The 56,416-nt window shown below is 57.6% G+C and carries 55 protein-coding genes (2 of these 55 only partly in view); 29 read left to right on the forward strand and 26 right to left on the reverse strand.

Annotated elements, in window-relative coordinates:
- From LCM31_RS13000 to rsxA, 8 genes are all read right to left on the reverse strand, one after another.
- A protein-coding gene (locus LCM31_RS13000) for an MltF family protein (protein WP_224870769.1) crosses the window boundary here: on the reverse strand, positions 1-332 show its beginning. Its footprint begins 2,101 nt before the window's first position; 332 of the gene's 2,433 nt are visible here — the first part of the coding sequence; it begins with the start codon at positions 330-332; its stop codon lies off the left edge, out of view.
- Between the two features lie 209 nt (positions 333-541).
- A complete protein-coding gene (locus LCM31_RS13005; protein ID WP_224870771.1) occupies positions 542-1,261 on the reverse strand; it encodes a TetR/AcrR family transcriptional regulator in 720 nt (239 codons plus the stop codon).
- A 575-nt stretch (positions 1,262-1,836) separates the two neighbouring features.
- Complete coding sequence (locus LCM31_RS13010; RefSeq protein WP_224870773.1) at positions 1,837-2,550, reverse strand: electron transport complex subunit E; 714 nt, start codon at positions 2,548-2,550, stop codon at positions 1,837-1,839.
- Positions 2,550-3,245, reverse strand: a complete 696-nt coding sequence (gene rsxG, locus LCM31_RS13015) for an electron transport complex subunit RsxG (RefSeq protein ID WP_224870775.1) — start codon at positions 3,243-3,245, stop codon at positions 2,550-2,552. The genes LCM31_RS13010 and rsxG overlap by 1 nt, the downstream gene beginning before the upstream one ends.
- On the reverse strand, positions 3,245-4,297 hold the full coding sequence (rsxD, locus tag LCM31_RS13020; RefSeq protein ID WP_222232224.1) for an electron transport complex subunit RsxD: 1,053 nt from the start codon (positions 4,295-4,297) through the stop codon (positions 3,245-3,247). Before rsxD ends, rsxG begins: the two co-directional genes overlap by 1 nt.
- A gap of 25 nt (positions 4,298-4,322) precedes the next feature.
- Positions 4,323-6,488, reverse strand: coding sequence for an electron transport complex subunit RsxC (gene rsxC, locus LCM31_RS13025; RefSeq protein WP_224870777.1), 2,166 nt, complete (start codon positions 6,486-6,488; stop codon positions 4,323-4,325).
- Positions 6,485-7,093: an electron transport complex subunit RsxB gene (gene rsxB, locus LCM31_RS13030; protein ID WP_224870779.1), complete on the reverse strand. Its 609-nt coding sequence runs from the start codon at positions 7,091-7,093 to the stop codon at positions 6,485-6,487. Before rsxB ends, rsxC begins: the two co-directional genes overlap by 4 nt.
- Before the next feature lie 10 nt (positions 7,094-7,103).
- Positions 7,104-7,679, reverse strand: a complete 576-nt coding sequence (gene rsxA, locus LCM31_RS13035) for an electron transport complex subunit RsxA (RefSeq protein ID WP_010132630.1) — start codon at positions 7,677-7,679, stop codon at positions 7,104-7,106.
- Between the two features lie 327 nt (positions 7,680-8,006).
- Here rsxA and LCM31_RS13040 point away from each other — a divergent pair, with 327 nt between their 5' ends.
- The 3 genes from LCM31_RS13040 to yghU are packed head-to-tail and all read left to right on the forward strand — an operon-like array spanning position 8,007 to position 10,016.
- A complete protein-coding gene (locus LCM31_RS13040; RefSeq protein ID WP_222232222.1) occupies positions 8,007-8,462 on the forward strand; it encodes a GNAT family N-acetyltransferase in 456 nt (151 codons plus the stop codon).
- A 40-nt stretch (positions 8,463-8,502) separates the two neighbouring features.
- Positions 8,503-9,069 carry a transglutaminase-like domain-containing protein gene (locus LCM31_RS13045; protein ID WP_224870781.1) on the forward strand — a complete coding sequence of 189 codons (567 nt, stop codon included), beginning with the start codon at positions 8,503-8,505 and terminating at the stop codon, positions 9,067-9,069.
- Positions 9,070-9,128: 59 nt separating this feature from the next.
- Positions 9,129-10,016 carry a glutathione-dependent disulfide-bond oxidoreductase gene (yghU, locus tag LCM31_RS13050; RefSeq protein WP_224870783.1) on the forward strand — a complete coding sequence of 296 codons (888 nt, stop codon included), beginning with the start codon at positions 9,129-9,131 and terminating at the stop codon, positions 10,014-10,016.
- A gap of 60 nt (positions 10,017-10,076) precedes the next feature.
- On the opposite strand, the gene LCM31_RS13055 is transcribed toward yghU, so the two are convergent.
- On the reverse strand, positions 10,077-10,967 hold the full coding sequence (locus LCM31_RS13055) for an NAD-dependent protein deacetylase (protein WP_224870785.1): 891 nt from the start codon (positions 10,965-10,967) through the stop codon (positions 10,077-10,079).
- A 194-nt stretch (positions 10,968-11,161) separates the two neighbouring features.
- Between LCM31_RS13055 and LCM31_RS13060 the strand changes: the two genes are divergently transcribed.
- The gene (locus LCM31_RS13060) at positions 11,162-12,517 is read left to right on the forward strand and encodes a nitrate regulatory protein (RefSeq protein WP_224870787.1); all 1,356 of its coding nucleotides are present in this window, start codon (positions 11,162-11,164) and stop codon (positions 12,515-12,517) included.
- Here LCM31_RS13060 and LCM31_RS13065 read toward each other — a convergent pair.
- The 7 genes from LCM31_RS13065 to metG all read right to left on the reverse strand — a co-directional run bounded on the left by LCM31_RS13065 (position 12,514) and on the right by metG (position 21,076).
- Complete coding sequence (locus LCM31_RS13065) at positions 12,514-12,756, reverse strand: hypothetical protein (protein WP_222232212.1); 243 nt, start codon at positions 12,754-12,756, stop codon at positions 12,514-12,516. The genes LCM31_RS13060 and LCM31_RS13065 overlap by 4 nt on opposite strands.
- The gene (locus LCM31_RS13070; RefSeq protein ID WP_224870789.1) at positions 12,725-13,255 is read right to left on the reverse strand and encodes a hypothetical protein; all 531 of its coding nucleotides are present in this window, start codon (positions 13,253-13,255) and stop codon (positions 12,725-12,727) included. The genes LCM31_RS13065 and LCM31_RS13070 overlap by 32 nt, the downstream gene beginning before the upstream one ends.
- A 139-nt stretch (positions 13,256-13,394) precedes the next feature.
- Complete coding sequence (locus LCM31_RS13075; RefSeq protein ID WP_222232208.1) at positions 13,395-13,679, reverse strand: DUF883 family protein; 285 nt, start codon at positions 13,677-13,679, stop codon at positions 13,395-13,397.
- Between the two features lie 281 nt (positions 13,680-13,960).
- The gene (locus tag LCM31_RS13080) at positions 13,961-16,579 is read right to left on the reverse strand and encodes a zinc-dependent metalloprotease (RefSeq protein WP_224870792.1); all 2,619 of its coding nucleotides are present in this window, start codon (positions 16,577-16,579) and stop codon (positions 13,961-13,963) included.
- 338 nt (positions 16,580-16,917) lie between these two features.
- Positions 16,918-17,853, reverse strand: coding sequence for a D-2-hydroxyacid dehydrogenase (locus tag LCM31_RS13085; RefSeq protein WP_224870794.1), 936 nt, complete (start codon positions 17,851-17,853; stop codon positions 16,918-16,920).
- A 176-nt stretch (positions 17,854-18,029) separates the two neighbouring features.
- Positions 18,030-18,755 carry a hypothetical protein gene (locus tag LCM31_RS13090; protein WP_224870796.1) on the reverse strand — a complete coding sequence of 242 codons (726 nt, stop codon included), beginning with the start codon at positions 18,753-18,755 and terminating at the stop codon, positions 18,030-18,032.
- Positions 18,756-19,024: 269 nt separating this feature from the next.
- Positions 19,025-21,076 (reverse strand): methionine--tRNA ligase, encoded by a 2,052-nt coding sequence (metG, locus tag LCM31_RS13095; RefSeq protein ID WP_224870798.1) that lies wholly within the window; start codon positions 21,074-21,076, stop codon positions 19,025-19,027.
- A 252-nt stretch (positions 21,077-21,328) separates the two neighbouring features.
- On the opposite strand from metG, the gene apbC reads away from it, so the two are divergent.
- A complete protein-coding gene (apbC, locus tag LCM31_RS13100; RefSeq protein WP_224870800.1) occupies positions 21,329-22,489 on the forward strand; it encodes an iron-sulfur cluster carrier protein ApbC in 1,161 nt (386 codons plus the stop codon).
- A gap of 189 nt (positions 22,490-22,678) precedes the next feature.
- Complete coding sequence (locus LCM31_RS13105; RefSeq protein ID WP_224870802.1) at positions 22,679-23,050, forward strand: hypothetical protein; 372 nt, start codon at positions 22,679-22,681, stop codon at positions 23,048-23,050.
- An 86-nt stretch (positions 23,051-23,136) separates the two neighbouring features.
- Here LCM31_RS13105 and trhO read toward each other — a convergent pair whose 3' ends face one another.
- The gene (gene trhO / locus LCM31_RS13110; protein WP_224870804.1) at positions 23,137-24,144 is read right to left on the reverse strand and encodes an oxygen-dependent tRNA uridine(34) hydroxylase TrhO; all 1,008 of its coding nucleotides are present in this window, start codon (positions 24,142-24,144) and stop codon (positions 23,137-23,139) included.
- 165 nt (positions 24,145-24,309) lie between these two features.
- On the opposite strand from trhO, the gene LCM31_RS13115 reads away from it, so the two are divergent.
- Together LCM31_RS13115 and LCM31_RS13120 are read left to right on the forward strand one after the other, a co-directional pair.
- Positions 24,310-24,618 (forward strand): hypothetical protein, encoded by a 309-nt coding sequence (locus LCM31_RS13115; RefSeq protein WP_224870806.1) that lies wholly within the window; start codon positions 24,310-24,312, stop codon positions 24,616-24,618.
- 220 nt (positions 24,619-24,838) lie between these two features.
- The gene (locus LCM31_RS13120) at positions 24,839-25,525 is read left to right on the forward strand and encodes a hypothetical protein (RefSeq protein WP_224870808.1); all 687 of its coding nucleotides are present in this window, start codon (positions 24,839-24,841) and stop codon (positions 25,523-25,525) included.
- Between the two features lie 115 nt (positions 25,526-25,640).
- Here the strand turns inward: LCM31_RS13120 and LCM31_RS13125 are convergent, their stop codons facing one another.
- The 3 genes from LCM31_RS13125 to ydiJ form a co-directional block, all read right to left on the reverse strand.
- The gene (locus LCM31_RS13125) at positions 25,641-26,069 is read right to left on the reverse strand and encodes an RlpA-like double-psi beta-barrel domain-containing protein (protein ID WP_224870810.1); all 429 of its coding nucleotides are present in this window, start codon (positions 26,067-26,069) and stop codon (positions 25,641-25,643) included.
- A gap of 611 nt (positions 26,070-26,680) precedes the next feature.
- Entirely contained in the window at positions 26,681-27,403 is a 723-nt protein-coding gene (locus LCM31_RS13130) for a tetratricopeptide repeat protein (RefSeq protein WP_224870812.1), read from the reverse strand.
- A gap of 71 nt (positions 27,404-27,474) precedes the next feature.
- Positions 27,475-30,546 (reverse strand): D-2-hydroxyglutarate dehydrogenase YdiJ, encoded by a 3,072-nt coding sequence (gene ydiJ / locus LCM31_RS13135; RefSeq protein ID WP_224870814.1) that lies wholly within the window; start codon positions 30,544-30,546, stop codon positions 27,475-27,477.
- A gap of 336 nt (positions 30,547-30,882) precedes the next feature.
- Between ydiJ and LCM31_RS13140 the strand changes: the two genes are divergently transcribed.
- The 6 genes from LCM31_RS13140 (at position 30,883) to LCM31_RS13165 (ending at position 38,337) form a co-directional block, all read left to right on the forward strand.
- Positions 30,883-31,944 (forward strand): YbgA family protein, encoded by a 1,062-nt coding sequence (locus tag LCM31_RS13140; RefSeq protein WP_224870816.1) that lies wholly within the window; start codon positions 30,883-30,885, stop codon positions 31,942-31,944.
- Between the two features lie 7 nt (positions 31,945-31,951).
- Entirely contained in the window at positions 31,952-33,439 is a 1,488-nt protein-coding gene (locus LCM31_RS13145; protein WP_224870818.1) for a cryptochrome/photolyase family protein, read from the forward strand.
- 92 nt (positions 33,440-33,531) lie between these two features.
- Complete coding sequence (locus LCM31_RS13150) at positions 33,532-34,047, forward strand: DUF2878 domain-containing protein (RefSeq protein WP_224870819.1); 516 nt, start codon at positions 33,532-33,534, stop codon at positions 34,045-34,047.
- Between the two features lie 76 nt (positions 34,048-34,123).
- A complete protein-coding gene (locus LCM31_RS13155) occupies positions 34,124-36,325 on the forward strand; it encodes an autotransporter outer membrane beta-barrel domain-containing protein (protein ID WP_224870821.1) in 2,202 nt (733 codons plus the stop codon).
- 203 nt (positions 36,326-36,528) lie between these two features.
- Positions 36,529-37,734 carry a pyridoxal phosphate-dependent aminotransferase gene (locus tag LCM31_RS13160; RefSeq protein ID WP_224870823.1) on the forward strand — a complete coding sequence of 402 codons (1,206 nt, stop codon included), beginning with the start codon at positions 36,529-36,531 and terminating at the stop codon, positions 37,732-37,734.
- 126 nt (positions 37,735-37,860) lie between these two features.
- Entirely contained in the window at positions 37,861-38,337 is a 477-nt protein-coding gene (locus tag LCM31_RS13165) for an Lrp/AsnC family transcriptional regulator (RefSeq protein WP_043317624.1), read from the forward strand.
- A gap of 77 nt (positions 38,338-38,414) precedes the next feature.
- On the opposite strand, the gene LCM31_RS13170 is transcribed toward LCM31_RS13165, so the two are convergent.
- The gene (locus LCM31_RS13170) at positions 38,415-39,428 is read right to left on the reverse strand and encodes a HupE/UreJ family protein (RefSeq protein ID WP_224870825.1); all 1,014 of its coding nucleotides are present in this window, start codon (positions 39,426-39,428) and stop codon (positions 38,415-38,417) included.
- Positions 39,425-40,330, reverse strand: a complete 906-nt coding sequence (locus LCM31_RS13175) for a peptidyl-prolyl cis-trans isomerase (RefSeq protein ID WP_224870827.1) — start codon at positions 40,328-40,330, stop codon at positions 39,425-39,427. Before LCM31_RS13175 ends, LCM31_RS13170 begins: the two co-directional genes overlap by 4 nt.
- 236 nt (positions 40,331-40,566) lie before the next feature.
- Here LCM31_RS13175 and LCM31_RS13180 point away from each other — a divergent pair, with 236 nt between their 5' ends.
- Complete coding sequence (locus tag LCM31_RS13180) at positions 40,567-40,878, forward strand: c-type cytochrome (RefSeq protein ID WP_318247450.1); 312 nt, start codon at positions 40,567-40,569, stop codon at positions 40,876-40,878.
- 243 nt (positions 40,879-41,121) lie between these two features.
- Here the strand turns inward: LCM31_RS13180 and LCM31_RS13185 are convergent, their stop codons facing one another.
- The 4 genes from LCM31_RS13185 to LCM31_RS13200 form a co-directional block, all read right to left on the reverse strand.
- Positions 41,122-42,156: a helix-turn-helix transcriptional regulator gene (locus LCM31_RS13185; RefSeq protein WP_224870829.1), complete on the reverse strand. Its 1,035-nt coding sequence runs from the start codon at positions 42,154-42,156 to the stop codon at positions 41,122-41,124.
- A 61-nt stretch (positions 42,157-42,217) separates the two neighbouring features.
- Positions 42,218-42,784, reverse strand: a complete 567-nt coding sequence (locus tag LCM31_RS13190) for a lytic transglycosylase domain-containing protein (protein WP_224870831.1) — start codon at positions 42,782-42,784, stop codon at positions 42,218-42,220.
- On the reverse strand, positions 42,784-44,514 hold the full coding sequence (locus LCM31_RS13195) for a proline--tRNA ligase (protein ID WP_224870833.1): 1,731 nt from the start codon (positions 44,512-44,514) through the stop codon (positions 42,784-42,786). Before LCM31_RS13195 ends, LCM31_RS13190 begins: the two co-directional genes overlap by 1 nt.
- A 133-nt stretch (positions 44,515-44,647) precedes the next feature.
- Positions 44,648-45,076: an HU family DNA-binding protein gene (locus tag LCM31_RS13200; RefSeq protein WP_010131025.1), complete on the reverse strand. Its 429-nt coding sequence runs from the start codon at positions 45,074-45,076 to the stop codon at positions 44,648-44,650.
- A gap of 298 nt (positions 45,077-45,374) precedes the next feature.
- Here LCM31_RS13200 and LCM31_RS13205 point away from each other — a divergent pair, with 298 nt between their 5' ends.
- The 14 genes from LCM31_RS13205 to queE all read left to right on the forward strand — a co-directional run.
- A complete protein-coding gene (locus LCM31_RS13205; RefSeq protein WP_222232169.1) occupies positions 45,375-45,632 on the forward strand; it encodes an FmdB family zinc ribbon protein in 258 nt (85 codons plus the stop codon).
- Between the two features lie 42 nt (positions 45,633-45,674).
- Entirely contained in the window at positions 45,675-47,453 is a 1,779-nt protein-coding gene (aspS, locus tag LCM31_RS13210; protein WP_224870835.1) for an aspartate--tRNA ligase, read from the forward strand.
- An 82-nt stretch (positions 47,454-47,535) separates the two neighbouring features.
- Positions 47,536-48,279, forward strand: coding sequence for a YebC/PmpR family DNA-binding transcriptional regulator (locus tag LCM31_RS13215; protein ID WP_224870837.1), 744 nt, complete (start codon positions 47,536-47,538; stop codon positions 48,277-48,279).
- A 145-nt stretch (positions 48,280-48,424) separates the two neighbouring features.
- On the forward strand, positions 48,425-48,955 hold the full coding sequence (gene ruvC / locus LCM31_RS13220) for a crossover junction endodeoxyribonuclease RuvC (RefSeq protein ID WP_222232166.1): 531 nt from the start codon (positions 48,425-48,427) through the stop codon (positions 48,953-48,955).
- Between the two features lie 55 nt (positions 48,956-49,010).
- Positions 49,011-49,622, forward strand: coding sequence for a Holliday junction branch migration protein RuvA (gene ruvA / locus LCM31_RS13225; protein ID WP_224870839.1), 612 nt, complete (start codon positions 49,011-49,013; stop codon positions 49,620-49,622).
- Positions 49,623-49,664: 42 nt separating this feature from the next.
- Entirely contained in the window at positions 49,665-50,684 is a 1,020-nt protein-coding gene (gene ruvB, locus LCM31_RS13230) for a Holliday junction branch migration DNA helicase RuvB (protein ID WP_224870841.1), read from the forward strand.
- A 106-nt stretch (positions 50,685-50,790) separates the two neighbouring features.
- A complete protein-coding gene (ybgC, locus tag LCM31_RS13235) occupies positions 50,791-51,204 on the forward strand; it encodes a tol-pal system-associated acyl-CoA thioesterase (RefSeq protein WP_198039992.1) in 414 nt (137 codons plus the stop codon).
- Positions 51,201-51,893, forward strand: a complete 693-nt coding sequence (gene tolQ, locus LCM31_RS13240) for a protein TolQ (protein ID WP_010131016.1) — start codon at positions 51,201-51,203, stop codon at positions 51,891-51,893. Before ybgC ends, tolQ begins: the two co-directional genes overlap by 4 nt.
- 35 nt (positions 51,894-51,928) lie before the next feature.
- On the forward strand, positions 51,929-52,360 hold the full coding sequence (tolR, locus tag LCM31_RS13245) for a protein TolR (RefSeq protein ID WP_224870843.1): 432 nt from the start codon (positions 51,929-51,931) through the stop codon (positions 52,358-52,360).
- A gap of 19 nt (positions 52,361-52,379) precedes the next feature.
- Entirely contained in the window at positions 52,380-53,132 is a 753-nt protein-coding gene (tolA, locus tag LCM31_RS13250; RefSeq protein WP_222232161.1) for a cell envelope integrity protein TolA, read from the forward strand.
- Positions 53,132-54,427 carry a Tol-Pal system beta propeller repeat protein TolB gene (tolB, locus tag LCM31_RS13255; RefSeq protein WP_390625297.1) on the forward strand — a complete coding sequence of 432 codons (1,296 nt, stop codon included), beginning with the start codon at positions 53,132-53,134 and terminating at the stop codon, positions 54,425-54,427. The genes tolA and tolB overlap by 1 nt, the downstream gene beginning before the upstream one ends.
- Positions 54,428-54,563: 136 nt before the next feature.
- Complete coding sequence (locus LCM31_RS13260) at positions 54,564-55,037, forward strand: OmpA family protein (protein WP_222250072.1); 474 nt, start codon at positions 54,564-54,566, stop codon at positions 55,035-55,037.
- Between the two features lie 57 nt (positions 55,038-55,094).
- Positions 55,095-55,889, forward strand: a complete 795-nt coding sequence (ybgF, locus tag LCM31_RS13265) for a tol-pal system protein YbgF (protein ID WP_224870848.1) — start codon at positions 55,095-55,097, stop codon at positions 55,887-55,889.
- 155 nt (positions 55,890-56,044) lie between these two features.
- Positions 56,045-56,416, forward strand: partial view of a 7-carboxy-7-deazaguanine synthase QueE gene (gene queE, locus LCM31_RS13270; RefSeq protein WP_224870849.1) — the 5' portion only. Its footprint extends 315 nt past the window's final position; the window shows 372 of its 687 coding nt (coding positions 1-372); it begins with the start codon at positions 56,045-56,047; the stop codon falls past the right edge of the window.

A 56,416-nucleotide genomic window follows, 5' to 3' on the forward strand; every position in this document is an offset into this window, starting at 1 on the left:
TAGGCGTTAATCGGGTATTCGCCGGAGGTTTCCGGGCGCCATTTCGCTTCCGGACGCAGGTCGCCTTTCTTAGCAGGTATCAGCGGCTCTTGAGTGTCATCTGCCTGTTGTTCTGACGGGCCTGCTGTATCGGCGTCGGCCAGGTTTTTTTCTGTGCTTTCAAGCTGTTCCGCCGGCGCGGCGCTTTCCTTATCCGTCTTGTCCGCGGCGTCATCTGGCGGCTCCTGACGACTGCAGCCCAGCGTCAGCACTATCAACAAGGTGGCAAAACAGAAAGTTACCGCAAGACGCGGGAAACACTTGCTCGGGGCGCAGGCAGACAGCAGTTCCATGACCATGCTTCTAACACTTCCAATGACGTCTTTGTCAGTCTAGCTCGTCACTCGAGGTGCGGTTTGGATGGCGGCTAAATTGATGACTGCGGAATATGTGGAGCGGGTCTGGGTGGTGGACTTGAGCGGCGGGCTAGGAAAGCAGCCGGTATTTAAGAGGAGGGCCGGCAGGTGACCGGGGTCGCCTGCCGGTAGCAGAGAGATTGCACCTACGCGAATTGTGGGCGTGCTGTCTGAACGGCCGGTGCGACGGCTTGCGCCGGAATAAGCCGCTTTACCATTAAGGAGACTGCCCGTTCGAGCAGCGGCGAGTCCACCGCGATTGCGCCATTCAAAATCTGAAATTCCAGGTTCAGGATGGTGCCATAAACAATCTGGGCGGCGGCCAATGGGTCGGCCAGTTGCAGCAGTTCAAAGAATTCCACAATCAGATTTTCAATGGACTGACTGGCCATTCTTACTGCGCGAGTCAGTTGCGGATTGCGCAGCGCTTCATTTTTAAAGGCGAGCTCGATGATACGGTTGTCGCGACTGGCTACCTGCGTGCGAATATGGGCCAATACATAGCGGGTCAGCTGTTGTGTCAATTGCCGGCGGCCTTCCGGCGAGTGAAGTTGCTCTTTGGGAAGTTGACGAACCGCGGCGAAGCTCTCCGCCTGGAGAGAGCGTGTTTCGTCGATATTTTTTTCGACGAAATAAGTAAATGCGTCGCTGATAAGGTCGTTCAGGTCTTTGAAGTAATAGGTGGTTGCGGCGAGGGGGACATCTGCCTCTTTGGCGACAGCGCGGTGGCGAATTCCGCGAATACCTTCTTTCACGATAAGGCGTAGGGTGCCTTCCAAAATTGCTTTTCGGCGTTGACGGCTATCGGCGCGCTGTGCGCGACGACCTTGGTAAACCAGTTCAGACTTTCCGTTGTCTAAAGTCATGGTTGCGAGACTTCCTTTGCAATGGGCGGCAAAAAGCTATTGGAAATCAGGTAATGCTTGATCCAGATGAAAATAGCGTGATTAATTGAAAGTGGGCTGCGTTGCCTGTTCACTGTCATTGGTCCCGGTCTGATTCGGTCTTATTGTTGTTTATGTTGAGAGTCTAACGAAAAGTGCTTCGTTGAATCTACGAGTAGGTTTGACTAGTCAGACGCATTCTGGACGTGGGCGCTATTTTATCCATGTATTCCCGCTTGGCTAGCCGGGAATTACGGTTTGTGAGAAAAATCCCATTACGGTCACTTACAAGCAGTGTTTGTTGAATGATGCTTCGGAATGTATTGAAGGATGCTTCGGATAATTGAATAAAAGTACTCTGAGCAGTTTATTCGTGTGGCTGAAATTGGTCGGGGCTGTTTGGTGTGATTGGTGGATGCAATAGCAGGCTTTCACCTGAAAAAGCGTAAATAAAAAAGCCGGCAGTATGCCAGCTTTTTTCGTTGTGCTTCCGAGAGGGAATTTCTTATTTATCGAAAAACGATTTTTGCTTCATAAAGATATTTTCACGAAGTTTCTTAGGAAATCTTTCCTGTAGTGCGTACTCGCTTGCTACCGGTGACAATGCTGGTGTTCGCCTTTTGACGGCGCTCAATGTTCGCGTCGATGGCATTTTTGGCTGCGATCAGCAGGCCAGTAACCAGAAAGGCCCCGGGAGGGAGTACCGCTACCAGGAAGCCGGAGTAGTCCTGTCCCAGCACTGGCAAGGTCCAGTTTGCTGCCATGGGGCCAAGCAGTAAGTCCATATCGCTAAATAGGGTGCCCTGACCGATAATTTCCCGCACCGCGCCAATGACAATCAGTACCGCGCTGAACCCGAGTCCCATCATCAGACCATCCACCAGAGAGGGCAGTACCGGGTTTTTACTGGCAAAGGCATCGGCGCGGCCGAGGATCGCACAGTTGGTCACAATCAATGGAATAAAAATACCGAGGACCAGATACAGCTCGTAGGTGAATGCCTTCATCAGCAGTTCGGCACAGGTTACGAAGGTGGCAATAATCATGACCGACGCGGGCAGGCGCACCGTTTCCGGCATTTGATGCCGCACCAGCGATACTGCGAGGTTGGAGCAGGCCAGTACCGCGGTCGTGGCGAGCCCGAGGCCGATGGCATTAACCACGGATCCGGTTACGGCCAGCAGTGGGCACAGGCCCAGTAGCTGGACTAGCGCGGGGTTATTTTTCCACAAGCCGTTGTGGGAAATTTCCGAATAGTCTGAGGTGGCCATCAGTTCTGTTCCCCCTTGGTTGGCTCTGGGCTGTTTTCCGGCTGTTTGACCTCAACTGCACGCTTGGAGACCGGCGCACTGAAAATGGCCTGCTGGTGCTCGGCGACGAAGTCCAGAACCGTGCGCACCTGATTCACCACTGCCCGCGGTGTGATGGTGGCACCGGTAAACTGGTCAAAGGCACCGCCGTCTTTCTCGACCTTCCACATGTCGCGGCCCGGGTCGTCCAGAGACCGGCCGCTGAACGCCAGAATCCAATCGCTCTTTTTGACTTCCACCTTGTCGCCGAGGCCTGGTGTTTCCGCATGGTTGGTGACGCGTACGCCGGCAATGGTGCCATCGCGGTTGACCCCAACCAGCATTTGAATCGGTCCGGAATAACCGTCCGGGGCGACGGTGGGGATAATGACGGCATCGATGGTGCCGTCGGGTTCCCGTGCGAGGTTAATGTCCCCGCCCTCTCTCAGTCCCAGCATCGCCCAGTACTGCTTGGGGATCGGGTAGGTATCCACCAGCATATCGTTGCTGTGGCGCTCGATGGGGATGATCTCAAGCAGGGCTTTGGCGGATGCCTCGCGGATGGCTCGCTCGATGGGCTCTTTGGTGGTGATCTGGGTGATTGCCAGGGTACCGGCGGTAGCCAGCGCGAACAGCGCCAGGATGGCCGCATTTTTACCGATGGAGCGCTTCAGCATTACTGTTCCTCCAGGTCGGTGGCTTTGCGTGCGGCTTTGTGGCCATAGGTGCGCGGCAGGGTGTAGTTGTCGATAAACGGCGCGGCAAAGTTCATCAGCAGTACCGCAAAGGCGACCGCGTCCGGGTAAGCCCCCCAGGCACGGATCACAAACACCAGGATGCCGACACCGGCGCCAAAGATCAGGCGGCCCTTGTTGCTGGTACAGCCGCTCACCGGGTCGGTGATGATAAAGAAGGCGCCGAGCATGGTGGCACCGGAGAACAGGTGCAGCATGGGGGAGCCTTCGCTCAGGGAGCTGCCACCGTCGTAGAACACGATGGAGAGTGCGGTCAGGGTCACCAGCATGGCCACCGGCGCATGCCAGGTGATCAGGCGGCGGAACAGCAGGAACAGGCCGCCCAGCAGGAAGCCGAAGTTCGCCATTTCCCAGCCGAGTCCCGCCACGCTGCCTTTGCTGAAGGCCGGTTCCATCTCGTACAGCTGCGCGAGGATGGTGGACTCGTTGTGGCGCACGATCTCCAGCGGCGTGGCGCGGGTGAAGCCGTCCACATTCATATTACCGAAGATCAGTGCAAAGGTTTCGCTCAGGTCCGGCGCACCCTGAATCAGTTCGGAAGCGCCGACCCAGCGGGTCATTTCCACCGGGAAGCTGATCAGCAGCACCACGTAGCCGACCATCGCCGGGTTGAACGGGTTGTAGCCCATGCCGCCGTAGAGTTGTTTGGCCAGCAGAATGGCGCTCACGCTGCCGATTACCGGCACCCACCAGGGGCAGTAGGGTGGCAGCGCGATACCCAGCAGCAGCGCGGTAACCAGTGCACTGTTGTCCTTCAGGTAAAAACCTACCGGTCGGTTGCGCAGCCGCATTACGGCAGCTTCGGTCAGCCAGGCGGCAGCGACACACAGGGCGATATTGAACAGCACGCCGGGGCCGAAATAGACCACCAGTGCCAGCACGCCGGGAATGGTGGCCGCGGCCACCTGGGCCATCACCTTCGAGGTGCTCTGGCCGGAGTGGGCGTGGGGAGATGTGATTCGCATCAGGGACATGGGAATTCTCGTATTGCGCCCGGCGTTACTCGCCGGAACCCTGCTGGGCCAATTTTTCCTGCAGCTTGGCCTGCATTTTTTCCAGTGCGGTTTCAAAGGCGCCGGTGTTCGGGTCGTCTTCGCTACGGGCCTTTGCCAGGCGCGCTTCCGCCTTTTCCACGCGCTTTTTCAGCGCCTCAATCTCCGACGCGCGCTTTTCTTCGGGGCTCATGCTGGCACGGGCAGCGGCTGCAGCCTTGGCCCGCTCGATAGCGGCGCCCGCCGCGGAGGATGACGCACTGGCCACGGTCAGCTTGTCTTCGGTGAACGATGGCTCGGCCTTTTCACCGGCGGGCTGCTCCTGCGCCGGCGCGGTTACCTGCAGCCTTTCCGCCTCCGCCAGCTTGTCGCGGGCTTCCTGTAGTTTCAGCTGGGCGGTTTTCAGTTGCGCTTCCAGCTGTGCCTTCTGTGCTTCTTCCGCGTCAGCGAGCTTCTGCTGCATGCGTTCTACCCGGTGCTCGGCACTGGTAAGGGTGCGTTGGGCGCGGGCCAGCTGCTGCTCCGGGGTGGCCTGTTTGGCCTTCACCCGCGCGAGCGCGGCGGCGACAACGTCCGACTCCTGTTTGGCCGCCTGGGCTTCCGGGCTGCTGGCGTCCTGCTCGCGCTTTTTGCGCGCTTCTTCGGCGGCCTTCTTGCGTGCCAGACGCTTGGCTTCTTTTTCCTGCTCAGCTTTTTCCAGGCGCAGTTTGCGGTACTCGAAGCGCTCGCGGGCGCGGTCCGCCTTTTCCTTTTCCTGCCGCGCCGCGCGGATATCGCCCTTGGCGGCGCGGTAGTACTGCACCAGTGGGATACTGGATGGGCACACGTAGGAGCAGGCGCCGCATTCGATACAGTCAAACAGGTTGTAGGCCTGCAGCTTTTCCCGGTCTTCGGCGCGGGCATACCAGTACAGCTGTTGCGGCAGCAGGCTGGCCGGGCAGGCCTCGGCGCACAGCCCGCAACGAATACAGGCCTGGGCCGGCGGTGCTGGCGGTAATTCTTTGTCCGTGGGGGCGAGGATGCAGTTGGTGGTCTTTACCACCGGCGACGCTTCGTCCTCGATCGTGTAGCCCATCATCGGGCCGCCAATCACAATGCGCTGCAACACGCCGCGGTCGATTCCGTGGCACTCCAGGATGTGCTGGATGGGGGTGCCGAGGGGAACCTCGATATTGCGCTGGCGGCTGAGGGACTCACCCACCACGGTGGTGACGCGGCTGATCAGCGGTTCGCCCAGGGCGATGGCGCGGTATACGGCACGCGCGGTGCCCACGTTTTGGCACACGATGCCCACATTGGCCGGCAGGCCTTCGTTGGGCACTTCGCGCCCGGTCAGGATTTCGATCAGCTGCTTTTCGCCACCGGAAGGGTACTTGGTGGGGAAGGTCACCACATGGAAGCGGGTGCCTTTCGCGGCCTGTTTCATGGCCTGAATGGCTTCGGGCTTGTTGTCCTCGATACCGATCAGCACCCGCTCTGGCTGCTCCAGCAGGTGAGCGAGTATTTCCACACCCGCGATAATCTCGTCGGCGCGTTCGCGCATCAGCATGTCGTCGGCGGTGATATACGGCTCGCACTCGGTGCCATTGATGATCAGGGTGTCAATTTCGGCGCCGCCGCGGGGATTTAGTTTTACCGCGGTGGGGAAGCCCGCGCCGCCCATTCCGGCAATACCGCATTCGCGAATCTGCTCGAGCAGGTCGTCGATATCGCGGTTCTGGTAGTCCGCCACCGGAGTAAGCGCACACCACTCGTCGCGGCCATCGGTGCGAATCTGGATACAGTCCGCCACCATACCGGAGGCGTGGGGTACCGCCATTGGCTCGATGGCGACTACCTTGCCGGACGTCGGCGCGTGTACCGGGCAGCTTACCGGACCGTCCGCTTCGGCGATTTTCTGCCCTTTCAATACTTCATCGCCCAGCTTCACCAGCGGAATGGCGGTGCCGCCAATATGCTGGTTGAGCGGCACCATAAGGTCTTCCGCCAGGGGGATGCTGCCAATAGGCTCGCCGGTGGACTGGTGCTTGTTTTCCGGCGGATGCACGCCGCCGTGGAAATCGTTGATCTTCAATTCGCGGGACAGATCCCGGGCCTTGGAGCTGGCAATCAGGTGCGCTTCGCGGGCAGCGCGGCGCTCGCTGGCGCTCAATCTTTCATCTGTGTGGCTCATGCTGCACTCCGGTCATCTCTGTGCAGGTCGGGTCTGTCGCTGGCGATCAGCAGCACACCATCTGTGGGTTTGTTCGGATGCCACTGCTGCAGGCTGGCCTCCAGCGGCACCATATCGATACAGTCCACCGGGCAGGGTTCCACGCACAGGTCGCAGCCGGTGCATTCATCCACGATTACTGTGTGCATCTGTTTGGCGGCGCCAACAATGGCATCGACCGGGCAGGCCTGGATGCACTTGGTACAACCGATGCACTCGGCTTCGCGAATAAACGCTACTTTTTTGACGTCTTCGGTACCGTGCTCCGCATCCAACGGGGTAGCTTCCACGTCCAGCAGGTTGGCCAGTTCGTTGATGGTGGCCTGGCCCCCGGGCGGGCACTTGTTGATAGCCTCGCCATTGGCGATGGCTTGGGCATAGGGGCGGCAACCCGGGTGGCCACACTGGCCGCACTGGGTTTGCGGCAACAGGGCGTCGATCTGGTCGACGATGGGGTCGCCCTCTACCTTGAAACGCACCGCGGCGAAGCCGAGCAGGGCGCCAAACACCAGGGCCATGCCGCCAAGGATCAGCAGGGGCGTGGATACTTCAGATAGCCATTCCATAGTCGCCTCCTTACACCAGCCCGCTAAAGCCCATAAAGGCCAGGGACATCAGCCCGGCTGTCATCATGCCGATGGCGGCGCCCTTAAAAGGTTTGGGCACGTCTGCCACCGCGAGGCGCTCGCGCATCGCGGAAAACAGAATCAGAACCAGAGAGAAACCCACGGCGGCACCGAAGCCATACAGGGTGGATTGCACAAAATTATTGGCCTTGAGGGTGTTTTGCAGGGCAACACCGAGTACCGCACAGTTGGTGGTGATCAGTGGCAAGAAGACGCCGAGTACCCGATGCAGCAGCGGGCTGGTCTTTTCGATAAACATGCGCGCAAACTGCACCACCACCGCGATCACCAGGATGAAAGAAATGGTGCGCAGATACTCCATCCCGAAGGGTTCGAGTAAGTAGGTGTTTACCAGGTAGGAGCAGATGGCGGCCAGGGTGAGGACAAAGGTGGTGGCCCCGGCCATACCGATGGCGGTTTCCAGCTTGTTGGAAACGCCCATAAATGGACACAACCCCAGGAACTGCACCAGCACGTAGTTGTTCACCAGGATGGTGGAGAGCAGGATGACGGTAAATTCGGTCATAGAGATTCCATTCTGCCCACTGCGCCGGGCCGCGGCGTGCACAACGAGGAAGAAGCTGGGTTGGCTAAACGCACACTAAATAGAAGGCTCTTTAGTGTGTGCTCTTTCTAGGCAAGGCCCTAACAAGCAGCTGGCGCCGTCCTCATTGTATTGGCGCGAAGATTGCAGACCTCTCGATGGGTTCCTTCGAGCGGCGCCACGGGCCAGTGTTGCAGGTCATTTTTGCCTGATCAGGGGCGGTATTATGGGGGAGAGGCTATAGGCGTTCAACTTGCCATATATGCTGCAGTGCCCGGGAATAGCGGAATTTGTGGTTGAGGATGCACTATGAACATCGTTCTGGATGACCTTTCGGGGGAGCGCATTGCAGCGTTCCTGGCAGAGCATATCGAGGATATGCGCGCCACTTCACCACCGGAGAGCAAGCACGCGCTGGATCTGGATGGCTTGCGGCAGCCGGAGATCTCCTTCTGGTCGGTGTATGACGGCGATACGCTGGTGGGCTGTGGCGCGCTCAAGGAGCTGGCGCCGGACCATGGTGAAATCAAGTCCATGCGCACCGGGGCGGCCGCGCGCGGGAAGGGCGTTGCCAGTGCCATGTTGCGCCATATAATCCGGGAATCTCGCGAGAGAGGCTATACACGGCTGAGCCTGGAAACCGGCGCGATGGACTTTTTTGCGCCGGCGCGCCGGCTCTATCTGCGCCACGGATTCAGTGAGTGTCCGCCCTTCGCAGCATATACAGACGACCCTAACAGCGTGTATATGAGGCTGCCCCTCTAAATTGGCCCTCTGAATAGCATCGCAAGCGAACAACACGAACATGCAGGCGTATCTACAACACACCCCGATTATAAACTGGCAGCACCCGGACATTCTGGCCCTCGCAGCCGACCTGAAGTGCCCCTCGGGCGCCAAATTCGGCACCGCACGCAACAGCTTCGAGTTTGTGCGCGATGAAATTCGCCACAGCGGCGACTTTGCGTTGAACCCGGTTACCTGCCGGTCCTCGGATGTGCTGCGCGAGGGCACAGGATTCTGTTTCGCCAAAAGTCACCTGCTGGCGGCGTTACTACGGGCCAACGACATTCCCGTCGGCTTCAGTTATCAGCGCCTGCTGCTGGATGATGCCTCCGCTCGTTTTTGCCTGCACGGCCTGAACAGTGTGTATCTGGAGCGCTACGGCTGGTTTCGGATAGATGCCCGGGGCAACAAGCCCGGTATCACCACTGAATTTATCCCGCCGGAAGAGCGCCTTGCCTACGTCCCCTCTGTCGACGGCGAACGCGACCTGCCGGAAGTCTATGCGGATCCATTGCCACAAGTTATCCAGCTATTGCAAAGCCAGCAAAGCTATGAGTCTGTGACTGAAAATCTGCCAGACGTTTAAAAAAAGCGGCCGCCGGATTACTCTTGGTCAGCCTGATGGAATGCTAACGAGGAGTGATTATGTCGGATGCGAGCTATACCCCGCCTGCGGTCTGGAAGTGGGATTCGGAGAGTGGCGGTCAATTTGCCAACATCAACCGCCCCACTGCCGGTGCGACCCATGACAAGGAGTTGCCCAAGGGGAAACACCCCATGCAGCTCTACTCCCTCGCTACCCCCAATGGGGTGAAAGTCACCATTATGCTGGAAGAGCTGCTAGCGCTCGGGCACGAGGGGGCGGAGTACGACGCACACCTGGTCCGCATCACCGAAGGTGAGCAGTTCAGCAGTGGTTTCGTCGAAATCAATCCGAACTCCAAGATCCCCGCACTGGTCGATCACAGCACCAATCCGCCGATTCGCGTATTCGAGTCCGGCTCCATCCTGTTGTATCTGGCGGAAAAGTTCAGCGCCTTCCTGCCACATACGCCAGAGCAACGCACCGAAACCCTGAACTGGCTGTTCTGGCAAATGGGCGCAGCGCCTCTCCTTGGGGGTGGCTTTGGCCACTTCTATGCTTACGCGCCGGAAAAGTACGAGTACCCGATCAATCGCTACACCATGGAAGTGAAGCGCCAGCTGGATGTGCTCGATCGCCAGTTGGCGGAGCGCCCGTTTATTGCCGGTCGTGAATACACCATTGCCGATATGGCCATCTGGCCCTGGTATGGCGCGGTGCTGAAAAACGAAGCCTATGATGCGGCCGAGTTTATTGAGGCGCACACCTACAAGAACGTAAATCGCTGGGTGGACGAGATTGGTGAACGCCCTGCGGTGCAGCGCGGCACGATGGTGAATCGTACTTGGGGTGACCCGGCCAGGCAGTTACATGAGCGGCACGACGCCAGTGATTTCGCGTTGCGTACACAGGATAAGATCGGCGAAAGCAGCGAAAGCGATAACGACTAGTCGTAGAGTCGTTATTTGATGTGACGAAAAGGGTCGGTGTTGGGGAAGATCACCAGAGTATTACGCAAGTTGCATAAGCGTGCGCTCCAGCGTTTCTCCAATGCCTGCATTCAGTTTCAAGTCCAGCAGGTCGTCGGCGCGGGTGCGTCCCAGAGTCAACGCGGCGATGGGCTTGCCCCACTCTTTCGCATAGCGGCAGAAGCGGAACCCCGAGTACACCATTAACGAAGATCCCACCACCAGCAGCGCGTCGCTCGCGCGCAACGCCTCCATTGCTGTAGCCACGCGCTCGCGAGGAACATTGTCCCCAAAGAACACCACATCTGGCTTCAGAATGCCGGCACATTCCGGGCAGTCGGCCACACGGAAATTACTGAAGTCCACTTCCAAATCGGCGTCACCATCCGGCGCGGCCTCCGCGGTGTAGTGACGAAACGCCGGGTTCAGTGCGTCACTGCGATCGTGCACCTCCTGACGCACTGCGCGGTAGTCGCATTGCATGCAGCGAATCTCATCGGCGCGCCCGTGCAGGTCGATAACCTGCTGGCTGCCCGCACGCTGATGCAGGCGGTCGACATTCTGCGTAATCATCAAGTGAATATGCCCGCGGCGCTCCAGCTCCGCCAGGTGATAGTGCGCACCGTTCGGCGCCGAGTTGCGGATTACCGGCCAGCCAATTAGTGCGCGCCCCCAGTAACGCTGCCGCGTGGCTACGCTGGCCATGAAATCGCGGTGGTCCACCGGCGGCTTGCGCTTCCATTGTCCGTGTTGGTCACGGTAGTCGGGAATGCCGGAGTCGGTGCTAACGCCGGCTCCGGTCAATACCGTCAGGCGCGGGTGACGCCGGATAAAATCCACCAACTTTGCTGCCGCTTCCGCACTGGGTAATACGGAATCCGCAACAACGTTTTCGTCAGCGAGCGAAGAGGGGGATAGCGTGCTCAGACTCATGGTTCGCGTCGCCTCATGGGTGGCTGTGGAACCGCTATTGTACCCAGTCTGCGCGCGTTGCGTGGGCGCAAAGCGTGTCAGCCAATGGTTCGGTCCCGGTGCAATGTGGAATGTAAATTGCAAATTACTCGATAAATGTTGTGGATTTCTCGGGCGGATACTCAGTGTAGGAAACCTTAAACGGAGCCAGGGTTATGACCAACCATCAAGAGGATGCCGAAAAATTCCTGCTCGCGGCCAAGCGCGCGGAAATTCAGGCATTAGAACATCTTGCGGGAAGCTGCGAGTTGGTAATCCGGGTATCCGACCTGGTGCATCAACTCCAGCGGGAGCGTGGCATGAGTAATATCTACCTGGTCTCTGCCGGGGGCCATTTTAGCGAGCAGCGCTCCGGCCAGATTCAGAATTGCCTGGGCAGTGAAGGCCGCTTCCGACATGTATTAAGAGAGCGCTATTTGAAAGAGGGGCACAGAGAGCGCGTACACAATATGCGCCTGCTCAACTGCATTGCCTATTCATTACATGGCCTGGATGAATTGCGCATTCTTCGGGATCACATCACGGCGTTTGAAATCTCTGCCCTGGAGTCTACCGACGCCTATTGTCGTTTAATTGCGGGCCTGCTGTCCGTCGTGCTGGAAGCGGCGGATGTCGCCGATGATCCGGAAGTCACTCGAATACTAGTGGCACTGTTTAACTTTATGCAGGCCAAGGAATTCTCCGGGCAGGAGCGCGCCTGGGGAGCAATTGGATTTGCCGGCAGCCGCTTCGATGAAGGCCTGCATGAGCGCATCAGGCAACTGCAGCTATGCCAGCGACAAAGCGTGGACGTATTTCTGGAGTACGCCGGCGAGACGGATACTGCGCAATGGCAATCCATCGAGCAGAGTCAGCCGAGTCAAGACCTGCAGCGGTTGCGAGAAGTGATTGCGGGTTTGAAGGATGGAGAGCCAATTGCGACCGAGATTAGCGAGGTGTGGTATCAATTGGCCAGTACGCGGATTGATGCCATGCACGGTCTGGAGGATGCGCTCACCGAGCAGCTGCTCAAGGTGAGCCGTAAGCGTGTGTCCAGCGCCCAGTCGGAACTGGGGCAGCACTATGCGCAGTTACAGCGAATGAAGTCCATGGACTGGAATCGTTTACCGACACTGGCGGTGTTGTTTGATCCGCAGTTGCCGGGGCTTTACGGCGGCAGTGCGTATGCTGGCGTATCCACATTGCATGGACAGCCACTGGCGCATTCGCTCTACGGTCTGATTCGTTCGCAGGTGGAACATATCCAACGTGTGAGCGCCGAGTTGGAAGAAACCCGCAAGACGCTAGTGGAGCGAAAGTTGGTGGCGCGTGCGAAAGGCTTATTGATGAAGAGCCTGCGCATGAATGAGGACGATGCCTATCGCACCATGCAGCAGCGCGCCATGGACATGAATCTGAAACTGGTCGATATTGCGCAGCGAATTGTGGACGCCAGTGCCGAGCAGCGTCTAGGTCCTGTGGTGGCAGCGAGCCGGGCAGTTAGCGAAACGGAACACGGTAGCGGCCGCTAGAAATTCCTCAGCGTCAGATACCAGTTCACCAGCGAGCGGGTGGAAGGTTTGTTGTAAACCCGCTGAATGATAAAGCCCGCGGCAAACGCCCCCAGCATCGCGAGCGGCAATGGAATTCGGTTTGCCTGGGTTAGCGCCTGCGCCTTTTGCTGCTCCATCAGACTCAGGGCGCAGCGGCGTTGCTTTTCCAAAGCTTGCCGGCGTTGTTCAATCTGTTTGTTTAAAGAGCGCAGTGACATTATCGAGCGCCTCTTGAGCTTGCTTGCGTGATTCGTCGAATCCCAGAAGATTCTTCAGGCGATTGATCGACAGTAACAGCACCGCCAGGATGATGATCTGGGACAACATAAAAATGCCGAAGCCAATATAAATGGACTGGAAATAGTAGTAGCCGAGCAACCCCAGCCCCGCGCACAGGCTCACAATCAACGCGATTGCCAGGAAGAACAGGAACAGCAGCATGATGACGATGCGCTTTCCCGCTTGCAGGGTGCGTTGGAATTCCAGCTGTACCAAACTCGTCAGGTTTTCTGCCCAGGCCGAGGCAAGAGTCATGGTGGCCTCGGCCCTGTCACGTAGTGTATTGAATTCGTCGAGTAGTGATTCGGCCTGCGGTGTGTCTACCGCCGCTTGAGGTGATGCACCTTGCGGATCTTGCGAAGAGGCATTGGGCTCTGGATCGTGATTGGGGTCAGCCGATTGATTCGAATCGTCATTCTGATTGCCGGGGGCTGCCATCAATCAATACCTCGATCAGTGTGTGTGATGTCGGGCGGACGTGCGGTAGTCAGTGATCGTTATGCCGCTAAGCATAACCACTGCCTGTGCATGACACAGGCAGTGGTTATGTATTTAGAAAATTGTAGGTCAGTTGAGGTTATTTTAGGATTTTTGCGATCAACCAGCCGGCAGCGAAGGCGCAGCCCACACTGACAAGCGGGTGAGCCTTGATCTGATTCTCCGCACGTTCGGCAACGTCGTGCGCGCGCTGCTTACCTTTCTCCATGCCATCGTGGGCACGAGCCTTCACGGTGTCTGCAGTTTCACGAGCACGTGACTTTAACTGCGAGGCGGTCTCGTGGGCTGCCTCGCCCGCAAGATTGTAAGCCTGGTGCAGCTTGTTGTGACTGGAACCTGAGTTGGGCGCTTTTGCTGTTGCCATGGTGTTACCCTCCGATAGCAATCAAGGTGAGCGCGAAGGTTAATCAGGAATATTCGTGAATCAAACCGGTTATTGCCGAATGGGTCAAAACGGTATTAGCAAGAGGCTGACTAGAGCGACAAGGCATAGCTGGGTAGGGGATGCCTTTTAAAAACTAGAGTTTGATGACTGCAGCGTTTTTTCTGGTGGTGACTCGTGTGTGCTGGATCATTCAATAGATATGGGGGAATGGACGTTCCGGATTCTCCCTAAGGATGCACCGGAACGCTGCAGGGTGGTGATTAGCCAGCGCTGCTCGGCTGGCTAGCATTTGGGTTTAACGCTCGGCGAATCACAAATTGCAGGTGCTCCTTGTGCGCGTGCGAAGCGGGGTTGTTGCCTGCACTCTTTAATTGCGCATCAATCTGTTTGAGCGAATAGCGAGCGATGGCCTGCGACTGCTGCTGGCGGGCGCTGTCTTTGCTGGCGTTGGCAATGGCAATCAGTCGATTGATGTAATCTCGCTGCAGGTTCTGACGGAAGGTATCCACGTTGCCGGTTGCATCCGCGGAAAAGATCGCCAGGTTCAGGTCGGTGTACAGGTCGGTCATAGAATACTCATTGCCATACAGGCTCGAATCCTGCACCCGCTTGAGTACCACCGGGTTGAGCAGATGATCGAGTACAGACTTCTGAATGTTCAGAACCAGGTCGTGTACCTTCGGGTCTTCTGTTTTGCCGTAAAAGAAGAACCAGCGGCGCTGTTGCTGCATCTCTTTGATGAGTTCGGGGGATAGTATCAGCGCGTCAGGCCCGAACACATATTCCTCAAGTACTGACATTGCACGTTTCTGCTCAGTGGCCGCTATCGGTCGGAACGGATCGTTCCCGCCTTCCTGGCCGACCATTGCGCGATCTACCATCACCCCGCCGATGTAGCGCGAAACTACCTTGGCGGCACTTGCATAGTGTTGCAGAGCGACGTTTGCCCCATTCACCAGTTCCTGACGGGACTCCCCTTGCTTGAGCAGGCGCTCTGGCAGTGAACTGAGGATCTTCTGGCTGAGACGGAACTGGTGCTGTGCATAACCGATACCGTCGCCGCTCATGTCATTGATCATGATGCGCGGATCAATACCGGCTCCCGGCGCTCGCATATCATCCGCATCATTGCCGAATGCCAGTGCCGGATCGGTGGAGCGGGCGAGAATGTTACTGAGACGCTGGGCTTCTTCTGCCGCATCTACCGCCGCAGGAGAGTAGCCATATTCAATGGCCCAGCGATCGTAGGCCCCTGGTGCCACGTTGTAGAACTGCTCCTGACTGCCTTCGCTGATGGACAGGTTGGGGGCAGGGTAATCCATGACGGAAGCGGTGAGGCCCTGTTTACGCGTCGTTTCACCATCAAAAATCGAGGCCAAAGGCTGATACTGGCTGGCGATAAAGTTGTGGTTTAAGCCGAGCGTGTGTCCTACCTCGTGCAAAATCAAGAAGTAGAGAAATTCTTCCGAGAATCTGCTGGTGGTTGCCTTGTCGGCGCCACTCGCGGCGAGCGCCGCTGCGCCAAATGCCGCACCTTGATAGATCGGCATATGGGACTGCGCCATGGGATGGAAGTGACCATCAGCAGCGGAGTGGCTGGCGGGTACGTTATAGATCTCTTCCATGCGCGACCGGTTTTGCATCGCCACCAGCTCGAGCATGATATCCGCACCTAGGATTTGTCCGGTGCGTGGGTCTGCAATGCTCGGGCCCAAGCCTCCGAACAGCGGTTGCGGTGAGGCGGTCCAGCGCAATACGTTGTACTGCAGGTCTCCCGCATCCCAGTCAGCATTGTCTGGCTGCACTTTGACCTGGATAGCATTTTTGAAGCCGGCTTGCTCAAAAGCCAGGTTCCAGGCGAGGGTGGCATCACGGATAGTGTCGCGGTATTCCAGCGGCGTAGTATTTTCGATCCACCAGACAATGGGGTTAACGGGCTCAGATATATCGGCCAGTGGGTTCTTTTTGACCAGATGCCAGCGATTGATGAAGTCACCATAGGGCGCGGCGCTGTCAGAAGTCAGGACCTGCCTGAGTGTAGAAAAGTATCCCAGGCGCGGGTCATCGCGGCGGGGTGCAAAATCATTCTCTGGTGCCTGAATCAGAATATGGCGAATACTGAACGCGAGGCTGCGCTCATCGCTCAGGGCATAATCTTTGATGTTCAGGCCGAACTCTTTTGGTAACACCGGCTCCGGGTTGTCATAGACATACTCCACGACGACATCGGTATTTTGTGCGTAGTTGTGCAGGCTGGTGAAACGGGTCTTGTCACTGTTTAGCTTGCCAAGGGTCAGGCGGGTGCCCGGCTTTTCCTCGGGGTTGGGAGAGGGTTTTAGCTGGCGCAATGAGTCGTTAAGAAACAGCGAATCAATGTTGACGAAAACTGCGCCGCTGGCTTCATCCTCTGCCTCGATTTTCAGGGCGGCAAGTATCGGGCGGTTCAGGTTTGCATGGCTTGCACGACTTACCGGGTTTTCCTTGTCGTGCACAAACACAGTGTTTTCCTGCCGCACGTGAATTTTGTCGAAGTGTTTCTCGAAGCGGATAATGCGCGGTTCAAAGTACATCCCCATGGTGTGGAGGATGTTGCTGCCCGGAATTCCGTTGCTCACCTGCATATGGTGGATGATTTCTTTGTTCAGCTGATTCGGCGCAAGCTTTAAATAGACGCTACCGGTGACGGTGTTCTGATAAAGGTCGAAAAGCCCGCTGATTTGCTCGCTATTCTCAGTGATTTCTGCGACCGGTTTGAGGTTGGATTTCGCGCTTTCTGTATTTTCTTTTGGTGTGCTGTCGCCGCATGCGGCGACAATCGAGACAATCGCGGCAAGTAGGGCGAGCGAAATAATTTTCACTATTCGCGCTGGAGTAGTCATGACGTTTATCCTTGTTTTTTGATGGGCTGATATCACAGGTCTGCAAACAGCCTTACCCCTCCCTGTTGACTACTCGAGTAAATCAAATCTTTTGTTGGCCTGTCCAGAGCCTGAAACGCTGTGGTTAGCGGGATACAGTTGCCATGTAAATGCACTTCTGACAGGTAAGTTGTTTTCGCAGGGTATTTTGGGTGTCATTTCTGGCTGAAATGTCGGGACGAATGTCAGTGCAAGTGTATAGAGGGGATAAATAGCGGGATAAATGGGCGTCGGAGACTTGCGTTATCGGCGCGAAAAAACACCGCTGTAGCTTGAAGCAACCGCGGTGTTTTGAATCGTTAGGTATCGGTTTGCCACGCAACAATGTTCTGGGTCACACCATCGAGCAAGCGCTGCCGGCTCTCGCGGCTGATCCAGGCATTGTGCGGAGTGATGATGAGGTTGGGGATATTGTTTGCCAGCAAGGGGTGATCCGTCGGTGGAGGTTCCACGCTGACCACATCCAGTGCGGCGCCGCCAATGTCGTGTTTTTTCAGTGCGGCGATGAGGGCCACCTCATCCACCAGTCCACCGCGTGCGGTGTTGATCAGGAAGGCGGTTTCTTTCATTGCGGACAGGAACTGCTGATTGACCAGTTGATCGGTTTCTTCGGTCAGTGGGCAGTGCAGGCTGATCACATCCGCTTGCTTAATTATTTCCGCGAGCGGTGTACGCCCATCTCTTTTCTCGCCGGTGAACGACTCCGCAATCAACACCTTCATGCCGAGCGCTTCACCCAATCTTGCGACTTTCTTCCCGAGGTCGCCGTAGCCCATAATACCCAGCACTTTGCCATCGAGTTCGATCACCGGATAGTCGAGGCGACAGAAAACCGGGGACTCAGCCCAACGGCCGCTACCAACGTCGCTGTGGTATTGGTGCCAGCGGGTGGCGAGTGCCAGAATCAGTGCAAGGGTATGTTGCGCGAGGGAGGTGCCGGTATAGCCGGTAACATTTTTTACCGGAATGTTGCGGGCAGCCGCCGCATCCAGATCGATATTGTTGGTGCCGGTGGCACACACACAGATCAGTTTTAAATTCGGTGCATTTTCGATAAGTGCGCGGTCGAGCACTACTTTATTGGTAATCACCACATCCGCGTCGGCAATACGCTGTGCGGTCTGCTCTGGTGAGGTGGTTTCAAAAAACTCCCACTGATCAAGTGCGCTTTGCAGAGCGGAGGTATCCAACTCATCTAGCTTCATGGTCAGGGTGTCGAGAAATACACCACGCATTGTTGGCTCCAAGATTTAAGGTTTAAGATTTTCGGCTGCATTATTGCGGGCCAGCACTGCGAATTCGCAGCGCTGGTTGGCACGGCAGGACTGCAGGCGGGGATGGTAAACCCTTCAGGCTGGTTTGGCGATTGGGCGTGCTCGCGGATTGGTTAATCGTGCAGAGCGCGATCGGGCTATTTCATTGCCGTCGCCGGTTCTGCGGAGGATGCCGCGTTGTCGGCAAAGCGGGCAACGCTGTATACCAGACTCGCCAGCAGCAGCACTTCGCCACCGTTGCCCGGGGCCATTCCCAGCAAACTGGAAGGGATAGCCGCGGCAAGAAACATGATGGCCGCACCGAGGGCCATCCACGGCCACGCGCGCTGGCGCCACAAACCGATACCGACAATAAGAGTGAGCAGTGTGGCGACAATCGAAGGGATCGGTGGGCCATTGCCGGCCACCGGCTGTTGCCCTTCAAAACACAGTTGGGATGGGTGCAGGTTGGAGGTGTAGCGCAGGGTATCGTCAAAGCACGCGGGCACCAGTTCGAGGCCGATAAGCCCTTCGTAGATCCCCAGCAAAATCATCAGCAGAGCAAGCAGCCAGATAAACCGGTTCCAGTTCGGGCCCTGGGCCCAGTGCAACCCAGCGGCCTGTGCGGCTTTGCTTGCCACGATCAACAGCAATGGGGTGAGAAAGGCATGCATGACAAAGCGCGGCCAGCTCAGGCTTTCGAGCAATGGGCCGATGCCGATGGATGCACCGATCGACAGGATGATGTTGTCGTAAGTGAGCGCGGCGCAGACAAGGGCGATCAGTGCAGCACCGGGGGCACGCTGGGATTTCCACAGAGTGAAGGCCCAGGCACACAGGGTGGCATGGCAGAGTGCGTAGATAGGAAAAATGACTGCGGACATTGTTGGCCTCGAATCGTTTGTCCCGTTGCTGAGCGTCAGCATCTGCTCGACACGGCAGCGTTGTTAGGATGTTACTCCATTGGAAGCAGCGGGAGGCGTCCTGACAAGGACATTTGTCAAAAGCGCGGCGGTCGCTGGGCGGCCGGAGAGGAGGGGATGGCGGTGCTCGACCTAAGGTCTAAGGTACTGGCAGTTCGCGTCTAGTAGGCAGTGAAACAGCGGGTGGGGCAGCATGGCTACCCCACCACGGCGGGAAGTAAGAGGGTGGCTTACATTACCCGCATACCCGGCTGCGCGCCTGCATGGGGCTCCAGGATCCACAGGTCTTTGCCACCCGGGCCTGCCGCCAGCACCATGCCTTCACTGACACCAAAGCGCATTTTGCGCGGTGCCAGGTTGGCAACCATTACGGTGTGTTTGCCGATCAGGTCTTCCGGGCTGTAGGCGCTCTTGATACCGGCGAATACATTGCGGGTTTCACCGCCCAGGTCCAACGTCAGGCGCAGCAGTTTGCCGGCACCTTCCACGTGTTCCGCATTGGCGATCAGGGCGATGCGCAGATCCACCTTGGCAAAGTCGTCAAACTGGATTTCGTCCGCCAGCGGATCGTCTGCCAGTGGGCCTTTGGCTGCCTCGGTGTTGGATTGAGTCTCGGCCTGTAATTGCGCCAGAGATTCTTTTGCAGCTTCTTGCACGGCTTCCACCTGAGTTTTTTCTACGCGCTGCATCAGCGGTTTGAATTTGTTGATGGTGTGGCCGGCCAGCGGCGTCGTCGCGGTGTTCCAGTCCAGTGCCACACCGAGGAACTCCTCGGCTTTCTTCGCGGTTTCCGGCAGTACCGGTGCCAGCCAGCTGATCAGTGCGCGGAACATGTTTACGCCCTGCGAGCAGATCGCCAGTACTTCTTGTTCCTTGCCTTCTTCCTTGGCCAGAGACCAGGGGGCTTTTTCCGCAATCCAGGCATTGGCGGCATCCGCCAGCGCCATAATCTCGCGGGTGGCGCGGCTGTATTCGCGCGCTTCAAAGAACTCGGTAATGCGCGGGGCCGCTTCCACAAACTGGTTCCACAGCGCCGGATCCGCCAGCTCACTGGACAGGGCGCCGCCGGACTTGCTGACAAACTTGGCGGTGCGCGAGGCAATGTTCACGACCTTGCCCACGAGGTCCGAGTTTACCTTGGCGATAAAGTCTTCCAGGTTGAGGTCCAGGTCGTCCACGCCGGCGGTCAGCTTTGCCGCAAAATAGTAGCGCAGGTATTCCGGGTTCAGATGGTCGAGGTAGTTGCGGGCATTAATAAAGGTGCCGCGCGACTTCGACATCTTCTTGCCATTGACGGTCAGGAAGCCGTGTACACACACCTTGGTCGGGGTGCGGAACTGCGCAGAGTCGAGCATGGCCGGCCAGAACAGCGCGTGGAAGTTGACGATGTCCTTGCCGATAAAGTGATACACCTCGGTGGTGCTGTCTTTTTTCCAGTACTCCTGCCAGTCGAGGCCTTTCGCATCGCAGTAGTTTTTCAGGCTGGCCATATAGCCGATCGGCGCGTCCAGCCATACGTAAAAGTATTTGCCCGGCGCGTCGGGGATTTCAAAACCGAAGTAGGGCGCGTCGCGGGAGATGTCCCACTCCTGCAGTCCTTCATCCAGCCACTCGGACAGCTTGTTCGCCACTTCACTTTGCAGGGTGCCGGAGCGGGTCCACTGTTTCAGAAAGTCGGTGAAGGCCGGCAGGGTAAAGAAGAAGTGCTCGGACTCTTTTTCAACGGGTGTTGCACCGGAGATCACCGATACCGGGTTGATTAGCTCGGTAGGGCTGTAGGTCGCGCCGCACACTTCGCAGTTATCGCCGTACTGGTCTTCGGACTTACAGCGCGGGCAGGTGCCCTTGATGTAGCGGTCTGCCAGGAACAGTTCTTTCTCCGGGTCGTAGGCCTGGGTAATGGTGCGGGAGGCAATATGGCCGTTCTCGCGCAGGCGCTTGTAGATCATTGCCGACAGTTCGCGGTTCTCGTCGGAGTGGGTGGAGTGGTAGTTGTCCACACCGATCAGGAAGTCGGCGAAATCGCGCTCGTGCTCCGCCTGCATGTTGGCGATGTGTTGTTCCGGGGTGATACCCAGTTGTTCGGCCTTCAGCATGATGGCAGTGCCGTGGGCGTCGTCGGCACACATATACAGGCACTGGTTGCCGCGGGCGCGCTGGAAGCGGGCCCAGATATCGGTCTGGATGTACTCGAGAATATGACCCAGGTGCAGGGAACCGTTGGCGTACGGCAGGGCACTGGTGACGAGAATGTTTCTGGGCTGATGGTCGGTTTGAGACATCATGGATTCCAAAGGCTGCGAGATTAGTCTGTGTGGATTCTTTGATTGGGCGGCCGTGGGCCTGAAAGAGCGCGGAATATAGCAGAAATGGGGCTTGTAAGGCACCTGCCGGCAACGCCCGCCGCGCAGTGTGGGACTGCCGGGTCTGCAGCGAATAGTCTGTACTGAATTCTGTACTGGGGCGTCTCTTGTGTTCACGCCAGAGCTTGACCACAATGCCGCCCAAATTCCACAGCCAGTGAGGATGCTGCCGTGAACGACAACCACCAGGACCATGAAGACTTCTCTCCCGAGGTTACGGAACAGCTTGAGCAGGTAGCGGCGGCGATTGGCGCCCTGGAAGATCCGGCCACCGCCCTGCCGCTAGATGCACTGGATGCCGATATTGAGGTGGGTTTTGACGGCGACAAGACCATATTTACCAGTGTGACCCTCGGGTATCCCTGCGCGAGCCAGCAGCAGGCATGGGCGGAGCGCGTCCGCGCGGCCTGTGCGCCGGTTCTTGCAGGCGGGCCTCTGGCGGGCAGCACATTGAACTTTGATCTGTTTTTCGACATTCCGCGTACTGATGTGGGAGAGGTGCCCGAGCCGCTCAAGGCGGTGAAGCACATAATCGCGGTGGCGTCCGGTAAGGGCGGGGTGGGCAAATCCACTACCGCGGTAAACCTGGCACTGGCGCTGGCGGCGGAAGGTGCCGCGGTGGGTTTGCTGGATGCCGATATTTATGGCCCGAGCCTGCCGACCATGCTCGGTACTGAGGGCACACGCCCCGAGGTAAAGGGCGGTAAGTTTTTTGTGCCGGTTCCGGTGCAGGGCCTGCAGACCATGTCGCTGGGCTATTTGCTGACCGAAGATACCCCCGCCGTATGGCGCGGGCCCATGGCCAGTGGCGCGCTGAACCAGATGTTGACCCAGACACTCTGGGGCGAGAGCACAGAAGATGGCGAACTGGATTATCTGATTGTCGATATGCCGCCGGGCACCGGCGATATCCAGCTCACGCTATCGCAAAAGGTTGTTCTGGCCGGCGCGGTGATTGTGACTACACCGCAAGACCTGGCTTTGGTAGACGCGATCAAGGGCGTGGAAATGTTCCGCAAGGTGTCGGTGCCAGTGCTCGGCATTGTGGAAAACATGGCCCTGCATACCTGCTCCAAGTGCGGTCACCAAGAGCCTATTTTTGGCGCTGGTGGTGGCGACAGAATGGCGGCGGAGTACGCTACGCGCCTGCTCGGGCAGTTGCCGCTGGCGATGTCGATTCGCCAGCAAACAGATGGTGGCAAACCCACCGTGGCGGCAGAGCCGGAGGGTGCGGTGGCGGCACTGTATAAACAGGTAGCGCGTGCCGCTGCCGCGCAAGTGTGGTTAGCCGCTGATTTAGAAGAGGGTTTACCCGAGATCGATATGGAGTAATTGGTTCCCAGAAAACGCGCTGGGTTCCATCTCACCGCCTGAATATACTCGTTGGCGGCAAATGAATTACTCCTTTGATCACCTGAGCGAACCGAGAAACCTGCTGTATCGAAATAAACAGCAATAAACGGGGTTCGTCCAGTACATAGCGGCATTGACCCGCTTGGTGGGTCGGTACAGGAGAAGGCAGTGAGTTTTCAGGTGCGATTTAATGCGGCCACGCGCGTGGTGAATATCGGCTTTTTCGACCGGGTGGACGGAGCGGAAAAACATGCTGCCGTGCGACAGGTGGCGGAGAAATACGGCCACCTTCACCCGCTACTGGTGCTGGCCGACGTGCGCAAAGCAGATATCGACATGTCGGTGGAGGAGCGTCGCGCACTGGGCAGCTACATTGCACACTTGCCGGGAATCAGCGAGGGGCGTTTTGCGGTGTTACACGCGCCCGAATATAACGCCAACGTGGTGATCGACGGTGCTGCCCGCAAAGAGGGCCTGACGCTCATGGAGTTTGTTACCGAGCAGGCGGCGGAACACTGGTTGATCGGGGATGAACACTGAAAGCCCCGCGTGTGCGGGGCTCAGAGAATCGTTTTTGAGAAGGCTTTTTACGCAATCGTTTTTACGCGATTGAATATGCACGTCGGTTATACGTCCTGGGCCTTGCGCGCCTGTTCCGCCTGCTTGCGACGCAGCGCTTGCTTGTGCTGGCGGCGGTTTAAGGTCGTAGCCTTGGCATCTTCGCCGAGGTGACGCTCACCGCGCTGCTTGGCCAGCTGTATCTGCTTCTCACGCTCGCGAAAACGCGACTTGTCGGCGTCTGACACCGTATCGTGGCAGTGCGGGCAGCTCACCCCCTGTTCGAACAGTGGAGACTGCATTTCCTCCTCGGTGATCGGCATACGGCAGGCGTTGCACTGATGGTAAGAGCCCTGCTCCAGATCGTGATTCACGGTCACCCGATCATCGAACACAAAGCACTCGCCCTTCCACAAGGTCTCTTCCTTGGGTACATCTTCCAGGTACTTCAGGATACCGCCCTGCAGGTGATAAACCTCGTCGAAACCCTGCTCTTTTAGATAAGCGGTGGACTTCTCACAGCGAATACCGCCGGTGCAGAACATTGCCACTTTCTTGTGTTTGCCTGGGTCCAGGTTTTCCTTCACGTACTCGGGAAACTCACGGAAGGTGGTGGTGTTCGGATTCACCGCGTGCTCGAAGGTGCCTACCTGGAACTCGTAATCGTTGCGGGTATCGATCAGCACAACGTCCGGATCGGAAATCAGCGCATTCCAGTCCGCGGGCTTCACATAGGTGCCGACGGTGCGGCGAGGATCGATGCCTTCAACGCCCATGGTCACGATCTCGCGCTTCAATTTTACCTTGCTGCGCAGGAAGGGCATGTTTTCGGTGTAAGACTCTTTGTAGTCCAGCTCCGCCAGGCGGCTATCGGATTTGAGGTAGCTGAGCAGAGTGTCGATACCGGCCCGGCTACCGGCGACGGTGCCATTGATGCCCTCGTCAGCGAGCAGCAGAGTGCCGCGCACTTCGTTGTCGAGCATTACCTTGAGCAGGGGATCGCGGAGGGATTCAAAGTCTTCGAGGCGAACAAATTTGTACAGCGCGCAGACCACAACGGACGCGGTATTGGTCATGGGAGTTTCCTTGTGCAGGCCGGAGCGTAAATCCGGGGCATGGGTAAAAATCGCCGCGCATTTTAACAAGTTTTTTGTCGCGCGTCGTACACTTTTTCGACAGCGCCGAATAGGGCTTGACCGGGCGTTCAGGAGTTCGCTTTACTGTCTCCTGTAAGACCGCGAATGCCACTTTCCGCATCCCCCTTTGCCAGCGAGGTTATCCCCATGGCCGAAGAAGTTACCCCGCAAGATTCCCCCTTGAGTCGTGCCTATAGCGACGGCAACCACACCGTAAACATTGATATTTACGAGGATGGTGACGGCGGTTGGCTGCTGGAAATCGTCGATGAAAATAACAATACGACGGTGTGGGAAGATGTGTTCGACAGCGATGCCGAGGCGTTGCAGGAAGCGCTGGACGCTTTGAAAGAAGAAGGCGTTGGAGCGTTTATTGGCCCCGCAGAAGAGAGTGGCGGCTGGGAGGCTCCCTGACACTCCACATTATGTGACCACATATCGGTGGTACGTGCGCAAAAAGTAACGGTCTCGCGCAGCAGGATTTTCAACGCCTGCTATGGTTATACATAGAAGGGAATCGCGACAGTGTAACAGCACTACCCAATCGCGGTGTCGCCAAGAGGCAGCAAGGAAAGGTGCCCTGGCGACACCAACTGATCGCGGTCTGCAGATGTATTAAGTGTGGTTGCTCTGCATGAAGATATTCCTTCTCTGTCTCCTTATTTTTCTGTGCGGATTTTCCCCCGCCATGCCGGCAATGTCCGGTATCCAGCTAAAAGTGTCCAATGATCGCGTGATCGATGTGGATCTCGCGGAAGCGAAGCTTATTTCCGAGTTGAATGGTTATGCCATTATCGCCGGGCGCACCTGTGTGGATTGCGACGAGAACACGGCAATTTTTCTCGAGCGTATTGAGGTTGCTCCGGGTGAGCCTTCTCAAGTGCGGCAGCCGCGCGATCAGGGTGGGGATGGCATTCCCGAGCCAGAGCAGTTTGCGGCACAGGCACCCGCGGGAAGCTCCCTGGCGGAACAGCGTGACCGGTCCCAGGCGGAACTCGAAGGTGACGAAGATGGCGTGTTGAATGCGGATCTCTCCGGTGAGCGCTTTACCTATCCGGGTGTTTATCGCGACTACCTGACCAAAGAGCTGGTGGAAAAAACGCGTATGTTTTATGGCAAGTGCCACGAGGATGGGCCGGCGTTGTTGTGGCTCAGTGAGTACCGCACCGACAAGGGGTGGATTAAGGAAGAGTACCTGCTGGTGTTTCGCGATGAAGGGATTGAGCATCGCTACAACCAATCCCATCAACCGAGCGTTTACTACATCGGTAACGAGGGTTGCAGTGAAGTGCCGGGAATGGAAGTGACCACGGAACCGTGAACAATTCCCGAGAGAGAAAATGAAAAAGCCCCCGCAGTTGCGGGGGCTTTTTCGTTCGATTGGCGTTGGCAAGGCCCTTGGTATAGCTAACCGGCTATGGATATCTCCGGCTCACTTATTTTTTGTCGTGATCCCAGATGATCTTGAGCTTTTTCTTGCCCCACTTACGTGCCTTCTTGATGTCTTCTTCCATCCACACATCAATACGGTTGGTGTAGCGCTTGTTCATACGGTCACGCACGGTATAAGTGCCGGGCAGACCTTCAATCTTCACTTTGGCGCCGTTGGTCAGACCGTGCTTTTCCAGGTCACGGGATACCGCAATGATTTTGTCACCCGGGCGCAGGCGGTTGTTCCAGGCTGCCACCCACGGATCGTCATCGGTCTGGCCTTCAACAGAGTTGTAGGCGGTCGCGGTGACAGTCATGGACTTCTTTTTCTTCTTCTCCGGGGATTCCTTAATGGCGGCAAAGGCCTCTCCACCACCCAGGGCAGCAAAGGAAGCGGTAAGCACGATGGCAAACTGTTTAAGACTCTGTCGCATATGTATCTCCTCCGGAAGCGCGCTAATCACAAGAAAAACTGTTTGTGCGGCTCCAAGTTGATTTCTTCATAAATGATCAATTTTTGATCAGGGTGGGCAATATTAGAGCTTGGAGGATTTTGCGCAAGCGTGTGCCGCGAACTATCTGGTCGAAGTGAAGGTAGGTGTTTCTGGATAAGGATTAGGAATTTTCATCGCCTTGAAGGCAGATTTTGAGTACTTTTGGACCAGAAAATAGGGGGGGAGACTGAATTTAGTACGAAAGTTCTCGCTCGATTCGTATCTGGGTCTCAGCCGCATGATGTGCGCTGACAGCGATGTCTTCTGTGTTTGGTGGAAAAATAGACGATATGGGCGTGTGGACCCGGTATTCGGTGGAATAAGATTTTTATTTGATTTTTTTGTGACCAGAAATTCATTTGGCCCAATTAACGGGCTGACAGCGATGTCTGGGACCTTCAGGAGTCTATTCCACAGTGGTTTGTTGGGGTTCCAGCGATCTAACCCGATGAAAATCCCGTGGTGGGCCCCTTGTGGCTGGCACCGCTAAAGGGAATTTGTCCTCCGGAAATTTTGCCGGGCATAAGGGCCGGAGTCTCGGTAATACTGGCTCAGATGGCCGTATTGCCAACCGGCTGCTGAGGGTTGACCAGCTCACGCAGCGCTGTCAGGTATGCCTGATCCTCTTCCAGGTCGGCAAAACCATACTGCCGATCCAGCGCGACTGCCTGTTCCAGCCATTCAATAGCTTCTTCCAGATTGCCTTGCCACTCGCACACCTGCCCAATATTGAATGCGGTGATGGCCAGGTTTTGCCAGTCACCTTCGGCGCGCAGGTCTTTAATAGCACTGGAATACAGCTGATAGGCGTTGCGCAGCATAACCGCACGACGGTTCGGGTTCTCCTGCACCGCGGAGTACTGGTGGTAGGTGTGGGCGATGGCCGAGCGGACCCGCGCGGCCGAGTGCTCGAAGGGGATGCCGGGCCCCGACTCGACGTAGCGCAGTACCGCTTCGAATTGGCCGCGCGCCAGGGGGTAGAGGTCAGGCCGCTGGCCACCGAGCGCATTCAGGATGATGCCGTAGCGGTAGCGCAGCTGGTTTTGCTGGAGAGGATCTTCCGCAAGGCTGGCGATCGCGCGCTCGTAGAGCGGCAGAGCCTCATCGTAATTCCCTGAGAGCGCGTACTCCTCGGCTGCGGCGATCAGCTGCGGCACCGTGAACTGGTCGGCGCTGGCCGCAAACGCGCCGGTGACCGCCAGCTGCAGCCCCAGTAGTGCTGCACTGAGAATACTGCGCAGTGCTCTGCCGTGCCTTGCTATCGTTTTCGCCATTGCCATTCGTCTCCGCCGGTGCATCGCTGTCCGGTATCAGAGTGCGCCACCGGCGCTGGCCGATGGCTTAGTTAGTGGTTACTGACAGTAAACCCTGAATCTTCGATTTGTGCCAGCAAAGCTTGCAAAGGATGGCGCAATTCGGTGTCAGCGAAGCGCTTACTCTGGCAACGGCAGGAGTAACCGGTGGCGAGAATGGCGCTGGTATCGCCGCTCAGCTTGGGGGCCCAGGACTGCTGGAATATGGTGCGCGAGGTCTCGCGATTCGCCATCTCGTGACCATAGGTGCCGGCCATGCCACAGCAGCCCGCCGCCTGGGTGTTGAGCTGCATGCCGAGGGCGCTGAAGACCTGCTGCCACTGGCGGCTGGAGCCGGCGGCGTTGGATTGCTCGGTACAGTGCGGCAGCAGGGTAAAGTTGCCGGATTGCAGGCGGTTCTTGTTGGTGGCCAGATGCTCGGTGTGCTCCGACAGCCACTCCTGCAGCAGCTGCACCTTGGGCGCCTTGTCGCCCAGCAGTTTCTGGTACTCCGCGCGGTAGGTCATGGTCATGGATGGGTCTATGCCCACCAGCGGCACGCCGCTTTCCGCCAGGCTGTTGAGCATGGCGCTGTTGCTGGCCGCCGTATTGGCGAACTGGCGCAGGAAACCGTGCACATGCAGTGGCTTACCGTTGGCGCGAAACGGCGCCACCAGTGGGTTGAAGTCCAGCAGCTTGAGCAGGCGCAGGGTGTCGGCAACGACATCCGCGTCGAAATAGCTGGTGAAGGCATCCTGTACGATCACCACGGCTTTGGCGCGCTGGGCGGGGCCCATGGCTCTCAGGCTGGCGCGGCTGGCATAGGGCACGCCTAGCTCGCGCATCGCCTTATCCAGGCGGGTAGCGGAGATCGATGGTGAATCCGCCAGCCCCAGCCCTCGCTCCATCACCCAGCGTACCGGCTTGAGTTTCAGCGGCCAGTTGTACACCTGCGGCACGCGCGCCAGGTGCGGCATCATAAATTCGAGGCCGCCGACGAAGTAATCTTTCAGTGGGCGCAGGTAACGGCCGTAATACAGTTCGAGGAATTTGGCGCGGAAGGTGGGTACGTCTACTTTGATCGGGCACTGGCCGGCACAGGACTTACACGCCAGACACGCCTGCATGGATTCGTTCACCTCGTGGCTGAAATCGTATTCACCGCGGGCCTTGGCCAGGCTGTTCTTGAAGCGCCCGGGCAGGCCCAGCAGGAAAGACTTCTCACGGCTTTTGCGCGCTTCGGCTTCCGGGTCGATGGACTGGGCGGACAGCAGGCGCAACCATTCGCGGATCAGCGATGAGCGGCCTTTGGGGGAATGGATGCGGTTGCGGGTGCCCTTGTAGGAGGGGCACATGGCGTCGTCCGGGTTCCAGTTAAAGCAGGCGCCGTTGCCGTTACAGTAAATGCCTTCGGAATAACCTTCCCAAACCTGTACCGGGATCTGCCGATCATGCTCACCGCGGGTGGCAACCTCATCAATTTTGAGCAGGCCGGAAGCGACATTGGGGGTGGCGATTTTTCCGGGGTTGAGCTGATTGCGCGGATCGAACGCCGCCTTCACCTTTTGCAGTTCCGGGTACAAGTCGCCGAAAAATTCGGGGGCAAATTCCGAGCGCACACCCTTGCCGTGTTCGCCCCACAACAGGCCATTGTATTTCTTGGCCAGGTCCACCACTTTTTCCGTGATGATGCGTACCTGCTTGGCCTGTTCCGGGTCCTTCATATCGATGGCCGGGCGCACATGCAGTACGCCGGCATCCACATGTCCGAACATGCCGTAGGCAAAACCGGCATCGTCCAGCGCCGCGCGGAACTCGGCAATAAAATCCGCGAGGTTCTCTGGTGGCACCGCGCAGTCTTCCACAAACGCAATCGGGCGCTGTTCGCCCTTGGCATTCCCCAGCAGGCCCACCGCGCGCTTGCGCATGCCCCAGATCTTGTTCACCTGGGCGTGACCGCGGGCAATGGTGTATCCGAAACTCTTGCCCAGCTGGCCGATTGCGCTATCGACATGGGTGGTGAACCTGGCCAGTGCCGCATCCAGTTCTTCTTCTGAATCGGCGGTGTACTCCACCAGGTTGACACCTTTTACCGGCCGCTCATCCTGGGGGAAGAATTCGCTCACGCTCTCCCACACGATGTCGTCCATTGCCAGTTGCAGCACCTTGCTGTCCACGGTCTCGATGGAGGTGGGGCCGGCCTTCATCAGGCCGGTGGCGTCTTTGAGCGCGTCCTGGAAGTGGTCGTAATTGACGTTTACCAGTGCGGCGCACTTGGGAATCTTGAGCAGGTTCAGCTTGGCCTCGGCGATAAAGCCGAGGGTGCCTTCGGAGCCGCACAGGATATTGTTCAGGTTGAAGCGGCCATCTTTCTCCCGGTCGCGGATATGCGCCAGGTCGTAGCCGGTGAGGCAGCGGTTGAGCTTGGGGAACTTGGCGGCGATAAGGTCGCGCTTGTCGCGCTCGATACCGTCCACCAGCGCGTGGACACTGGCGGCGCGGCTTTCCTGTGCGGTAATTTCGCCTAGGACCTCGTCGTCGATGGCGTGGGAGTGCCACAGTTCGCCGCCCATCAGTACGGTCTTCAATTCCAGCACGTGGTCGCGGGTCTTGCCATAGAGGCAGGAACCCTGACCGGAGGCGTCGGTATTGATCATGCCACCGATGGTGGCGCGGTTACTGGTGGACAACTCCGGGGCAAAAAACAGCCCGTGAGGCTTGAGTGCGGCATTGAGCTGATCTTTGACGACACCCGTCTGTACCCGTACCCAGGCTTCCTCAACGTTGATCTCGAGGATCCGGTTCATATGCCGGGAGATATCCACCACGATGCCGTCGGTCAGTGACTGGCCGTTGGTGCCGGTGCCGCCGCCGCGTGGAGAGAGCACCACCTTGTGGAATTCCTCGCACTCGGCCAGCTCCATCAGCAGCTGCAGGTCGTGAATGTCCCGCGGGTATACCACCGCCTGCGGCAGAACCTGGTAAATGGAGTTGTCGGTGGAAAGCACTGTGCGGCTGGCGTAACTGGGGCTGGCGTCGCCATGGAAACCACGCCGTTTGAGCGTCTCGAGAAATTGCAGGTAAAGCGCCTGTACTTCGTTAATTTCGCGCAGTGCTGGAATCATTCCGGGCCCCGGGGTCTGGTAAGACGAGTGTCTGTACACACGGTACAACTCATGAAGGACTGGCATTTTAGCGACGGTGGCGGCCTGCGCAACAATTACCGGCTGTTCACCCGCCTGAGCCGGATCATTTTGCGCAAAATCGTCGAAAACACGCGAAATCTGTGAAGAATTTGCGCAACGGGCCCGATGGCTGATGAATTGTCGGTCAGTAAGACGGGAATCCTTTGCAGCGGCGCCCGGCGGTGTGTACCTTAATCTGAACAGAGTAGCTGGTCGTATAGCTCTACATGGCGACGGGGTGCACATGCGCCCGCAGTATGGGAGGCACAGCCAAGAATGAATTTCTCGCGAAAAATCCCGGTGGGGATCAGCCAGTGTGCGATGGGCGATGCAGTGCGGTTCAACGGTGGCCATAAGCACAGCAAGGTTTGTACCGAGTTACTTGGCCAGTGTTTTGACTACGTGCCGCTGTGCCCGGAGGTTGCCATTGGCATGGGGGTGCCGCGTAAACCCATTCATTTACTGGTCGAAAAGGATGGCGCTCCAGTGGACGCCGTGCGTGTGATCGGTGTCGACGACGCCAGCGTGGATGTCACCGCACCGCTGCGGGATTACGCCGATTCGGTGGTGCCAGAGTTGCAAAAGGTGCGCGGTTACATCTTCATGCAGAATTCTCCCAGCTGCGGATTGCGCGGTGTGCGGCGGTATCTGGCCAACGGCCACGGTATCGACAGTGAGGGAGTCGGCGTGTTTGCCCGGCGCCTGCAGCAACAGTTTCCCCATTTGCCGATGGAAGAGGTCGGCCGCCTGAATAACAATGAGCTGCGTGAAAATTTCCTCACCCGGGTGTTCGCTTATGACGCCTGGTTTCGTTATGTGGAGAGTGGCGATACCGGCGATGCGGTCGCGCAGGACGCTGACAACAACGTCGATATAAGCGGCGCCGATAAGCGTCCCGGTATCTCCGGCAGACCGCTGTCCTTCCTCGCGCGGGTTATCGAGTTTTACACCGCATACAAATATCTATTGATGGCGCATCATCAGGATAAAACCCGTGCCCTGGGCAAGGTGCTTGCTGACGCCAAGTCCATGAGTGAGGCGGAGCTGGCTTTCGAAGTGCGCGGGCGTATTATGGATATTCTGTCGCGGCCGGCCTCGCGTAAAGACAAGACCAACGCGCTAATGCACAGCGCCGGTCACCTGAGCGAATTCCTGGACAAGCGTGAAAAGGCCGAGCTTAAGGAGTTGATCGAAGATTATAGGGTGGGGCACAAACCGCTTTCCGCGGTACTCACCCTGCTTCGCCATTATCTGCCTCGCAGCCCGCACAGTTTTATCCACAGCCAGGTACTGTTGGCGGCTGAGCCCGCAGAGCTTGGCCTGTGTGACTTCAACTAGCCCAGGCATGCCAGTGACAAACGTTCGAAGAGGCCTGATTTGGTTGCGCAACGATCTGCGCATGGCCGACAACACCGCCCTGTACCGCGCTGCAAAAAGCTGTGATGAACTTGCCGCAGTCTTCATCGCCTGCCCAGACACCTGGGCTAGTCATGGTGATGGTGACAATGTAGTCGCCATGCGGCTGCGCTCTCTGCGCCAGTTGCAGGGAGCGCTGCTCAAGAAGAACATTCCCCTGTATTTTCTGGAGGCACCGGCGTTTAGTGATGTCGATGGTGCGCTCGCTCAAATTGCGCAGAAGCTGCAGGTGGACGCATTGTTTGCCAATGCGGAATATCCGGTAAATGAGCTGGCACGTGATCACGCGGTCAAAAAAGCACTGGGTAAACTGAACGTTACGGTAGAGTACTTCACCGACCGCACCTTGATCCCACCGGGTAGCCTTACGACGGGTAGTGGTGACGGCTACAAAGTTTTCACACCTTTCAAACGAGCGTTCATCTCTGCGCACAGTAATAGCGGCGAGGCGTTTGGCTGCTTGCCCGCACCGCGCGCGTTGCCCGCCGACCACCTGTCGCAGTGGCCTGAGTGGATCGCGCTCGACGGTGAACACAATCTGGTGCGCAGCATTCCCGATACATTGAGCGGCTATGGAGTGGCTGCCGGTGGTGAAGAGCGGGTCCTGGATTGGCCAGTGGGAGAAGCGGCCGGCGCGCGTACGCTGAAAAAATTTGCCGACGTGATTGATGATTACGAGGAGTGTCGGGATTTCCCTGCGCGCGAAAATACATCGCGGCTGTCCCCCTATTTGAACTGCGGCGCGGTCTCTGTACGTCAGTGTGTACAGCTGGCAGTGGCAAATAATGATGGCCGCTGGGATGGGCCAAGCAAGGGGGCAACTGTCTGGCTCAGCGAAATACTGTGGCGTGAGTTCTATCAGCACCTGGTGGTAAATTTTCCCCGGGTATGCCGCAACACGCCGTTTAAGCCCGAAACCGAAGCCGTGCCCTGGTCCGACTGCGCGGAGGATTTCGAGCGCTGGTGCGAAGGACAAACAGGTGTGCCGATTGTGGATGCGGCAATGCGCCAGCTCAATCAGACGGGCTGGATGCACAATCGGCTGCGTATGGTCGTGGCCTCGTTCCTGACCAAAAATTTGCTCACCGATTGGCGCAAAGGTGAGCAATATTTTATGCAGCAGTTGGTCGATGCGGATTTTGCTGCCAACAACGGCGGCTGGCAGTGGGCGGCATCCACTGGCACCGATGCCGCACCGTACTTTCGCGTGTTTAATCCCTACAGCCAATCGAAACGCTTTGATCCCAAGGGTGAGTTTATTCGTGCGTATATTCCCGAGCTGGCAGAGTTGTCAGATCGGGATATTCATTGCCCGCCGCAAGATTTATTTTCCGAACACAGTTATCCGCCGCCCATTTGTGATGTGACTGAATCGCGAAAAATCGCGATTGAAGCTTTCGCCAACTTGAAGAAATAGCAATCCTCTGTTTTATTGCCTATATCTCTGCGCTTTTGTCGCCGGAGAGATTGCGCTCGCGATACAGAATATCCTGACGGATGCGTTGCCAAATGCACTATAAAAAAATGGCCAACTTTGCGCTGTTTGTTGCCGGGTGGTGGGTGGCCTTACTCGGCGGCAATGCCATGGCATTAATTGCGCTGTTTATGGTGCTCATGCTGCACTTTTTTATGTGGCGCGATATTCGTGATATTTTTCTGATTCTCGGTTTTATTTTCTGTGGCTTTGGCGTCGAGTGGGCGTTTATGTTGTATGGCATACAGGAATATCAATCCACACTGCCGCCGGCCTGGGTGATCTGTATCTGGGCGATGCTGGCGACCACCGTGCGCTATTCCCTGGCCTGGCTTATTCATAAACCCCTGCATGCGGCGCTTGCGGGCTTGCTTATCGCGCCGGTGTTTTACCTGAACAGTGTCTACCTTGGCCCGGTGGGCTGGGGGCGGCCGGTGTGGCAGTGCCTGTTGAGTATTGGCCTGGTGTGGAGCCTGCTGGCGGCACTGATCAGTGGGGTGCTGGCACCGCTAGTCAATCAGATGGATGCTGTGGAAAACCGTGTCGGCTGATCACCGCAACAAGAAATTCCTTTCTCGCGATTAACCTATACTTGCCACGAAATTTCGCGGAGGTAAGGAGAACCCAGTGCGGCGAGACACAAAGGATTTGGGTGCTGGCAGTGTTGGTAGGGCGAGCTTGGCGACGTCGATGGCTCTGCTGCTGGGTATGGGGATAGTTGCAGCGGAGGGGCAGGCCGAAGAGGCGATATACGGTTCTCTGATCGTATTTGGCGACAGTCTTTCCGATAACGGCAATGCCGGCGTGTTTACCTCCGAAGATCCTCAGGGGATTTATCCCCGTCAGCCCGCGGTATCCTTCCTCGCCGATTTGCTCGGCCTGCCCAAGGAAAACTCCTGTTTTGGCCTGGGCCCTGCATTTGGTGGCCTAATTCCTTGCGCGCCGGCACCGGGCACCATCGATCAACAGCTGCAGCAAATTGTGGATTCGGTGTTGACCAACGGCCCCAACTGGGCGGTGGGCGGTAACCGGACCGCCGATGTGTTGCTGGATCTTGTCGGGCCGCAGCAGTTCCGCGTCCTATTTCCCGATACCACGGTGGCCGATCACAATACCCTGACCACGATATTGCCAGATTCCAGCCGTTGCGGGGCTGATGGCATCTGTAACCCGGCGCAGGGGGAGAGCCCATACCTCAGCCCTGTGGAAGTAGCGGCCGCGGTGTCGGCGTTTAATAACCCTGCCGCCTTGCAGGCACTGGTGGACGACCCCAATAACAATATCACCTTGACCGGCGTGCCCTTCGCCACCGGACAGGGCTACCTGCCGCAAAATACGGTGTCACCCAATGATCTTTATTTCCTGAATGGTGGTGGCAACAATATTCTGGACGGCGTGAGTACCGGTACCATCAATTTTGATTCCATGACCCGCGCGGCGACGTTTCTATCGACCGCCGGCGGTGTGCTCAAGGCATACGGTGCCAAGTACATTGTTATGACCAACACCCCGCGCATTGGTAACACCCCGGCGATCAACGTGCAGGGGCAGGCGGCGATCAACTATGCCAATCTCGGCACCGAAATTTTCAACGATCGCCTGCGGCGCCAGGTAAATGCGATCGGTAACATTTTGTTGCTGGATATGGAGGGGATACTTGAGCTTGCCATCGAAGACCCGACAGCGTTTGGCTTTGCCAATATCAATCAGAGTGCGTTTTGTTACGAAAACTGTGCAACACCGAGCCCAATCTACGGCGCGAACGGCAGCAATCCCAATGCAGATTTGCTGATCTTCAATGATGGTATCCACCCTACTTTGGCGGCACAGCGATTACTGGCGGATTATTACTATCAAACCCTGACTGCGGCGATTCACTTTGGTGTATTGCCGGACCTCGGCTATGAAAACCTGCGTCAGCATCGTAAAAGTATCGATCACCATCTGCTTTCCCAGCGCTATCGCGATCCCTACACCACGGTTTTCTTTGGCGCTAGTGTTAGCCATGCAGAGCTTGGTGTGGCGCCAGCGGTGAATGATGAGTATCCGGCCTGGGATGGCTTTGTGGGTATGAGTTTTGCCGGTTTTGACCACCTGGAGTGGGGGCTCGGCATGTCCTATGGGGGTAGCGAGTACGAGCCGAGCGATCTGTTTTTCAAGGCGCGTAATTTCAGCCTGAGTGCCTTTGCCCGCTGGGATAACGAACTCTTTTTCCTGGATGGCGGTGTGACCTTCTCAAATATCGACTACGACGATGTGCAGCGCACCATACGTATCGGCAATAAATTCCGGCATCGCCTCGATGGTGATACCGACGGCGAAGGTTACAGCGTGTTCCTGCGTGCCGGTTATGACACCGCGTTACAGGCCTGCGGGCATTTGGGCCCCTTTGTGTCCTTTGAGTGGACCGAGGTGGACGTCAACGGCTTCCGCGAGCGCACCGCCGACCGGTTGACCTACGCCGGCTCCTGGGGGCAGCGTCTCGATCCCCTTGGTTTGTGGGTGCACGGGCAGGACCGGGAATACCTGCGTTCGAAACTGGGCTTCTTCTATAACGGTGACGATGTGGGGGAGCACCAGTGGTTCGGCGAGTTCTGGCTGGAAACAACCAGTGGCGACGATTACGCCGATCTGGGTATCGGGGTCAATTCGATCTTCAACAACTGGGCGCGACTGCCGTCCTATCGCAGCAAGAATACCGGTATCTTCCAGAACGGCGTGGGTGCCATGGTGGGTGTCAGTATCAACGAAAAGCTGCGCATCGCAGCGGATGTGCTGGTGCGCCCGGATGACGCAATTGGCGGCTTGAGTCTGAACTATCGGTTCTAAGGTTGCTTGGCGCGAGTACAGGCCGCGGCGTGGGAGGAGTTTTTGTGACCATCAGCCCTCGAACAGGGAGTCATTTGCGCACTGCCGCATAATCTGCGGCAGCGGCGGCGAAAAAATCCGGTTGCTGCGAAATCGGCTAGGCCGAAGCGGCATGGATTACCCCATCGGTTGTTAACTTAGCAGTATCGATAACAACCGAAACCATGGACCCGAAGATGTACGCTCCGCGCTTTAGCAAATTGAGCCAGGCCCTCCATTCCGCCGACGCCGACGTGTGGGCGGTGAGCGATCGCGCTCACCAGCTGGCAGACAAAGGTGAAGATGTAATTTTCCTGTGTGTCGGAGATCCAAACTTTGATACACCCGAGCCCATTCTGGATTTCGCTCGCGCCCGTCTCGGTGTAGGTCGCACCCACTATTCCCCCGCTGCCGGTGAGCTGGTGCTGCGCCGCGCAATTGCCGATATCGAAAGCAAGGTCAGTGATCACCCCTGTAGCCCGGATGATGTAGTGGTATTCCCCGGCGGCACCAATGCCATTTTCGCGGTGCTGTCGTGCCTGCTGAATCCCGGTGAGCAGATCGTTATCCCCGAACCCATGTATATCGGCTATGTGCCGATCACCGACGCGTTGCAGCTGGACGTGAAAAAGGTGTCCTGCCCTGCGGACAAGGGCTTCGCCTTTGAGATTGAATCCATCAAACAGGCTATCGGTAAAGATACCCGGGCGGTGATGATCAATACGCCGGTCAACCCCACCGGTGCCATGGCGACCCCGGAGCAGCTGCGCGAGCTGGCGAGCTATTGCCGCGAGCGCGGTGTGTGGCTGATCTCCGATGAAATGTACTCAATGATCACCTTTGCACGTCGCCATACTTCTCTGCGTACTGCCGCTGAGAAGCTTGATAACGTGGTTGTAATCGACGGCTTGTCCAAGTCCCATGCTATGAGTGGCTGGCGCCTGGGTTGGGCTGTGGCACAGGGCGAACTGGTCGAGCGGCTGATTGAATACGCCGGCGCCACTATCTTCGGTTGTCCTCAATTTATTCAGGAAGCCGCCGCGTTTGCACTGGAATTTGATACCTACTTTGTGAAGCAGATGCGCGACGCCTATGAGCGTCGCCGCGACCTGATTGTGGAGCGAATTAGCAAGATCCCGGGGCTGAGCTGTTACTCACCGGAAGCGGGCATGTTTGTAATGGTGGATGTTTCCGCCGTTGCCCAGGATGGCGAAGCCTTCGCCAGCGCGTTGCTGGATGCGGAGCGCGTGTCGGTGTTGCCGGGTAAGCCATTCGGGCCGAGCGCGGTGAACCATGTGCGCCTGACCCTGGCAGCGGATGAAGCCGACTTGTCACGTGCGTTGGATCGCATCGAACGTTTTGTGATGGATGGTTGCCTGAAGGCGGGATAGTAGAAGGTGGGATAGTTGAAGGCGGGATTATGCCGAGTTGCCGATCATGTGTTTCGGTGTCGCGTATTTCCCGCTATGCTGTTTCGGAATTGACCCTGTTTAAGAAATCAGTCGATAGCATTTGCCGTGAAAATTGATCGCCACAACCTCAAAATCCTGGAAGTCCTGCAGACCAATGCGCGTATCAGCAATCTGAACCTGGCGGATCAGATAGGCTTGTCGGAAAGTGCCTGTCTGGCGCGGGTAAAGAAACTCACCAGTGAGAAGTTTATTCGCGAGTACCAGGCCGAGGTGAACCTCGACAAGGTGCGTCATGCGGAATTCTATGTAAACGTGGCACTCAAGCGCCAGGACGCGCGCACCAGCGAAAGCTTTCGTCGCGCCATCAACAAGATTGAGCAGATTGTTTCCTGTGTGAAAATGTCCGGCGAGTTCGACTATATGCTGCGGTTTGTGTGCCCGGACGCCGGCGACTTTAACCGGGTGTCCGAGCAATTGCTGGCCGATGAAGATGCCGCTATTACGCGCATGACTTCACATCTGGTGATTGAGAAAACCAAACCGTTTAATGGCTATCCGCTCGAGTTGTTGTTCCAGGACTAATTTTTCCAGAACTGGTTATTCTTGGGTAAGCAGCCCGCCATCCAGCCAATACCGCGCTTGGCGCAGATATCTGCAAATCAGATCACCAGAGCAATGGTTCGATCCACCAGCCACAGCGCGGAGACTCCCCCTACCAGATAAGCGACCGGCAGTGCACTGGCGACACTCGCCGAATGGCCGGTACGCAGTTCCCACTGGTGCACGCTGGGCAGCTTTCTGAGGGTCAGCATCAATATGCTGACCGCGACAATGAAGGCCAGTTGGCCGGCCTCTACGCCCAGGTTGAATACCGCCAGTGACAGAGGGATTTCGTGGGCGGGTACGCCGATTTCGGAGAGTGCCCCGGCGAATCCAAAGCCATGCAGCAGACCGAATGCAAACGCCACCAGCCAGGGCTTGCGAATAGCGAGGGTACTGCGACCTTCCAGCTTGTGCAGTATTTCCACCGCAATAAACACAATACTCAGGGCGATCACCGCTTCCACCGGCCCCTGGGGAGCCGACACAAGTCCTAGCACCGCTGCAGCCAGAGTAATACTGTGGGCAAGGGTAAAGGCGGTGATGGTGGTGATCAGCTGCTTGGTCCCGGTGACCAGGACCATCAGCGCCAGCACAAACAGCAGGTGGTCAACTCCCAGCAAGATATGTTCAACACCTAAAACAAAGTACATGTTGGCAATCTCCCTTTTGCCCGCTTTGTTCTCTACCCGCATCAGCGGGTTATCCGGCAATAGGCGCACTACCTGCTCGCGCCCATCCAGCCATTGGATGCGCACCAGTGCATCCGTGAGGGTGTTTTCCAGTCCATCGATCACGATGGTGCTGTTTACAAACCCATTTGGATGGCTCACGCGCCAGCGCTCCACGTAATAGCCGCCGGCAAAAAGTGCGGTGGGCAAACTTCGGGACTGGCTTTGCTGGTCAAAAACCACATCCAGTGACAGCCTCAGGTCGCCCTGTGCCGGCACACGCCAGGTCACGTCAAACTCTCCCGAAACGACTTCCTGCAAGGTCAAAGCCGCCGGGCGCAATTCGTGCGCCTGCAGCGAGAGTGACAGCAGCAGGATGAGCACCGCAAGCAGGCTTTTCACTGGCGAACTACCTCCCCGGCGGCGGGCGCATCCGTTATGGTTGTCGGGGAGGGGGGGGACGTAGATTCCGCAGCGGGTGGCAGCGGCGCGATGGAAACCGTGTATTTGTCCCGCAGGGTTTGATACTGGACGTGCAGTACGTCTTTGCGCTCTGCCTCCTGCCAGTCGCTCAGTACCTGGTCGCGGATTTCGGCAAACGCAGGCTGCACTTCGGGTACCAATTCGGTAATACGCACCAGATGCTCGCCGTAGGCCGAGGTCAGTGGTCCGGTCCATTCGCTGGTGGGCAGGTCGACAAGTTGCAGAGAAAAGTCGCTGCCGAAAACCCGATCAATACGATCGGGTGTTACCGACTCGAATCGGTAATCCAATAGCGAGCGATCACCGAGCTTGCGCGGGTCGCGGCCGGCGGTCAGGCGGGTGAGCACGATACGGGCGTCTTCTGCCACTTCGGCGCGCTTATCACTGTCGAGAAAAATCTGCTCAAAACTGTATTGCGCCGGGCTGGTGTATTCCTGCAAATTTTCCTGGTGGAATTGCTGCAGTAACCGCTCGGAGGGCTCGATGGCGTCCACCAGATCTTTTGCCAGAAATTCCATCTTGGTGCGCAGGCGGCGACGGATAACTGCGTCGTTCTGGTCGAGCCCCATATTCAGCGCTTCACGATAGAGCACTTCTTCGCGCACATACTCATCGATCAGGCGTTGCAGTTCTTTGTCGCTGGGTGGGCGTTGCCAGCCCCGTTCAAAGATCGAGGAAATGTTGCGAATGCGCGCCTCACTGATGACGATTTCTTCTTTAGAGGCGAAGCCGCCACTCTGGAAAATACTGCTGACACCAAAGAGTAGCGCCCCGATCAGGGCAAACTGGACACTGGGATCCTTGATCCAATGCAGCTTCATCTGTGAACTCCGATTTATCGATGTTATGGCGTGGTGACAGGTAAAGCTCAGTGAGAAAAAATTCTCATACCCTTGAGGGTAGTCCATGCTCCCGCATTCGAAAGGGAATATAGTTGGTGAGAAAACACTGGGTCAGGGGAAATAGGCAAGAAATGTAGTAATTCACGGCAGCGGGAAACTACACTGAACGCTGGAGTGGTATTTGGCGCAGCTTCACTGGTAATAAAGGTTTTGTGATGAAATTTACGACAATCTGTTCATTTGCATTTGTCGCGTGTGGCCTGGTGCTTGGTGGTCACGCACAGGCGGATAGTGTCGAGGACAAGTACAAGAAGTCCTGTCATATCTGTCACGATACCGGGGTGGCCAACGCACCCAAGGTACACGATGTCGAAGCCTGGAAGCCGCGCCTGGATAAAGGCATGGACACTCTGGTTAGCTCGATAAAAAACGGCCTCAATGCCATGCCGCCGGGCGGCATGTGTTCCGATTGCAGCGATGAAGACTACAAGGCGTTGATCGAGTTTATGTCCAAACCGAAACAGTGAGCTGACTGGCTTGCCTTGTGAATAGACTTCAGGCTGTGTGTCTTTCCACCCGGAGGCTCGACTGGGATGGAATAGGAGGGTTTGCAGGAGCCTGAACTACAGGCGAAGTGGTGACTGGGCTAATTGCCTGTAGAGCAGGTCCTGCACGATTCAGTTTGGCCTATCCGACGTCAGCTGGCGTAAGCCTAACCAAAATTATGACGGTTTTTTGAACAGATTTGTGTCGCTTCAGCGCATCTGTCGTTAGCTTGGCAGCGCTTCTCGCCGGAACTCCGTTGGGGTCTTTTCGTGCCGGCGCTTGAATGCAGCATTGAACGGGCTGAGTGAGCGGTAGCCGATATCCAGCGCAATGCTCAGCACCGGCAGGTGCGCTTCATCCGGGTCAGCCAGCCGCTGGCTCGCCTCGTCAATACGATACTGGTTCAGGTACTCGTTAAAATTTCGAAATCCCAGGTGCTTATTAATTAGTGCGCGCAGGACGTGTTCTTTTGCGTCCAGCTGTTCCGCCAGCGCCCGAATCGTCAGTCCGGTGTGACGATAACCTCCCGCCGCCATATGGTCCTGCAGGCGCACAAGCAGCTGACGTTGTGGCTCGTCCAGTGGCTCCAGTGTTTTCTCCGGCGCCTCGTCAATTTCGGGTACGTGACTTGCCGGAGGCAATGAATCTTCAAGCGCCTTGGGAGAAAGGGACAGCAGCCAGAAGCAGGCCCCAAACGCCAGCAGTGTTGCGGTTACCGCGTGCAGGGTGGGGATGCCCGCAGGCGTCGGCAGGAAGGAAAACAAGAACTCTGCACACACCACGATGAGCATGTAACCGCCAATGGCAATCAACAGTGCGATGCGTAGCTGACGGCGCTCGGCCACCAGGTCGGACTGTAATTGCTGCAGCAGTGTCGCCAGTCCCGCGCCGATCAGGCCGAGCTTGAACGGTTGTGCGGACAGGTAAAAGAAGTGGTGCAGGTTCAGCTGGCTGGCAAAGTCGATCGCGAGCCCCGCGGCAATGATTCCCCAGCCCCACTTGGGAAACGCCTCCTGATCACTGCATAACTGGTGGGTAAAGAGCCAGAAGGTACCGGGAATTAAAATGGTGGGGAGGGACACCAGCAGGCGAGCGTGAAAGTCCTGCTCGCTGAGCAGCGGTCCGAGCAGATAGCAGAAAATACCCAGCAGCAGCACAAGTAGCCAGCGGCTGTCTCTGCGTTTGTGGCCGATGGAGATCCTGACCGCGGCCAGCAACAGCAAACCACAGGCTGCGCCGGTAAAAAAGCTATACGCCATGGATCAGGTACCTCTTCCCGTGTGCTTTTTATTTTTTACTCGATACCTGCAGGTTGTCGCGCTAGCGCCAGCGATCCACCCAGGCATCCAGGACCTTGCGGCTGTACGTGTGGCGGCCGTAGCTGCCGTTGTAGTAGGCCAGGGCGTTGGGCATATTGCCCTTGGCCTTCTTGATATAGTGTTTGAGGATGGTGCAACCGTAGCGAAGGTTGGTGTCCATATCGATCAGGTTGTCTTCCGGACGGCCAATTTCGTTCTTCCAGAACGGCATTACCTGCATCATTCCCTGCGCGCCCACCCGCGACACGGCGTAGGGGTCAAAGGCGCTCTCTATCTGAATAACCGCCAGCACGATTTCCGGCTGCAGCTCTGCGCGGGTGGCTTCCCGGTGAATGGCCTTGAGCACGTGCATGCGCCGCTCGGGATCTTTGATGTAGCGCGCCAGCGGTTGCGATTTTGCCATCAGCCACACTTCCGCATCGAAGCGATCGACAAACGAGTCGGCTTCGGTCACTGCGCCTTTCAGGGCCGCCAGCAGCTGCGGGTCCGTTTCCTTGGATTGGGCGGACGCCGCGCTGCTCAGCAGGCAAAGCAGGCACAACTTGAGTGTGGCGAGGGCAAGTCTCATCAGTGCGGGATTTTCTCGAGCAAAATATCCAGGATCTGGTCTGCGGAGAACTCCTGGTTCTCGGAGTCCCGGCGACCTTTGTACTCGATATTACCTTTTTCCAGGCCGCGATCGCCAACCACGATGCGATGGGGGATACCCATCAGTTCCACATCCGCGAGCATGCCGCCGAGGCGGGCTTTGGGCTCGTCCATCAGCAGTACATCGATACCTTTTGCGGTCAGTGTCTCGTAGATGTGCTCACACTTCTGCTGCACGGCTTCGCTCTTGTGCATATTGATCGGCACGATCGCCAGCTGGAACGGTGCAATGGCTTCCGGCCAGATAATGCCAGCGTCATCGTGGTTCTGCTCGATCGCTGCGGCGACCACCCGGGAAACGCCAATGCCGTAGCAGCCCATGGTCATGACCTGCTCTTTACCATTTTCATCCAGTACGCTGGCATTCATGGCTTCGCTGTACTTGGTGCCCAGCTGGAAGATGTGGCCCACCTCGATACCGCGCTTGATTTCCAGGGTGCCCTGGCCGTCGGGGCTGGCATCGCCGGGAACCACATTGCGCAGGTCTTCCACGCGGCCCAGCGCAGCGTCGCGCTCCCAGTTCACACCGGTCAGGTGGTAGTCGTCCTTGTTGGCGCCGCAGACAAAGTCCGCCAGGTGGGCCGCGGCGCGGTCGACGATGACGTCGATCTGCATACCGACCGGGCCGAGCGAGCCGATGCCGCAACCCAGTTCCGCGGCGATGCGCGCTTCCGGGGCGAACGCCAGCGGGCTGGCAACACCGGCCAGTTTTTCTGCTTTCAGTTCATTCAGATCGTGGTCACCGCGCAGTACCAGGGCGACCAGCGGCGCTTCGCCACCTTCCTCTTCGGTTTCACCCAGTACGATCAGGGTTTTCACGGAAGTGTTTGCGGCAATGCCGTAGGCCTCTTCCAGTGCGGCGATGGTCTTGTGGCCCGGGGTGTGCAGCTCTTCCATGGCCTTGCTCGGCGCCGGGCGCTCGCCGGCGGGAGCAACCGCTTCTGCCAGCTCGACGTTGGCGGCGTAGCGGCTTTCTGAAGAGAAGGCGATGTCGTCTTCACCGCTCTGCGCCAGAACGTGGAATTCATGGGAGTGGGAGCCACCGATGGAGCCGGTGTCCGCCAGTACCGGGCGGTAATCCAGGCCGATGCGGTCGAAGATGCGGCAGTAGGCCGCATGCATTACGTCGTAGGTTTCCTGCAGCGACTCGGCGCCGAGGTGGAAGGAGTAGGCGTCCTTCATGGTGAATTCGCGCGCGCGCATCACGCCGAAGCGCGGACGGATTTCATCGCGGAATTTGGTCTGGATCTGGTAAAAGTTTGCCGGCAGTTGCTTGTAGCTGTTTACCTCGGTGCGGATCAGGTCCGTGATCACTTCCTCGTGGGTTGGGCCCAGGCAGAAGGCGTTGTCGTGGCGATCCTGAATGCGCAGCAGTTCCGGGCCGTACTGCTGCCAGCGGCCAGACTCTTCCCACAGTTCCGACGGCTGCACCACCGGCATCAACACTTCCAGTGCACCCGCGCTGTTCATTTCCTCGCGCACAATGCGCTCCACCTTGCGCAGTACGCGCAGGCCGGTGGGCAGCCAGGTGTACAGCCCAGAGGAAAGGCGGCGGATCATGCCGGCGCGCAGCATCAACTGATGGCTGATGACTACTGCGTCATTAGGGGTTTCTTTCTGGGTGGCGATCAGATAGCGGGATGCGCGCATAGTGCTTTCTTAGTTCTGTGTATGAAATTGTAAGGGCGGCCATTTTACGCTGCAGGATGCCCCTATTGGTAGGGGGAGCCATAAACAGAAAACCCCGCAGAAGCGGGGTTTTCGTGGCTGAGAAGCGCGAGGATTAGGACTCGGCCATTTCCTTCATCTTCTTCAGCGGGCGAATTTTCACCTGAATGCTCGCAGGCTTGGCCTTGAACACGGTCTCTTCGCCAGTGAACGGGTTGATGCCCTTGCGTGCCTTCTTGGCCGGCTTCTTCACGGTGGTGATTTTCATCAGGCCCGGCAGTGCGAATTCGCCAACCGCGCGCTTCTTGATGTGGCCGTGGATCAGGTCGTTCAGCTCGTCCAGAACAGACTGCACTTGCTTGCGGGACAGCTCGGTGTTCTCGGCGATCTGGTTCAGGATCTGAGTTTTGGTGTACTTGTCTTTGATTGCAGTCACTTTCTTGGCCGGAGCGGCCTTGGCTGCTGCTTTCTTGGCTGGAGCCTTCTTGGCTGCTGCCTTCTTGGCGGGGGCTTTCTTAGCTGCTGCTTTTTTCTTCGCGGCCATCGTTAGCTTCCTTCTATATAGGTGTTTATTCCAGTGAAAGTGTGTGTACAACAGGGATAACCGAAGTACTGAGCTGAAGTATATCCAGTTTTTTTCTGTGCGCACCGGGGTAAATCAGAAAAAAAGTGCTTTTTTTTAGGGTTTTGGCTGAAAAATGGCCCGTAAATTGTCCGTGCGCGGTACCGATCGCTCTCTTTGGCCTGGATTGCGCTATCCCGCCTGTTGGCTGCTTCTTCCCGTGCAGGTGCTCATGTATAATCTGCGCCCCTTTATATCCAGTGAGATCCGGATTAGAGCCATGCCGATCTACGAATACCAGTGCAAGGCGTGTGGGCACCAGATGGAAGCCCTGCAGCGTATGAGCGATGCTCCGCTGACCGATTGCCCAGAATGTAACAAAGCGGAATTGAGTAAAAAGATCAGTGCCGCCGGGTTCCGCCTCAAGGGGGGTGGCTGGTACGAAACCGACTTCAAAACCGGCAGCAAGAAGAACCTTGCCGGTGATGCCGCCAAGCCTGCCGGGAAATCCGGTGGCTCGGAAGCCAAAGCCAGCTAAGAAAGCGAATACAAGACGATACTACTAAGGGAATAAGACTCCATGCGCACCGACTATTGTGGCGCCCTGCGATCCGCCGATATTGACCGCGAAGTAACCCTGTGTGGCTGGGTAGACCGCCGCCGCGATCACGGTGGGGTGATCTTTATCGACCTGCGCGACCGCGATGGTATTGCCCAGGTGGTCTTCGATCCCGATGCCGCAGAGCATTTCGAACTCGCCGACCGTGTGCGCAGCGAATATGTCCTCAAGGTGACCGGCCGAGTGCGTGCCCGCGCCCCGGAAGCGGTGAACCCGAATATGGTCACCGGTGAAATCGAGGTGTACGGCCTGCAGCTGGAGATTCTCAACAGCGCAGAAACCCCGCCCTTCCAGCTGGATGAGCACACCGCAGTGGGCGAGGACGTGCGCCTGAAGTACCGCTATCTGGACCTGCGCCGCAACGAAATGCAGCACAACCTGCGTTTCCGCTCCAAGATTACCAACGCCATCCGCAATTATCTGGACGACGAGGGTTTCCTGGATATCGAAACCCCGATCCTGACCCGCGCGACCCCGGAAGGTGCCCGCGATTATCTGGTCCCCAGCCGTACCCACGGTGGCAAGTTCTTCGCCCTGCCGCAGTCGCCGCAGTTGTTCAAGCAGTTGCTGATGGTGTCCGGCTTCGATCGCTACTACCAGATTGCCAAGTGCTTCCGCGATGAGGACCTGCGCGCGGACCGCCAACCGGAATTTACCCAGATTGATATCGAGACCGCGTTCCTGGATGAGAACGCGATCATGTCGATCACCGAAAACATGATCCGCAAGCTGTTCAAAGAACTGAAAGGTATCGAGCTGGGCGAGTTCCCGCGTATGCCGTTCAGTGAAGCGATGGCGAAATTCGGCTCCGACAAGCCAGACCTGCGTATCCCGCTGGAACTGGTCGACATCAAAGACCTGATGACCGAAGTGGACTTCAAGGTGTTCTCCGGTCCCGCCAATGATCCGAAAGGTCGGGTGACCGCGCTGAAAGTTCCCGGCGGCAATGACAAACTGACCCGTAAGCAGATCGACGACTACACCAAGTTTGTCGGTATCTACGGTGCAAAAGGCCTGGCGTACATCAAGGTCAACGACAAGTCCGACCTGGAAGGCGGTTTGCAGTCGCCGATCGTCAAGTTCCTGCCGAACGACGTGCGCGGTGCAATTCTCGAGCGCCTGAATGCCGAAAACGGCGATCTGATCTTCTTTGGCGCCGACAAGGGTAAGGTCGTATCCGAAGCGCTGGGTGCGCTGCGCTGCAAGCTGGGTGAAGACCTGGACCTGTATGTGGCTGAATGGGCGCCGCTGTGGGTTGTGGACTTCCCAATGTTCGAAGAGAACGATGACGGCAGCCTGACCGCATTGCACCACCCCTTCACCGCGCCGTCCTGCGCACCGGAAACGCTGGAGAAGGACCCGCTGGAATCCCTGTCCCGCGCTTACGATATGGTGCTGAACGGTACCGAGCTGGGTGGTGGTTCCATCCGTATCCACGACCAGTCCATGCAGGAAACGGTATTCCGCGTGCTGGGTATTGATGAGCAGGAGCAGCGCGAGAAGTTCGGCTTCCTGCTGGACGCGCTGAAATACGGTGCGCCGCCCCACGGTGGTCTGGCCTTCGGCCTCGACCGTCTGGTGATGCTGATGACCGACAGCGAGTCGATTCGCGACGTGATCGCCTTCCCGAAAACCCAGAGCGCGGCCTGTGTTATGACCGACGCCCCGGGTGCGGTAGACGCCAAGCAGCTGCGTGAGCTGAGCATTCGCCTGCGTCAGAAAGAAGAGCAGGTAGGCTAACGTATCCTGTGCTGCCCCGGTTTTCGCTGGGGCATATCAGGTGTGTATGCGCCTCATAACGAAGTAGACCGGAGAGAGTTCGATGGCGGGACATAGTAAATGGGCCAACATCAAGCACCGCAAAGCTGCTCAGGATGCTAAGCGGGGCAAGGTTTTCACCAAGATCATTCGCGAGCTGACCGTAGCGGCGAAGGCTGGCGGCAACCCGGATGACAACCCCGCGCTGCGTGCCACCATTGATAAGGCGCTGGGCGCGAACATGAAGCGCGATACCATCGATAAGGCCATCGCCCGTGGCGCCGGCAATGCCGATGGTGAAAACTACGAAGCGGTCACCTATGAAGGTTACGGCGTTGGTGGCGTAGCAGTGCTGGTGGAATGCCTGACCGACAACCGCAAGCGCACCGTGGCGGAAGTGCGCCATGCCTTCACCAAGCGTGGCGGTAACCTGGGTACCGACGGTTCCGTGGCTTACCTGTTCACGCGCAAGGGCCAGATGTTTTACGAGGCGGGCGCCGACGAAGATGCGCTGATGGAGGCGGCTCTGGAAGCGGGCGCCGAAGACATCGAAACCAATGATGACGGCAGTATCGAGGTGACCACCGAGTTTACCGACTACCTGTCTGTGAAGGATGCGCTGACCGAGGTGGGCTTCAAGCCGGACAATGCGGACATCGCCATGATCCCATCCACCACAGTCCCCATGGATAAAGACGGCGCGGAAAAGGTGTTGGCACTGGTGGATATGCTGGAAGACCTGGACGATGTGCAAAACGTCTACACCAACGCGGAGATCCCTGAAGAGGTGATGGCGGAGCTCGCTTGAGCCGAATCTGGTTTCGTAGAAAATGCCCCGCTTGTCGGGGCATTTTTGTTTCTGCTCCACCATATTCCCGCCTAGCCTTGACGCCTCGGGCTCACCTTGGGACACTTCCCTCCAACAATGTATAAATGTACAGGGGTGGCCTGAGGTGACTCGAATCCTGGGGATCGATCCCGGCTCGCGCAAGACCGGTTATGGGGTGATCGACGTGGAGCGTTCCAATGCCCGCTATGTTGCCAGCGGCGTGATCAAATTGCCCGACGGTCCCCTGCCCGAGCGCCTGAAACTCATCTTTGATGCCGTCAGTCAGATTGCCCAGCAGTACCAGCCGCAACAGATGGCCATCGAAAACGTGTTTATGTCCAAAAGTGCCGGCTCGGCCCTGAAGTTGGGGCAGGCGAGGGGGGCCGCCATCGTCGCAGCCACCCACGCCGATCTGCCGGTGGCCGAGTACGAGGCGCGCAAGGTCAAACAGGCGGTGGTTGGCAATGGTGCCGCGGACAAGCTGCAGGTGCAGCATATGGTCAAGACCCTGTTGAAATTGCCCGCGTCCCCGCAGGAGGATGCCGCGGATGCACTGGCGGTGGCGCTGTGTCATATGCACACCATGCAGACGTTGATCCAGTCATCGGCCGGGTCGCGGGCACGTTTCCGCCGCGGCCGCCTAAGTGTGGATTAATGAGTGAATTAATCGGCCGAGGCCGATCAGTCGATAATGTGAAATTGGAAAGCAGATGATAGGAAGACTCACTGGAACGCTGGCCGCGGTACAGCCGCCGCAATTGCTGGTCGATGTGCAGGGTGTCGGTTATGAGGTGCTCGCGCCCATGACCACCATTTTCGAATTGCCGCAGCTCGGTGGCAGTGTGCAGCTGCACACCCATTTGGCGGTGTCGGAGACTTCCCAGCAGTTGTTTGGCTTTATTCGTGAGTCCGACCGGCAGCTGTTCCGCACCCTGATCAAGGTAAATGGCGTGGGCCCTAAAATGGCGCTGGCAATCCTGTCTGGGTTGGATGGCGCTGCGCTGGCGCGCTGTGTGGCGGACGATAATGTCGGTGCGCTGGTGAAGGTGCCGGGCGTCGGTAAGAAGACCGCCGAGCGCCTGATTATCGAGTTGCGCGGCAAGCTTGCCCCGCAAACCGGTGACTTGGGTGATATCCCGTTGATGTCTACCAACAATGAACTCAAGGTAGACCATTCGGGTGAAGCGGAAAGCGCACTGGCGGCGCTGGGCTACAAGCCCACAGACGCCACCAAAATGGTGGCCCGGGCGCTCAAGGAGCAGCCGGAGGCCGATAGTGCCACCCTGATTCGCCTTGCCCTGAAGAGCATGGCGCCCGCTTGAGCCTGAACCTTTGCAGCCCGGATTACTTGAAGAGAATTTCCCGTGATTGAAGCCGATCGTCTTATCGCCCCCGAACCACAGGGTCCTTCCGGCCAGGAAGAGCAGTACGACCGCGCAGTGCGCCCCAAAACCCTGTCCGATTATGTCGGTCAGCCGGTGGTGCGGGAGCAGATGGAGATCTTTATCCAGGCCGCCAAGCTGCGCAACGAGGCGTTGGACCACACCCTGGTATTCGGCCCGCCGGGGCTCGGTAAGACCACGCTCGCCAATATCATTGCTGCGGAAATGGGCGTGGCAATCAAGACCACATCCGGCCCGGTACTGGAGAAAGCCGGCGACCTTGCGGCGATCATGACCAATCTCGAACCCGGCGATGTGCTGTTTATCGATGAGATCCACCGCCTGAGCCCTCATGTGGAGGAAGTGCTGTATCCGGCGATGGAGGATTACCAGCTGGATATCATGATTGGTGAGGGGCCGGCAGCGCGTTCCATCAAGCTCGACCTGCCGCCGTTTACCCTGGTGGGGGCCACCACCCGCGCGGGCCTGCTGACCTCACCGCTGCGCGACCGCTTCGGCATTGTGCAGCGCCTCGAGTTCTACAGTGTGGAAGACCTCACCAGCATTGTGGCGCGCTCCGCAGGCCTGATGGGTGTGGATATGGACGAGGGAGGTGCCCACGAAGTGGCCCGCCGCGCCCGCGGTACCCCGCGTATTGCCAATCGCCTGCTGCGCCGGGTGCGCGATTATGCCGAGGTGAAAAGCGATGGCCATGTGAACGCCAATATCGCCGATCTTGCACTGAATATGCTGAATGTGGATGCGCGCGGTTTCGACCAGTTGGACCGCCGCATGTTGCTGACCATGATCGAGAAGTTCGATGGCGGCCCGGTGGGTGTCGACAGCCTGGCGGCCGCGGTCAGTGAAGAGCGCGACACCATCGAAGATGTACTCGAACCCTACCTGATCCAGCAGGGCTACCTGACTCGCACCCCCCGCGGTCGTGTGGTGACGGCCCTGGCCTATGAACATTTTGGCATTCCCAAGCCAGACCGGGCCTAATTGGGACTGACCATACCTGACGAACCGGTCTACATCCTGTAGCATGTCCCTCAAACCGCGCTCAACAAGAAAAATGCGTGCGCGGTCGGCAAGATAAGGATGGTGCGTGTCAGAACCTTTCAATATTCCCATTCGCGTCTATATCGAGGATACGGACGCTGGCGGAATCGTCTATTACGTCAATTATTTAAAGTATATGGAGCGCGCGCGCACAGAATTGGTCCGTGCGCTCGGCTATGATAAGCCCGCCATGCCACAGCAGGGGCTGTTACTGGTGGTTCACTCCGCGGAGATCCAATACCGTCGCTCGGCTTTGCTCGACGATGAACTCCGGGCCAGTGCCGCTGTGGGCAAGGTCGGTCGCGCCGCCGTTACCTTTGAGCAAAAAATTTGGCGCGGTAATGAAATTATTTGTGAGGGTGTGGTCAAAGTGGCTTGTGTGGACGATGCAAGCCGCAAACCCTGCGCTCTCCCAGAAAACATCCATCAAGCATTGAAGGCAGCGAGTCAAAATTCATGAACGCCGGTGAACAACTTTCCCTGTGGGGGCTGATATCCAGCGCCAGTCTATTGGTGCAGTTGGTAATGCTGATGCTGCTGCTGGCCTCGGTCATTTCTTGGGTGATGATCATTCAGCGCGGTAGCTACCTGTCGCGGGCGCGCAAGTCCATGATCAACTTCGAGCGCAAGTTCTGGTCCGGTGCGGACCTGAACCAGCTGTTCCGCGATGGCAATGCCGCGGCGGAGAAGGGCAAGATTGACGGTGTGGAATCCCTGTTCCGCGCCGGTTTCACCGAATTCACCCGCCTGCGCCAGCAGGGCAAAAGCAGCCCCGCGGCAGTGATGGAGGGTACCGAGCGCGCCATGCGCGTGGCCATGTCCCGGGAGCAGGAAAAGGTGGAAATGAACCTGCCGTTCCTCGCCACTGTCGGCTCGGTGAGCCCATATATCGGCCTGTTCGGCACCGTATGGGGGATCATGAACTCCTTCCGCGGCCTCGCCACCATGCACCAGGCCACCATTGCCACCGTGGCACCGGGGATCTCCGAGGCCCTGATTGCCACGGCCATGGGCCTGTTCGCGGCAATTCCAGCGGTAATGGCATTTAACCGTTACTCCGCCAAGGCGGAATGGCTGCTGTCCAGCTATGAGACCTTTGCCGAAGAGTTCTCCTCCATCCTGCACCGCAGGGTGCATGCCGCCGGCTAAGGCGCCGAACGCAACGCTGTGCAAAGAGCCGAATCATGAGCAATTTTCGCAAACCCGCCAAACGCAAGCTGGTCTCCGAGATCAACGTGGTGCCCTACATCGACGTGATGTTGGTGCTGCTGATTGTGTTTATGGTGACCGCGCCACTGCTGATGCAGGGCGTGAAGGTCGACCTGCCCGATGCCCCCTCAGCCCCCATTGATGACACCGACGACGAACCCCTGATTATCTCGGTCAAGGCAGACGGCACCTACTATCTGAACCTTGGTGATGACGAGCAGGTGGCCAAGCCGCTGAAGGAAATCAAGGACACCGTGGCCAAGGTGCTGCGCCAGAAGCCGAAGACGCCGGTACTCGTGTGGGGCGATACGGACGCAAAATATGGCCTGATTGTGGGTGCGATGACCCATCTGCAGCAGGCCGGCGCGCCCAGCGTGGGCCTGGTCACCGAGCCGCCGTCGCAGTGAGCTGGAGCTGAACCCAAGCATGAATAGCTCTTACGGCCCGGCCATCGTAATCAGTGTTGCCTTGCACGCGCTTTTGATCGCGGTGATGACGTTTGGTTGGGAGGCGAAATCCCATCGCGAACTGAAGCCGATGCCCAAGTTTGTCGAGGCCAAACTGGTACAGCTGGAATCCAAGTCCAACAAACCCAAGGCGCCCCCCAAGGTCGATCTGCGCGAGAAGCGCCGTCAGCAGGAGCTCGAGCGCCAGCGTCGCGCGGAGGCAGAAAAGAAGCGCAAGGCCGCCGCCGAGCGCAAGAAGCGGCAGGACGCTGAGAAAAAACGCAAGGCTGAAGAAGCCCGCAAGAAGCGCGAGGCAGAAGAGAAGGCGCGTAAAGAGAAAGAGCGCCTTGAGCAGGAGCGCAAGAGCGCATTCGAGGATGCGTTGGAAGATGAGGAGTTCCTGCAGGAAGCGAGCGACGATTCCGCGGCGGTCATGTCTGTGGCCCAGGCCATTCGCCAGCGTATTGTGCAGGTTTGGAGTCGTCCCCCGAGTGCCCGTAACGGCATGGTGGTGGAAGTTGAGATCAACTTCGTACCTACCGGTCGCGTAGTGGCTTCCACCATTACCAAAGGCAGCGGTAATGCGGCTGTGGATAGGTCCGTATTGACTGCGGTCAAGAAAGTCGAAGTGTTCCCGGAAGTGGAAAAAGTGGCTCGCGAGGAGCCGTCGCTGTTCGAGCGCCAGATTAGAACCACCAAACTGATATTTAGAGTCGAAGGCCTGCGCCAATGATGAAGAAAACAGTCTCACTTATGTTTGCCGCCCTGTTGGGCTGCGTGCTGGCGGTTTCCGCCCATGCCCAGCTGGTGGTGGAAATTGATGATGGAAATGACAACCCGACTCCGGTGGCCGTAGTGCCATTCGAGTGGTCCGGTAGCGGTGTGCTCGCGGAAGATGTGTCTTCCATTATCTCCGCCGATTTACGCCGCAGCGGCCTGATTGCGCCGGTGCCGCGGGACGACATGCTGTCTTTCCCGAAAACCCCGGAACAGGTCAGTTTCCGTGACTGGCGCATGCTGGGCACCGAATACGTGGTCACCGGGCGCATGCAGCCCCAGGCCAATGGCTATTTACTGAGCTTCGATCTGGTGAATATTTTCGGGCAGCGCAAAATGTTCACCAAGCAGGTGACGGGCGGGGCCAATCAGCTGCGGGACATCGCGCACCGTGCGGCGGATGAAATCTTTGAGGCGATCACCGGTATCCGCGGTGCATTCGGCACTCAGATGGTGTATGTGCAGGAAACTCAGCGCGGCGGCCAGCCGAGCTATGCCTTGATGCTGTCGGACATCGACGGTGCGCGCGCTCGCCAGATTCGTCGTTTCAGTGCGCCGGTCATGTCGCCGAGCTGGTCCCCGAATGGCCAGGAAGTGGCTTATGTGTCATTTGAGACAGGTCGCCCGGCGATTTTCCGCGAGAACCTGCGTACCGGTGCGCGTCAGCAGCTGACCAACTTCAAGGGTTTGAACAGCTCTCCCACCTTCTCTCCGGACGGCAGCAAGCTGGCGATGGTGCTGTCAAAAGACGGTAACCCCGAGATTTACGTGCTGGATCTGGCCACTGGCCGCTTCACCCGCATGACTCGCCACTTCTCCATCGATACCGAGCCGAACTGGATGCCGGATGGAAAATCGCTGGTTTTCACTTCCGATAGGGGAGGTAAGCCACAAATTTATCAATTGACTCTTGCCACGGGTCAAGTAGACCGCTTAACCTTCGACGGTGACTATAACGCACGTCCGCGGGTATCCCCCGATGGTAAAACGCTGGTTATGGTGCATCGTAGCAGGGGGGTGTTTACGATCGCTACGATGGACATCGTATCCGGCCGTATGCGTGTCCTAACGGAGACGCGCCTGGACGAATCCCCGAGTATTGCACCGAATGGTGCGATGCTGATGTACGCCACCAAGCGGGGGAATAAAGGTATTCTAGCTGCGGTATCGCTGGATGCCGGGGTGAAGTACAGCCTGCCTTCTCAGCAGGGAAATGTCCGCGAGCCGGCGTGGTCGCCTTACTTTGATTGATGCTGTGACTACGGTAAATGCTGTTTATTTGCCGTAAGTGTGAGATCAAACAACTAAGAAGAAACGAAACCCTGATTAAATCCACGGTTTTAAAACGTCTTACAGGATTTCTCGATAACACTAAGCGGAGTTGTTTATGTTCAAATCAGTAAAAACCGGCCTGGGTCTGGTATGTGTATTGGCAGTAACTGCCGGTTGTTCCAGCACCGACACCGATGACAGCGCAAATCAGCAGGTTGTGACCCCACCTCCTGTGGTTGAAGAAACCACTGCAACCGAAACAGCAGTTCCGCTGGATAACGTCGTGTACTTCGACTTTGACCAGAGCCTGCTGAAGCCTTCTACTCGTGAGCTGCTGATCAAGCACGCTGACCGTATGCGCGGCGCCGCTGGCACCGTTCGCCTGGAAGGCCACGCTGACGAACTGGGTACTCGTGAATACAACCTGGCACTGGGTGAGCGTCGCGCCAACGCGGTTCGTGACTTCCTGGTACTTCAGGGCGTAAACGCTGCGAACCTGGAAGTGATCAGCTACGGCGAAGAGCGTCCTGCTCAGGAAGGCTCTAGCGAGAGCGCACGCGCAATGAACCGTCGCGTGGTGATCAACTAATCTAGAAGCATGCAATTGTCTTTTTTGATTAGAAGTATCGCGATAGCCGCAGCCTCCATGGCTGCGGCTTCGTTCGTATTCGCGCAGGCCCCGGTGGTTGACCTGTCCAGTGGCAGTTCAGCCAATCAGGGGGCTGCAACCCCGCCTCCCCCCAGTTATCCACAACTGGCGGCTCGCACCAACACCTCTGCCGGCATGCAGGCGAATCCGCAAGCGGATGCGTATTACCAGATGCAGGTACTCCAGCAGGAAGTGCAGGAGCTGCGCGGTGCCGTGGAAGAGTTGCGACACGAGATCAAGCGGTTGCGCCAGCAGCGCACCGAAGATTATATGAATCTCGACCGCCGTATTTCGAAACTGGATGGTGCAGCACCCGCTGAAGGTGCACCCACGGGAGGAGCAGCCGGCACCAATGCTGCCGGCGCAACCCAAACTCAGGCACCTGCCACGACAAATGGTGGCGCGACTCCGCAAGCGAGCGCGAGTGAGCGCGACCGTTATCAGGCCAGTTTTGGCCTCGCACGTAAAGGCGATTACGCCGGAGCCAGCAAGGCGTTCAAGAGTCTTCTGGAAGACTACCCCAACGGCCAGTACGCGCCGAATGCCAACTATTGGCTGGGAGAGATCGCGTTGGTTCAGGGCAATATCGAAGAGGCCCGCACCTGGTTTGTCGCTCTGCTGGATGGCTACCCCAACTCCAATAAAGTATGGGATGGTCGCTATAAGCTGGGTACGGTGTATCACCAGCTGGGTGACAACGTGAAAGCCAAGGACCTGCTGGAGCAGGTAGCCTCAAGCGACCAGCGAGCGTCTGGACTGGCCAAGCAGTACCTGAAGGAAAACTTCCAGTAGAGATTGTCGGTCACCATCAGCAGCCACTCCTCGAGTAAGGATTGCTGGTTTTGTGATCAGAAAAACTCTATGATCCCGCGCCCGGGGGGTATATACCCTCCGGGCGTTTTTGTATGTGCTGAACCGACAGCACAATTTCACGATCAGAGTGGTGTATGGCCGAATTTGAAACTGAGCTGGGAGCGGTGAGTTTGACCGAAGAGTCTCTCCGCATCAGTGAGCTTTTTTACTCCCTGCAGGGGGAGGCGCGCGATGCGGGCTTGCCGACGGTATTCGTGCGCCTGACCGGTTGTCCGCTGCGCTGTACCTACTGCGACTCCGAATATGCTTTCTTTGGTGGCGAGCGGATGTCACTGGCCGCGATCTTGCAAAAGGTTCAGAGCTACCCGGCGCGGCATGTTTGTGTCACTGGCGGCGAGCCTCTGGCGCAGCCAAATTGTATTCCGCTGTTACAAGCCCTGTGCGATGCCGGTTATCAGGTGTCGCTGGAAACCAGCGGCGCCATGCCGGTCGATGCGGTGGATCCA

It is taken from the genome of Microbulbifer agarilyticus (genome assembly GCF_020171345.1).
Classification (GTDB): domain Bacteria; phylum Pseudomonadota; class Gammaproteobacteria; order Pseudomonadales; family Cellvibrionaceae; genus Microbulbifer; species Microbulbifer agarilyticus_D.

What these genes read in the sequence shown, in the direction of transcription:
- LCM31_RS13005 (WP_224870771.1), bottom strand. Translation starts at nt 1,261, where the DNA reads ATGACTTTAGACAACGGAAAGTCTGAACTGGTTTACCAAGGTCGTCGC.
- LCM31_RS13010 (WP_224870773.1), bottom strand. Translation starts at nt 2,550, where the DNA reads ATGGCCACCTCAGACTATTCGGAAATTTCCCACAACGGCTTGTGGAAA.
- rsxG (WP_224870775.1), bottom strand. Translation starts at nt 3,245, where the DNA reads ATGCTGAAGCGCTCCATCGGTAAAAATGCGGCCATCCTGGCGCTGTTC.
- rsxD (WP_222232224.1), bottom strand. Translation starts at nt 4,297, where the DNA reads ATGTCCCTGATGCGAATCACATCTCCCCACGCCCACTCCGGCCAGAGC.
- rsxC (WP_224870777.1), bottom strand. Translation starts at nt 6,488, where the DNA reads ATGAGCCACACAGATGAAAGATTGAGCGCCAGCGAGCGCCGCGCTGCC.
- rsxB (WP_224870779.1), bottom strand. Translation starts at nt 7,093, where the DNA reads ATGGAATGGCTATCTGAAGTATCCACGCCCCTGCTGATCCTTGGCGGC.
- rsxA (WP_010132630.1), bottom strand. Translation starts at nt 7,679, where the DNA reads ATGACCGAATTTACCGTCATCCTGCTCTCCACCATCCTGGTGAACAAC.
- LCM31_RS13040 (WP_222232222.1), top strand. Translation starts at nt 8,007, where the DNA reads ATGAACATCGTTCTGGATGACCTTTCGGGGGAGCGCATTGCAGCGTTC.
- LCM31_RS13045 (WP_224870781.1), top strand. Translation starts at nt 8,503, where the DNA reads ATGCAGGCGTATCTACAACACACCCCGATTATAAACTGGCAGCACCCG.
- yghU (WP_224870783.1), top strand. Translation starts at nt 9,129, where the DNA reads ATGTCGGATGCGAGCTATACCCCGCCTGCGGTCTGGAAGTGGGATTCG.
- LCM31_RS13055 (WP_224870785.1), bottom strand. Translation starts at nt 10,967, where the DNA reads ATGAGTCTGAGCACGCTATCCCCCTCTTCGCTCGCTGACGAAAACGTT.
- LCM31_RS13060 (WP_224870787.1), top strand. Translation starts at nt 11,162, where the DNA reads ATGACCAACCATCAAGAGGATGCCGAAAAATTCCTGCTCGCGGCCAAG.
- LCM31_RS13065 (WP_222232212.1), bottom strand. Translation starts at nt 12,756, where the DNA reads ATGTCACTGCGCTCTTTAAACAAACAGATTGAACAACGCCGGCAAGCT.
- LCM31_RS13070 (WP_224870789.1), bottom strand. Translation starts at nt 13,255, where the DNA reads ATGGCAGCCCCCGGCAATCAGAATGACGATTCGAATCAATCGGCTGAC.
- LCM31_RS13075 (WP_222232208.1), bottom strand. Translation starts at nt 13,679, where the DNA reads ATGGCAACAGCAAAAGCGCCCAACTCAGGTTCCAGTCACAACAAGCTG.
- LCM31_RS13080 (WP_224870792.1), bottom strand. Translation starts at nt 16,579, where the DNA reads ATGACTACTCCAGCGCGAATAGTGAAAATTATTTCGCTCGCCCTACTT.
- LCM31_RS13085 (WP_224870794.1), bottom strand. Translation starts at nt 17,853, where the DNA reads ATGCGTGGTGTATTTCTCGACACCCTGACCATGAAGCTAGATGAGTTG.
- LCM31_RS13090 (WP_224870796.1), bottom strand. Translation starts at nt 18,755, where the DNA reads ATGTCCGCAGTCATTTTTCCTATCTACGCACTCTGCCATGCCACCCTG.
- metG (WP_224870798.1), bottom strand. Translation starts at nt 21,076, where the DNA reads ATGTCTCAAACCGACCATCAGCCCAGAAACATTCTCGTCACCAGTGCC.
- trhO (WP_224870804.1), bottom strand. Translation starts at nt 24,144, where the DNA reads ATGACCAATACCGCGTCCGTTGTGGTCTGCGCGCTGTACAAATTTGTT.
- LCM31_RS13115 (WP_224870806.1), top strand. Translation starts at nt 24,310, where the DNA reads ATGCCACTTTCCGCATCCCCCTTTGCCAGCGAGGTTATCCCCATGGCC.
- LCM31_RS13120 (WP_224870808.1), top strand. Translation starts at nt 24,839, where the DNA reads ATGAAGATATTCCTTCTCTGTCTCCTTATTTTTCTGTGCGGATTTTCC.
- LCM31_RS13125 (WP_224870810.1), bottom strand. Translation starts at nt 26,069, where the DNA reads ATGCGACAGAGTCTTAAACAGTTTGCCATCGTGCTTACCGCTTCCTTT.
- LCM31_RS13130 (WP_224870812.1), bottom strand. Translation starts at nt 27,403, where the DNA reads ATGGCGAAAACGATAGCAAGGCACGGCAGAGCACTGCGCAGTATTCTC.
- ydiJ (WP_224870814.1), bottom strand. Translation starts at nt 30,546, where the DNA reads ATGATTCCAGCACTGCGCGAAATTAACGAAGTACAGGCGCTTTACCTG.
- LCM31_RS13140 (WP_224870816.1), top strand. Translation starts at nt 30,883, where the DNA reads ATGAATTTCTCGCGAAAAATCCCGGTGGGGATCAGCCAGTGTGCGATG.
- LCM31_RS13145 (WP_224870818.1), top strand. Translation starts at nt 31,952, where the DNA reads ATGCCAGTGACAAACGTTCGAAGAGGCCTGATTTGGTTGCGCAACGAT.
- LCM31_RS13150 (WP_224870819.1), top strand. Translation starts at nt 33,532, where the DNA reads ATGCACTATAAAAAAATGGCCAACTTTGCGCTGTTTGTTGCCGGGTGG.
- LCM31_RS13160 (WP_224870823.1), top strand. Translation starts at nt 36,529, where the DNA reads ATGGACCCGAAGATGTACGCTCCGCGCTTTAGCAAATTGAGCCAGGCC.
- LCM31_RS13175 (WP_224870827.1), bottom strand. Translation starts at nt 40,330, where the DNA reads ATGAAGCTGCATTGGATCAAGGATCCCAGTGTCCAGTTTGCCCTGATC.
- LCM31_RS13180 (WP_318247450.1), top strand. Translation starts at nt 40,567, where the DNA reads ATGAAATTTACGACAATCTGTTCATTTGCATTTGTCGCGTGTGGCCTG.
- LCM31_RS13185 (WP_224870829.1), bottom strand. Translation starts at nt 42,156, where the DNA reads ATGGCGTATAGCTTTTTTACCGGCGCAGCCTGTGGTTTGCTGTTGCTG.
- LCM31_RS13190 (WP_224870831.1), bottom strand. Translation starts at nt 42,784, where the DNA reads ATGAGACTTGCCCTCGCCACACTCAAGTTGTGCCTGCTTTGCCTGCTG.
- LCM31_RS13195 (WP_224870833.1), bottom strand. Translation starts at nt 44,514, where the DNA reads ATGCGCGCATCCCGCTATCTGATCGCCACCCAGAAAGAAACCCCTAAT.
- LCM31_RS13200 (WP_010131025.1), bottom strand. Translation starts at nt 45,076, where the DNA reads ATGGCCGCGAAGAAAAAAGCAGCAGCTAAGAAAGCCCCCGCCAAGAAG.
- LCM31_RS13205 (WP_222232169.1), top strand. Translation starts at nt 45,375, where the DNA reads ATGCCGATCTACGAATACCAGTGCAAGGCGTGTGGGCACCAGATGGAA.
- aspS (WP_224870835.1), top strand. Translation starts at nt 45,675, where the DNA reads ATGCGCACCGACTATTGTGGCGCCCTGCGATCCGCCGATATTGACCGC.
- LCM31_RS13215 (WP_224870837.1), top strand. Translation starts at nt 47,536, where the DNA reads ATGGCGGGACATAGTAAATGGGCCAACATCAAGCACCGCAAAGCTGCT.
- ruvA (WP_224870839.1), top strand. Translation starts at nt 49,011, where the DNA reads ATGATAGGAAGACTCACTGGAACGCTGGCCGCGGTACAGCCGCCGCAA.
- tolQ (WP_010131016.1), top strand. Translation starts at nt 51,201, where the DNA reads ATGAACGCCGGTGAACAACTTTCCCTGTGGGGGCTGATATCCAGCGCC.
- tolR (WP_224870843.1), top strand. Translation starts at nt 51,929, where the DNA reads ATGAGCAATTTTCGCAAACCCGCCAAACGCAAGCTGGTCTCCGAGATC.
- tolA (WP_222232161.1), top strand. Translation starts at nt 52,380, where the DNA reads ATGAATAGCTCTTACGGCCCGGCCATCGTAATCAGTGTTGCCTTGCAC.
- tolB (WP_390625297.1), top strand. Translation starts at nt 53,132, where the DNA reads ATGAAGAAAACAGTCTCACTTATGTTTGCCGCCCTGTTGGGCTGCGTG.
- LCM31_RS13260 (WP_222250072.1), top strand. Translation starts at nt 54,564, where the DNA reads ATGTTCAAATCAGTAAAAACCGGCCTGGGTCTGGTATGTGTATTGGCA.
- ybgF (WP_224870848.1), top strand. Translation starts at nt 55,095, where the DNA reads ATGGCTGCGGCTTCGTTCGTATTCGCGCAGGCCCCGGTGGTTGACCTG.